52 protein-coding genes and 1 pseudogene (1 of these 53 running past the window's edge) are annotated in these 57671 nt (G+C 61.2%); 19 read left to right on the forward strand and 34 right to left on the reverse strand.

Annotated features, from left to right (window positions below; genetic code table 11):
- Positions 1 to 797 precede the first annotated feature (797 nt).
- Positions 798 to 935, forward strand: a complete 138-nt coding sequence (locus JL39_RS32165; protein WP_200883959.1) for a hypothetical protein — start codon at positions 798 to 800, stop codon at positions 933 to 935.
- Between the two features lie 221 nt (positions 936 to 1156).
- On the opposite strand, the gene JL39_RS14900 is transcribed toward JL39_RS32165, so the two are convergent.
- A complete protein-coding gene (locus tag JL39_RS14900; RefSeq protein WP_037151957.1) occupies positions 1157 to 1507 on the reverse strand; it encodes an ethanolamine utilization protein in 351 nt (116 codons plus the stop codon).
- Between the two features lie 132 nt (positions 1508 to 1639).
- Positions 1640 to 2476: an alpha/beta hydrolase gene (locus JL39_RS14905; protein ID WP_037152476.1), complete on the reverse strand. Its 837-nt coding sequence runs from the start codon at positions 2474 to 2476 to the stop codon at positions 1640 to 1642.
- An 888-nt stretch (positions 2477 to 3364) separates the two neighbouring features.
- Here JL39_RS14905 and JL39_RS14910 point away from each other — a divergent pair.
- Both JL39_RS14910 and JL39_RS14915 read left to right on the forward strand, forming a co-directional pair.
- A complete protein-coding gene (locus JL39_RS14910; protein WP_037151960.1) occupies positions 3365 to 5128 on the forward strand; it encodes a monovalent cation:proton antiporter-2 (CPA2) family protein in 1764 nt (587 codons plus the stop codon).
- Positions 5129 to 5304: 176 nt separating this feature from the next.
- Positions 5305 to 6261, forward strand: a complete 957-nt coding sequence (locus JL39_RS14915) for a zinc-binding alcohol dehydrogenase family protein (protein WP_037151962.1) — start codon at positions 5305 to 5307, stop codon at positions 6259 to 6261.
- Between the two features lie 58 nt (positions 6262 to 6319).
- Here JL39_RS14915 and JL39_RS14920 read toward each other — a convergent pair whose 3' ends face one another.
- Positions 6320 to 7204 carry a LysR family transcriptional regulator gene (locus JL39_RS14920; RefSeq protein ID WP_037151965.1) on the reverse strand — a complete coding sequence of 295 codons (885 nt, stop codon included), beginning with the start codon at positions 7202 to 7204 and terminating at the stop codon, positions 6320 to 6322.
- Positions 7205 to 7357: 153 nt separating this feature from the next.
- Between JL39_RS14920 and JL39_RS14925 the strand changes: the two genes are divergently transcribed.
- From JL39_RS14925 to JL39_RS14940, 4 genes are all read left to right on the forward strand, one after another.
- Positions 7358 to 8017, forward strand: coding sequence for a hydrolase (locus tag JL39_RS14925; RefSeq protein WP_037151967.1), 660 nt, complete (start codon positions 7358 to 7360; stop codon positions 8015 to 8017).
- A 180-nt stretch (positions 8018 to 8197) separates the two neighbouring features.
- Positions 8198 to 9229: an LLM class flavin-dependent oxidoreductase gene (locus tag JL39_RS14930; RefSeq protein WP_037151970.1), complete on the forward strand. Its 1032-nt coding sequence runs from the start codon at positions 8198 to 8200 to the stop codon at positions 9227 to 9229.
- A gap of 4 nt (positions 9230 to 9233) precedes the next feature.
- Positions 9234 to 10109 (forward strand): LysR family transcriptional regulator, encoded by an 876-nt coding sequence (locus JL39_RS14935; RefSeq protein WP_037151973.1) that lies wholly within the window; start codon positions 9234 to 9236, stop codon positions 10107 to 10109.
- 171 nt (positions 10110 to 10280) lie between these two features.
- A complete protein-coding gene (locus tag JL39_RS14940) occupies positions 10281 to 11216 on the forward strand; it encodes a pirin family protein (RefSeq protein ID WP_037151976.1) in 936 nt (311 codons plus the stop codon).
- Positions 11217 to 11293: 77 nt separating this feature from the next.
- Here JL39_RS14940 and JL39_RS14945 read toward each other — a convergent pair whose 3' ends face one another.
- The 9 genes from JL39_RS14945 to JL39_RS14985 form a co-directional block, all read right to left on the reverse strand.
- On the reverse strand, positions 11294 to 11974 hold the full coding sequence (locus JL39_RS14945; RefSeq protein WP_052182878.1) for a glutathione S-transferase N-terminal domain-containing protein: 681 nt from the start codon (positions 11972 to 11974) through the stop codon (positions 11294 to 11296).
- A gap of 78 nt (positions 11975 to 12052) precedes the next feature.
- Positions 12053 to 14158, reverse strand: a complete 2106-nt coding sequence (locus tag JL39_RS14950; protein WP_037151979.1) for a molybdopterin cofactor-binding domain-containing protein — start codon at positions 14156 to 14158, stop codon at positions 12053 to 12055.
- Complete coding sequence (locus tag JL39_RS14955) at positions 14158 to 14637, reverse strand: (2Fe-2S)-binding protein (protein ID WP_037152482.1); 480 nt, start codon at positions 14635 to 14637, stop codon at positions 14158 to 14160. Before JL39_RS14955 ends, JL39_RS14950 begins: the two co-directional genes overlap by 1 nt.
- A gap of 106 nt (positions 14638 to 14743) precedes the next feature.
- Entirely contained in the window at positions 14744 to 15718 is a 975-nt protein-coding gene (locus JL39_RS14960) for a tripartite tricarboxylate transporter substrate binding protein (RefSeq protein ID WP_052182879.1), read from the reverse strand.
- A 137-nt stretch (positions 15719 to 15855) separates the two neighbouring features.
- Positions 15856 to 16479, reverse strand: a complete 624-nt coding sequence (locus tag JL39_RS14965; protein ID WP_037151982.1) for a nuclear transport factor 2 family protein — start codon at positions 16477 to 16479, stop codon at positions 15856 to 15858.
- 87 nt (positions 16480 to 16566) lie between these two features.
- Positions 16567 to 18072: a tripartite tricarboxylate transporter permease gene (locus JL39_RS14970; RefSeq protein ID WP_037151986.1), complete on the reverse strand. Its 1506-nt coding sequence runs from the start codon at positions 18070 to 18072 to the stop codon at positions 16567 to 16569.
- Between the two features lie 18 nt (positions 18073 to 18090).
- The gene (locus tag JL39_RS14975; protein WP_081952852.1) at positions 18091 to 18573 is read right to left on the reverse strand and encodes a tripartite tricarboxylate transporter TctB family protein; all 483 of its coding nucleotides are present in this window, start codon (positions 18571 to 18573) and stop codon (positions 18091 to 18093) included.
- Between the two features lie 224 nt (positions 18574 to 18797).
- Complete coding sequence (locus tag JL39_RS14980) at positions 18798 to 19559, reverse strand: SDR family oxidoreductase (RefSeq protein ID WP_037151989.1); 762 nt, start codon at positions 19557 to 19559, stop codon at positions 18798 to 18800.
- 174 nt (positions 19560 to 19733) lie between these two features.
- Positions 19734 to 20507 carry an aldolase/citrate lyase family protein gene (locus JL39_RS14985; protein ID WP_037151992.1) on the reverse strand — a complete coding sequence of 258 codons (774 nt, stop codon included), beginning with the start codon at positions 20505 to 20507 and terminating at the stop codon, positions 19734 to 19736.
- 219 nt (positions 20508 to 20726) lie between these two features.
- Here JL39_RS14985 and JL39_RS14990 point away from each other — a divergent pair, with 219 nt between their 5' ends.
- Positions 20727 to 21620, forward strand: a complete 894-nt coding sequence (locus JL39_RS14990; protein ID WP_200883960.1) for a 3-keto-5-aminohexanoate cleavage protein — start codon at positions 20727 to 20729, stop codon at positions 21618 to 21620.
- Positions 21621 to 21706: 86 nt separating this feature from the next.
- Positions 21707 to 22618: a hypothetical protein gene (locus JL39_RS14995; RefSeq protein WP_037151998.1), complete on the forward strand. Its 912-nt coding sequence runs from the start codon at positions 21707 to 21709 to the stop codon at positions 22616 to 22618.
- 52 nt (positions 22619 to 22670) lie between these two features.
- Here the strand turns inward: JL39_RS14995 and JL39_RS15000 are convergent, their stop codons facing one another.
- Entirely contained in the window at positions 22671 to 23693 is a 1023-nt protein-coding gene (locus JL39_RS15000) for an NAD(P)H-quinone oxidoreductase (protein ID WP_037152000.1), read from the reverse strand.
- 25 nt (positions 23694 to 23718) lie between these two features.
- Positions 23719 to 24666, reverse strand: a complete 948-nt coding sequence (locus tag JL39_RS15005; protein ID WP_052182881.1) for a DUF6282 family protein — start codon at positions 24664 to 24666, stop codon at positions 23719 to 23721.
- Between the two features lie 122 nt (positions 24667 to 24788).
- Between JL39_RS15005 and JL39_RS15010 the strand changes: the two genes are divergently transcribed.
- The 8 genes from JL39_RS15010 (at position 24789) to JL39_RS15045 (ending at position 33195) form a co-directional block, all read left to right on the forward strand.
- Positions 24789 to 25571, forward strand: a complete 783-nt coding sequence (locus JL39_RS15010) for a helix-turn-helix domain-containing protein (protein WP_037152004.1) — start codon at positions 24789 to 24791, stop codon at positions 25569 to 25571.
- 18 nt (positions 25572 to 25589) lie between these two features.
- Entirely contained in the window at positions 25590 to 25871 is a 282-nt protein-coding gene (locus JL39_RS15015; RefSeq protein WP_280114088.1) for an enolase C-terminal domain-like protein, read from the forward strand.
- 99 nt (positions 25872 to 25970) lie between these two features.
- Positions 25971 to 26957: a BMP family protein gene (locus JL39_RS15020; RefSeq protein WP_037152008.1), complete on the forward strand. Its 987-nt coding sequence runs from the start codon at positions 25971 to 25973 to the stop codon at positions 26955 to 26957.
- Between the two features lie 11 nt (positions 26958 to 26968).
- Complete coding sequence (locus JL39_RS15025; protein ID WP_037152011.1) at positions 26969 to 28384, forward strand: amidase; 1416 nt, start codon at positions 26969 to 26971, stop codon at positions 28382 to 28384.
- Positions 28381 to 29904, forward strand: coding sequence for an ABC transporter ATP-binding protein (locus JL39_RS15030; protein ID WP_037152013.1), 1524 nt, complete (start codon positions 28381 to 28383; stop codon positions 29902 to 29904). Before JL39_RS15025 ends, JL39_RS15030 begins: the two co-directional genes overlap by 4 nt.
- Positions 29894 to 30943: an ABC transporter permease gene (locus JL39_RS15035; RefSeq protein WP_037152015.1), complete on the forward strand. Its 1050-nt coding sequence runs from the start codon at positions 29894 to 29896 to the stop codon at positions 30941 to 30943. The genes JL39_RS15030 and JL39_RS15035 overlap by 11 nt, the downstream gene beginning before the upstream one ends.
- Positions 30940 to 31884 (forward strand): ABC transporter permease, encoded by a 945-nt coding sequence (locus tag JL39_RS15040; RefSeq protein WP_037152017.1) that lies wholly within the window; start codon positions 30940 to 30942, stop codon positions 31882 to 31884. Before JL39_RS15035 ends, JL39_RS15040 begins: the two co-directional genes overlap by 4 nt.
- 21 nt (positions 31885 to 31905) lie before the next feature.
- Entirely contained in the window at positions 31906 to 33195 is a 1290-nt protein-coding gene (locus tag JL39_RS15045) for an amidohydrolase family protein (protein ID WP_037152019.1), read from the forward strand.
- Here JL39_RS15045 and JL39_RS15050 read toward each other — a convergent pair.
- The 9 genes from JL39_RS15050 to JL39_RS15090 form a co-directional block, all read right to left on the reverse strand.
- On the reverse strand, positions 33192 to 34103 hold the full coding sequence (locus JL39_RS15050) for an ABC transporter permease (RefSeq protein ID WP_037152021.1): 912 nt from the start codon (positions 34101 to 34103) through the stop codon (positions 33192 to 33194). The genes JL39_RS15045 and JL39_RS15050 overlap by 4 nt on opposite strands.
- Positions 34100 to 35200: an ABC transporter permease gene (locus tag JL39_RS15055; RefSeq protein WP_037152023.1), complete on the reverse strand. Its 1101-nt coding sequence runs from the start codon at positions 35198 to 35200 to the stop codon at positions 34100 to 34102. Before JL39_RS15055 ends, JL39_RS15050 begins: the two co-directional genes overlap by 4 nt.
- Positions 35197 to 36720 carry an ABC transporter ATP-binding protein gene (locus JL39_RS15060; RefSeq protein ID WP_037152025.1) on the reverse strand — a complete coding sequence of 508 codons (1524 nt, stop codon included), beginning with the start codon at positions 36718 to 36720 and terminating at the stop codon, positions 35197 to 35199. The genes JL39_RS15055 and JL39_RS15060 overlap by 4 nt, the downstream gene beginning before the upstream one ends.
- 3 nt (positions 36721 to 36723) lie before the next feature.
- Positions 36724 to 37824, reverse strand: a complete 1101-nt coding sequence (locus JL39_RS15065) for a BMP family ABC transporter substrate-binding protein (RefSeq protein ID WP_037152027.1) — start codon at positions 37822 to 37824, stop codon at positions 36724 to 36726.
- 20 nt (positions 37825 to 37844) lie between these two features.
- On the reverse strand, positions 37845 to 39224 hold the full coding sequence (locus tag JL39_RS15070) for an amidohydrolase (protein WP_037152028.1): 1380 nt from the start codon (positions 39222 to 39224) through the stop codon (positions 37845 to 37847).
- Between the two features lies 1 nt (position 39225).
- A complete protein-coding gene (locus tag JL39_RS15075; protein WP_037152030.1) occupies positions 39226 to 39885 on the reverse strand; it encodes a glutathione S-transferase family protein in 660 nt (219 codons plus the stop codon).
- Positions 39882 to 40727 (reverse strand): aromatic ring-hydroxylating dioxygenase subunit alpha, encoded by an 846-nt coding sequence (locus JL39_RS15080; RefSeq protein ID WP_037152032.1) that lies wholly within the window; start codon positions 40725 to 40727, stop codon positions 39882 to 39884. The genes JL39_RS15075 and JL39_RS15080 overlap by 4 nt, the downstream gene beginning before the upstream one ends.
- A complete protein-coding gene (locus JL39_RS15085; protein ID WP_037152034.1) occupies positions 40724 to 41377 on the reverse strand; it encodes a Rieske (2Fe-2S) protein in 654 nt (217 codons plus the stop codon). The genes JL39_RS15080 and JL39_RS15085 overlap by 4 nt, the downstream gene beginning before the upstream one ends.
- A 167-nt stretch (positions 41378 to 41544) precedes the next feature.
- Positions 41545 to 41805, reverse strand: a complete 261-nt coding sequence (locus JL39_RS15090; protein WP_037152036.1) for an acylphosphatase — start codon at positions 41803 to 41805, stop codon at positions 41545 to 41547.
- A gap of 440 nt (positions 41806 to 42245) precedes the next feature.
- Here JL39_RS15090 and JL39_RS15095 point away from each other — a divergent pair, with 440 nt between their 5' ends.
- Together JL39_RS15095 and fhuF are read left to right on the forward strand one after the other, a co-directional pair.
- Entirely contained in the window at positions 42246 to 44330 is a 2085-nt protein-coding gene (locus JL39_RS15095; protein WP_052182882.1) for a TonB-dependent siderophore receptor, read from the forward strand.
- A 4-nt stretch (positions 44331 to 44334) separates the two neighbouring features.
- Positions 44335 to 45141, forward strand: coding sequence for a siderophore-iron reductase FhuF (gene fhuF / locus JL39_RS15100; protein WP_052182883.1), 807 nt, complete (start codon positions 44335 to 44337; stop codon positions 45139 to 45141).
- A 25-nt stretch (positions 45142 to 45166) separates the two neighbouring features.
- Here fhuF and fhuB read toward each other — a convergent pair.
- The 11 genes and pseudogenes from fhuB to JL39_RS15155 all read right to left on the reverse strand — a co-directional run.
- Positions 45167 to 47151 (reverse strand): annotated as a pseudogene (gene fhuB, locus JL39_RS15105) (Fe(3+)-hydroxamate ABC transporter permease FhuB).
- Positions 47148 to 48068 (reverse strand): ABC transporter substrate-binding protein, encoded by a 921-nt coding sequence (locus JL39_RS15110; protein ID WP_037152038.1) that lies wholly within the window; start codon positions 48066 to 48068, stop codon positions 47148 to 47150. Before JL39_RS15110 ends, fhuB begins: the two are co-directional and overlap by 4 nt.
- Positions 48058 to 48807 (reverse strand): ATP-binding cassette domain-containing protein, encoded by a 750-nt coding sequence (locus JL39_RS15115; RefSeq protein ID WP_244446901.1) that lies wholly within the window; start codon positions 48805 to 48807, stop codon positions 48058 to 48060. The genes JL39_RS15110 and JL39_RS15115 overlap by 11 nt, the downstream gene beginning before the upstream one ends.
- Before the next feature lie 185 nt (positions 48808 to 48992).
- The gene (locus JL39_RS15120) at positions 48993 to 50624 is read right to left on the reverse strand and encodes an FGGY-family carbohydrate kinase (RefSeq protein ID WP_037152043.1); all 1632 of its coding nucleotides are present in this window, start codon (positions 50622 to 50624) and stop codon (positions 48993 to 48995) included.
- A gap of 2 nt (positions 50625 to 50626) precedes the next feature.
- Entirely contained in the window at positions 50627 to 51355 is a 729-nt protein-coding gene (locus tag JL39_RS15125; protein ID WP_037152045.1) for an SDR family oxidoreductase, read from the reverse strand.
- A 97-nt stretch (positions 51356 to 51452) separates the two neighbouring features.
- Entirely contained in the window at positions 51453 to 52514 is a 1062-nt protein-coding gene (gene ugpC / locus JL39_RS15130; RefSeq protein ID WP_037152047.1) for a sn-glycerol-3-phosphate ABC transporter ATP-binding protein UgpC, read from the reverse strand.
- Between the two features lie 40 nt (positions 52515 to 52554).
- A complete protein-coding gene (locus JL39_RS15135; protein WP_037152048.1) occupies positions 52555 to 53988 on the reverse strand; it encodes an FAD-dependent oxidoreductase in 1434 nt (477 codons plus the stop codon).
- A 107-nt stretch (positions 53989 to 54095) separates the two neighbouring features.
- Entirely contained in the window at positions 54096 to 55388 is a 1293-nt protein-coding gene (locus JL39_RS15140; RefSeq protein ID WP_037152051.1) for an extracellular solute-binding protein, read from the reverse strand.
- 25 nt (positions 55389 to 55413) lie between these two features.
- Positions 55414 to 56247 carry a carbohydrate ABC transporter permease gene (locus JL39_RS15145; RefSeq protein ID WP_037152053.1) on the reverse strand — a complete coding sequence of 278 codons (834 nt, stop codon included), beginning with the start codon at positions 56245 to 56247 and terminating at the stop codon, positions 55414 to 55416.
- Entirely contained in the window at positions 56237 to 57112 is an 876-nt protein-coding gene (locus JL39_RS15150; RefSeq protein ID WP_244446895.1) for a sugar ABC transporter permease, read from the reverse strand. Before JL39_RS15150 ends, JL39_RS15145 begins: the two co-directional genes overlap by 11 nt.
- A gap of 53 nt (positions 57113 to 57165) precedes the next feature.
- Positions 57166 to 57671 carry the 3' portion of a LacI family DNA-binding transcriptional regulator gene (locus JL39_RS15155; protein WP_081952854.1) on the reverse strand. 589 nt of this gene lie beyond the right edge of the window, so the window shows 506 of its 1095 coding nt (coding positions 590-1095); its start codon lies beyond the right edge, outside the window; it ends in the stop codon at positions 57166 to 57168.

The following is a 57671-nucleotide window of genomic DNA, read 5'->3' on the forward strand; positions in this document are numbered from 1 at the left end:
TCAGGCTCATAACCTGAAGGCCGCAGGTTCAAATCCTGCCCCCGCAACCAGTTCCTGCATAAATCTATAACCGCCTCTGTCTGACCAGGGGCGGTTTTGTCGTTTCCGGGATTGTTCTCACCAAGACAGCCACGACTGACGTTCCTAGCACAACTGCCAATGCCTGGATCGTCCCCGCTGGCCCGACTGCCCTACGCTATCGTTGAAGCGCGAAGCAGCGGCCCGCCAATCAAGTGATTGGCAGAGGCAATTGCATCGCTTGCCAAGTGCACCGAGATGTAAAACGTTCGCTTTACATCTCGTCATCATTGCTGAATGAGGCTCGTTATGCACGGATATGTGGCAACGGGAATGGACCGACCGACAGAGGCTTCGGACATGTCAAGCCGGGCACTCTACAAGCACGCCCGCAGCAAGGCGCAGCTCATGGTCGCCGCGCTGAACGAACGGCCCCTCGGTTCATGCGGCGCATCAATGTACAAAGCGTGGATTTTCTCTTCTCCGCGCCGGAAGACTGGATCCGCGTCGAAGGCGCTCGGGGATGCCTGTTTCTTCGCGCCCGGCCCGAGACCGGCGGCGAGACGCCGGGATCAACAAGGCCGTGAAGGCACATAAAACCGAGTTCAGCAGGCGGGTGCGCGAATCCTTGCGGCAGATATTGGTCGCGACAGTCCAGTCTTGGTTGAGCAGGTGATGATCCTTTTCGAAGGCGCAACCCACGCGGCGGTTTACATGAGTTCCCAAGCGGTTTCGGCCGCACGGACCGCGGCAGCACTTCTTGTTCAGGCGGCGCGGTCATGACTCCGACTGTCCGCATCGGCGCTACGGGCTTTGGCCTGATTGCCGTGTGTTATGGGTTCGCCCGTTTTGCGTTCGGCCTGTTTCTGCCGCAGATCGATGGCGAGTTCGACCTCGGCTCGACACTGAGCGGGTGATTTCCGGCGGCTCCTTCGCCGGCTATTGCGCCCGCAATCATCGCTTCGGCCGTAGTGACGGAAAAGGTCGGTGCGCGGGCTGTCGCTACCGGTGCAGCCATCGTGGCCGCCTTAGATTGTTCGGCATCAGAGAGTTTGGCAGGACGACATCCACAGTCCGATTGGTTTGAAAGCTGTCACCCGACGCGGTCTGCCCTCTTCCAAGCGTAACCGGTCGCCGATCACGCCTCTGGCTGCTGCCAATGAGGATAGGTCACATAGGCGGTGACGGCACCATCCTCGTGGGAGCGGATCATCACCCTGTCGCCTTTCTGCATGGCGATGATCTCTCCGGGACCTGCCGTCACCGATTTGTGGCCGTCGGAGACGGTGATCTTTCCTTCAAGGATCACCATTGTGTCGTGCACGGCCATAGTCTCTTCCAGGGTCTGGGCCGGCCCATAGCGCCCGAAACCGATGGTGACCGGCCCACCGTGACGCTGGTCGAGGAGGTTGCCGGTGAAGATGTCGCCATCCTGCCCTGGCGAGCGTTCGAGCGCTGCGTCGGCAATGGTGAACCTGTGAACGGTCATGGACTAGCTCCTTCGAAATTGGCTGCGGGAATTGAATGCGGCATGCCCCTCCGGACCCGGCGCCGCGGGGCCGGGGGGCGATGGCTCGACTGAACTGCGGGACAGAGCATGGCGCCCTGTCCCGCACGCGCGTTAGTTGGCGATGAACGACAAAATGTCCCAGTTCAGCACATCTGCATTGACCGTCAACATGCCGTGAGAATAACCGGGGTAGGTCTTCAGGGTTCCATTCGGCAGCAGTTTGACCGCCTTGGAGGCCGAGGCGGCGATCGGAACGATCTGGTCGTCCTCGCCGTGCAATACCAGCGTCGGTACGGAGATTGCCTTGAGGTCCTCGGTCTGGTCGGTTTCCGAGAAAGCCTTGATGCCATCGTAGTGGGCCTTGGCGCTACCCATCATGCCTTGCCGCCACCAGTTCTGGATGACGCCTTCATGGACCGTCGCACCGTCCCGGTTGAAACCGTAGAAGGGGCCCGCCGGAACGTCGCGGAAGAACTGGGCACGGTTGCTGGCCAGCGCCGACCGGAAGCTGTCGAAGACCTCCATCGGCGTGCCTTCGGGGTTGCTGTCGGTTTTCAGCATCAGCGGCGGAATCGCGGCGACGAGGATAGCCTTGGCCACCCGGCCGGCCGGTGCGCCATGCCGTGCCACATAGCGTGCGACCTCCCCACCACCGGTGGAATGGCCGATATGAACCGCGTTCCGCAGATCCAGCGCTTTTGCGACGGCAAAGGCGTCGGCTGCATAATGATTAATGTCGTGCCCCTCGGCAACCTGCTCCGATCGTCCGTGGCCGCGCCGGTCATGCGCGACGACGCGATAGCCCTTCGACAGGAAGAAAAGCATCTGCGCGTCCCAATCGTCGGAACTGAGCGGCCAACCATGGTGGAATACAATGGGCTGTGCATCCTTGGGACCCCAGTCCTTGTAGAAAATCTGAACGTTGTCGTCGGTCGTGACAAAGCCCATGGTGAGTTCTCCTTCTGACAGTTTGAGGATAACAGGTTCGTCGGCACGCGCGATGCCCGGCAGGAATGTGAAGCTTGCGACAAGTGCTGCGGCCGAGCTCAGGGCATCGCGGCGGCTGAGCGGCAGGTCTGGGGTAGAGATTGGAGGCATGGAGACGTTCCGTCGTTTAATCCAAAGGCGAAGGTTGCGATCACGCGCGGCGGCCTCGGCGACGGGCTCATATACGGATGTGCGGTTAGAAGGGTCGTGGGTGTGTCCATGGCTGACCTTGCAGTGTCTAGGTCTGCCGGCAGACATGCTCCCAAGTGTTGTCGGAAGACTTGATGGCATCTCGACAAGCGATGCGATAGTCCGCCATGACGGGAAGCTGTGTCGCCAAACGCGGAACACCGGACGGATTTGGCCTCACGCCTCCGAATCGGCAGATCATGCAGTCGGATCGCCGACATCGCTGTCTGGCCGTTCAGATCACCTGCCGCGACTGCGCACGTCCAGCGATCCTCTCGCGACTCCTGCCGCCCGGCAGATCACCGGGACGATCCTCACTGTGGACGGCGGAGCGCTTTCGTGAAAGCGCAATGCAATTGGTGGTCGCTCGATGATGGTCGGGCGAAGGTTGGCCGGTGCCCCAATCCTTGTGGAAAAGCCGGGTGCCGTAAATTAGGTCATCTCAACTCTTATCGTTGTACTCGCGACTTTGCGGAGTTGTATTGCTGAAGCCACGGGTTGTGTGTTCCGCTTTTTGCGACATAGTTTTGCGAATGTGGAGGCTATTCAGCCTCAAACTGCAACTATACCAAACGCGGTGAAGACACTGAATGGCGGGGCGTGGTCTATCTTTGGCCGGCGCCCGGCTGCTCAAGCATGTGAGATCGGAAGGGCGAATGCATGGCTGAAGCGAGCTTGGGGCAGACGATCGGGCCGGCGATCGTCCTGATGGGGGCGGCGGTTGTCGCGGTGCCCTTGTTTCGGCGGCTCGGCCTTGGGTCGGTTCTGGGCTATTTTGCTGCCGGCGTGCTTGTTGGTCCGTCGGTGATCGGATTGTTCACTGATGCCCTGTCCATTTTGCATTTCTCGGAACTCGGGGTGGTGATGTTCCTGTTCGTCATCGGACTGGAGTTGCGCCCATACAAGCTGTGGGCCATGCGTGGCCAGATCTTCGGACTGGGCCTCATGCAGGTGGCGGTGACAACCGCAGCCCTGACGCTGACGGGCATGCTGGTCTTTGGCCTTTCCGGCCCAGTGGCTTTCATTGCCGGGGCAGGTTTCGTCCTTTCCTCGACGGCCGTCATCATGTCGGTCCTCCAGGATCGCGGCGAGATTTCCGGCGCCGAGGGCCAGAAATCGGTCTCCATCCTCCTCTTCGAAGACCTGATGATCGTGCCGCTCCTGGCGGTGGTCGCCTTCTTGTCGCCTCTGTCCCAGGGACAGTCGGGATGGATGGACGTTTTGCTGGCGCTTGGCGCGTTGCTCGTTCTTTTGGGTGTATCAAGATGGGGCCTGAACCCGTTCTTCGCCCTGCTGGCGCGGGCGCGAACGCGCGAAGTGATGACGGCGGGGGCGCTGCTGGTCGTGCTTGGAGCAGCATTGCTGATGGCCGGCGCTGGGCTTTCCATGGCAATGGGCGCATTCCTTGCCGGGGTGATGCTGTCGAGCTCCAGCTACCGGCATCAGATCGAAAGCGACATCGAGCCGTTTCGCGGCCTGCTTATGGGCCTGTTCTTTATGGCCGTCGGCATGTCGCTCGACCTTTCCGTGGTTGCCGCGGAACGGTGGTTTCTGTTGTCCATGCTGTGCGCCTTCACCGTCGCAAAGGGCGTCGTGGTCTATGCGGTTGCACGTTCATTTGGCAGTTCCAGTCATCAGGCATTGCACCGCACCTCCATGTTCCTGCAGGGCGGCGAGTTCGCCTTCGTGCTCTACGCTGCCGCGACCACAGGCGTCGTGATTGATGCGCGCGAAAATGCACTGTTTACCACCGTCGTGATCTTCTCCATGGCCCTGACGCCGCTTCTCATGATTGCGGCAGACAGGCTGCTGCGAAGCGAGGCATCGATGGAGGGCGTTGAGGTGGCCCGGGATCTCAATGGACGTGTGCTCATTATCGGTTTCGGCCGCTTCGGACAGATCGCTTCGCAACTGCTGCTTTCCAAAGGTGTCAGTCTCTCGGTGATTGACATGAATCCCGACCGTATCCGCGAGGCGGGACGATTTGGGTTCAAGGTCTTTTTCGGTGACGGCACCCGGCTTGATACTCTGCGCCACTCCGGGGCTGGTTCCGCCGAGGCACTGATGATCTGCATCGACGACCCCAAAGCCGCAATACAGATCGCTGAACTGGCGCAGCATGAATTTCCGCAGGCAAAGATTCTGGTGCGCAGCTATGATCGCGGACATGCCGTGGATCTGATCCGCGCCGGCGTGGACTATCAGATCCGAGAGACGGTCGAATCCGCCTATCTGATGGGAGCGGAAGGCCTGCGAGCGTTGGGTTATGCCGAGCTTGATGTGGAGGAAGCTGCCGAAGATGTCCGTCAACGGGACAATGAGCGACTGTCCGAGCAGGTGCAAGGAGACGCCATGTCTGGACGGGATCGCCTGCACATTCGGCCCGTCCCCGAGCCGCTAAGCGGAGTCGCAGCGTCGAAATAGACAGCCTGATGCTGCGTCGCACCGGCCTGGCCTGGCAGGTGGCGACGCGGCCGCAGGCATTCCCTTTCCCTGCAACCCACGCGCGTAGACATACCTCGTGCTTGATGACGCGCGATGGATGGACGGTCCCGACGCATCAGGCGGGGCACGCTTCACTCTTCGCAAAGGAAATGCACATGAAAGCCGCGGTCTATAACAACCCTGGCCCTCCAGCGGTCCTGAGATATGTCGATGTGCCCGCTCCCGTCTGTGGGCCAGATGATGTCCTGATTGCTGTCGAGGCGATTTCGATCGAGGGTGGCGACCTTATCAACCGGCGATCGACACCACAGCAGTCCGACTGGGTCGTCGGCTATGCTGCGGCCGGAACCGTGGTGGCGATCGGTGAAAATGTTCGCGATCGGTCAGTCGGAGAAAGGGTGGCTGCCTTCGATATGCTGGGATCGCATGCGGAACTCTGGTCGGTGCCTGCCACGCGTACATGGCTGGTTCCGGATGGTCTGGAGATGGGCCAAGCCGCCGCGCTGCCCATTTCGTTCGGAACCGCATATCATTGTCTGATCACTCGAGGCGGCCTGCGTGAAGGTGAGACGATCCTGATCCAGGCTGCCGCCGGCGGTGTCGGTCTGGCCGCTATCCTACTGGCGCACGGGCTGGGTGCTACCGTGATCGCCGTAGCGAGCGGTGGCGAGCGACAGGCACGCCTGACTGCGCTGGGTGCGTCACATGTCCTCGACCGCCTGGAAAATGACGTGGTCAAAGAGGTTCTTCGGTTGACGGGCGGCGACGGGGTCGACCTCGTCATCGATCCAGTTGGCTCGACCTTGCAGGCCTCGCTATCCGCACTTGCTCCCGAGGGCCGCCTCGTGTTCGTCGGGAATGCCGGCGGCGGGGAGCTCAATGTCGAACTTTGGCAGCCGATGCAGAATAATCAGACGCTTCACGGCGTCTTCATGGGGGCGCTGTTCGAGAGGCCAGCCGTGCATGGCACGGTTGACGAACTTCTCAGGGCAACGGCGGAAAAGCGCCTGGAAGTCGTGATCGACCGGGTGTTTCCGCTGCGCGATGCATCGAAGGCACATGAGTATGCAGAGACAGCTAAACCGTTGGGTCGCGTCGTGATGATACCGTGACCTTTGGCATATCGGCACTCGGTCTCATGTCTTCCGAAGACGGAGTAGAGCTGTAGCGCTATCTTGTCGACTCCGGGCCGTGGTTGAAACACTCGATCAGCATCTCAGTCAGCACCCGGACTTTTCTTGCAGGACGCTGCCCCGGCGGTCTGACTACATATATGCCGGCCGGGGGCGGTGGATGGCGTTTCATGACCAGAACCAATTCGCCTGAGGCGAGATAATCTTTTATGAGATCGTCAGGGAGCGCGGCGATACCCAAACCGGCTACTGCAGCGACAGCGAGAGCAACCCCGTTGTCGGCCTTGAAGCGTCCCTGCGGGCGAACGGTTATAATCTTGTCCCCATCCATCACCTGCCAGGTTTCCGTGCCTTGCATAAGAGCCTGATGGGCGACAAGCTCGTCCGGTGTCTCCGGCGCACCATGGATTTTGATGTAATCAGGGCTTGCGACGAAACTCCCATAGAGGGGACCGACGCGTCTTGCGATCAGGCTGGAGTCCTGAAGATTGCCAACGCGGATCGCGCAATCGTAGCCTTCTGCGATCAGATCCACGAAACGATCACTGTAACAGGTCTGGATCTGGAGATGAGGATGGCGGCGTGCCATTTGCGCAATCACCGCTGCGAAATGCGTAGGGCCAAAGGATAGCGGTGCGGCAAGCCGCAAGCGGCCGCGGAGCTCACCGGCCGGCAGGATGGTTTCCCTTGCCACATCGATTTCGGCTGAAATCCTCGCTGCGTAGTCGCGGAAGGTTGCGCCCGCCTCTGTCAGAGAAGCCCCGCGTGTGGATCGGGCCAGAAGTTGGACACCAAGCTCTGCTTCAAGCCGTACAAGCCGTCGGCTGACCATCGACTTGGAGATGCCAAGGCGTAGCGCGGCCGATGTGACGCCTCCCGCATCGGCAACTTCGACGAATGTCCGGAGATCTTCGATATCCATTCAGCGTTCCTCATTCTGCGACACAGCTTAGCACAGACAAGGACTACCGCATCACAAACAGGAATGACAAGTTTCGTCCCGCGGCAGCGCCTCGGAGGGCGCATGTCTTTTGAGCAAACGCGCTTCAATAAACCGCCAACATAGGATGAAACCATGACCTTTCGTAACGGCCTTGACTCACTTCTCCGCCCCGAAGATTCCGTCCTCGTCCTGATCGATCATCAGCCTTACCAACTGGCGAACCTGAACAGCCATGATCCTCATATGGTGGTCAACAACACGACCGCGCTGGCGAAGCTGGCAAAAGCCTTCAATATTCCGACCATTCTGACCAGCGTGATCGCGGCGCGCGGTGGACTTCTCTTTAAGCAGATCACCGAAGTGTTCCCTGGCCAGGAAGTCATCGATCGCACCTGGGTGAACACCTGGCAGGACGAGAATGTGGTGAACGTCGTCAAGGCGACCGGCCGCAAGCAGTTGATCATCGCCGGCCTGTGGACCGAGGTCTGCGTCGCAATGCCTGTCATCCAGGCCGCCGGCGAAGGCTGGGACGTGACCGTGATCACCGACGCGTCGGGCGGGATTTCGAAGGAGTCTCACGAAGTTGCCATCCAGCGAATGATTGCGGCCGGCGCGAACGTGATGACCGTGATGGCGCTTGCTGGCGAATGGCAACGCGATTGGGCGCGCACAGAGCATGTCGAGGAGCTGACCGAGATTCTCATCCAGCACTTCGGCGGCAGCGGTATCGCATATCTTTGGGAGCAGCAGCTTCTCAACACGCCGGTGCCGACCACCCAAAGCGGGCACTAAAACCTAACGAGATGACGGGGTTCTCGATGAACGTGTCGCAAGAGTCCGGACGGTGCGTTGAACCTCGTTGTCTCTTTTTCATGACGGGTCGAAGTATCTGAAGCACCGGCTTGATTGTGCGCATGATGAATTTCCAGCGTCAGTCGCCGGCGTAGACTGATAAACAACCAGGGACCAAAAATGGAAATCGGAATCGACAGTTTTGCAGCCATCCTCCCGGATCCGGCCACAGGCAAGCTTCCTTCGGCGACCGAGCGTATGGCCGAACTCATCGAGGAGGTCGTCGTCGCGGACCGCGTCGGGCTCGATATCTTTGGCATAGGTGAGCATCATCGCGGCGAGTTTCTTGATTCTGCCCCAACTGTCATTCTGGCCGCGGCAGCCGCCCGGACCAGCCGGATCAGATTGACGAGCGCGGTGACCGTTCTGAGCGCCGCCGACCCGGTGCGGGTTTTTCAGGAGTTCGCAACTCTCGATCTGATTTCCAAAGGCCGTGCGGAAGTCGTTGTCGGCCGAGGTTCGTTCGTGGAAGCCTATCCGCTATTCGGTCTGGATACGCGGGATTATGACGACCTTTTTGCGGAGAAGCTTGACCTGTTTCTCAAACTTGGCGAGGCGACCAATATTACATGGGAAGGTCGCTTCCGTCCGGCCCTCAGAGGGCAAGGTGTTTTTCCGCGTCCCCATCAAGCACAGCTACCAGTATGGATCGGAGTCGGCGGCACGCCGCAATCCTTCGCGCGCGCCGGAGCGCTTGGCCTGCCGCTGATGATCGCAATCATCGGAGGGAGTTTCGAGCGCTTCCGTCCGCTCGTCGATCTCTATCGTGAGGCCGGCATGCGCGCGGGGCACAGTCCGGAGAAGCTCAAGGTCGGCGTCCACGCGATGGGATTCGTGGGCGAGACCAGCGCGGCAGCGAAGGATGCCTTCTTTCCGGGATGGGCGCAACTGACGACGAAGATCGGTCGCGAACGCGGCTGGTCGCCGCCGACGCGCCAGCAGTTCGAAGCTATGGCAGGTGCGGAGGGCGCATTCCTGGTCGGTGACCCGAAGACCGTCGCAGCCAAGATGCTGCAGGTCAGCGAAGCGCTTGGCGGCGTTTCGCGCATCACCTTCCAGATGAGCACGGCCTCTCTCGATACGGCAGCGATGAAGAGATCGATCGAACTTCTTGGCACTGAGGTCGCGCCGATCATCCGGGAAGCGCGGTAGCCGAATGGATATCGAAGATCTGCGGACCTTCGTCGAGGTCGCCGATGCCGGGGGCGTTTCTCCCGCAGCACGTCGACTGGGGATATCCAAGTCGATGGTCAGTCGGCGTCTCATCCGGCTCGAGGGGGCGCTCGGCATCCAGCTTCTTGCGCGAACGACCCGTGGCGCCGGTCTCACGGAAGCCGGGACGACGTTTCGGGAACATGCAGCAAGGGTCTGTGCGGAGATCGACATTGCGCGAGAAACGATACTGCCTGCCGGCGACCTTCGCGGGCGCCTGCGGGTGGCCCTTCCGCTCACATCAGGCCCGGTGCATTTTGCGCCCGTGCTTGCGGAGATGGCGCGCCACCACCCGCAGCTTCAGATCCACGCCGAATACAGTGATCGGTTCGTCGATCTGATCGCGGACGGCTTCGATTGCGCGATCCGGGTCGGCGCCCTCCGCGACTCGAACCTGATTGCAAGACGCGTTGGTCAGATCTACGGCAAGCTGGTGGTGAGCCCGGACTATATCAGAATACATGGTTCGCCTGAAACACCGGACGAAATCGTCGCCCACCAAGCGTTGGTTGGTGCCGAAACGTGGCGGTTCATGGATGGTGAGAAGATCATCACTGTACAACCGCAAGGCCGTTTCAGGTCCGACAACGGTGCGGCGCTCGCCAGTGCAGCCGCAGCAGGGCTTGGTATTGCGTGGCTCCCCGATTGTGTCACCCATGACTATCTTGTCTCCGGCGCGCTCGTTCCAATCATGACCCGCTATCCGCTGCCGGTGGGTGGGGTCTACGTCGTGCGGCCGCCCAGCCCGCACCCGTCGCGAAAGGTGCGTATCCTCTCCGAGTTCCTGGTCGAATCGTTCGAAAAAAATCTTCATTTGTGAGGCGCAGGGAGTCGATGCTTTCGACTGCACGTTCCGCTTTTTGCGACACAGCTCTCCGCGCCGTGCAGCTAGTCGTAATCGCGCTCACCTGTTAGTCACCTGGACCATGCAAAGGCTCCTGCGCTCTACGCGGGTGGGGGATCGCCAGGCGAAGAGGAGAGGTGAACGCGTATGAGTTGGAACCCTGCAATCGAACCAGGCTGTCCTGACGAGGTCGGCATCGATGCCATCGAAACGCTCATCGTTCCGCGCTCCCGCGACCTTGGCGGCTTTGAGGTTCGGCGCGCTTTGCCGGCGTCAAAACGGCAAATGGTTGGACCATTCATCTTCTTCGATCAGGCGGGACCGGCCGAGCTCCTGAGCGGGCAAGGCGTCGATGTCAGGCCGCACCCGCATATTGGTCTGGGGACCGTTACGTACCTTTTTCGCGGTGATTTTCATCACCGCGACAGCACCGGCGCGGACCAGATCATCCGCCCCGGCGAGTTGAACTGGATGATTGCCGGGCGCGGTGTGACCCATTCGGAGCGGACCACGGCGGCGGCGCGAAGCGGCCCGAACAGCTTGTTCGGGATTCAGACCTGGGTGGCCTTGCCCGAAAGCCACGAGGATATGGCGCCCGTATTCGAACATCATGGCAAGGAGGCGCTGCAGACAATCGAGGACAATGGGGTCTCGGTTCGGCTTATCCTTGGAAACGCGTATGGCAAGCGTGCGCCTGCCACGATGCTGTCCGAGACATTTTATGCCGACGTAACGCTTGAAGCGGGAAGCCGATTGCCAATGCCGGACGACCATGAAGACCGGGGCATCTACATCGTCGAAGGCACGATCTCGATAGCCGGTCAGGAGTACGAAGCGCCTCAGATGATGGTCTTCCGTCCAGGCGACAAGATTACGGTCGCGGCTGGCGAGAGAGGCGCGCGGCTGATGATCCTGGGCGGTGCGACACTCGCCGGACCCCGATATATCTGGTGGAACTTCGTTGCCTCGTCGCAGGAGCGTATCGAAGCCGCAAAGGCCGAGTGGCGCGCCGAAAACTGGGGCAAGGGCCGCTTCGATCTTCCGGTCGACGACCGGAATGAGCACATCCCGCTTCCAGAGTGATGAGGGCGGCCTTTCATCGGATGACAAATTGCAGAAGATTGCCCCCGTTATCGAGTGCATGAGACGAGAAGGCGCGTTTATTTAAAGTGAGGATTGTTCTCCCGCTCCAGCACAGATCTTACGGCTGGTCGCTCGAGCATCTGGTTCATGTGTCTCGTGAAATCCTTCAGCGTGTCCATCGGCAACCCGTTGGTCCTGCCCCAGCCGTAGAAGACAAGTGCGTAGGGATCCGCCACGGTGTACCGGTTCCCCATGATCCACGTGTTGCCGGCAATAAGGCTGTCGATTTCCTGCATGCTCTCCCAATAGGATGATACCGCCTTGGCGCGAATGTCCTCATACGCCTCTTCACGATCGGCGAAGCGGTAAGGCCGGAACTTCGCGCGCTGGAAGATATGAGGGGTGTTCGAGAACCAGGCCATCTGTGCGATGCACTGCATTTGCTCGACGATATTGGTCGGAAACATGCCGGTTTCCGGATTGGTCAAGCCTATATATGTCAAGATGGCAGTGTTTTCCGTGATCACCCGGCCGTCCTGCGCGACAAGCGCCGGCACTTTGCCGCGAGGGTTGACGGCAAGGTATTCCGGCGTGAGGTGCTGGTTCTTCGACAGAAGCGTTTCCACGGGTCTGAATGGCTTGCCCGTTTCCTCCAACGCGATGTGTGGGGCCAGCGAACAGGCGCCTGGACTATGGAACAGGATCAACTCGCCCGTCAGTTCCGAAGTCTTACCCGAAACCGCAAGTCCATCAGTCATCTTGAACTCCCCCTGTTATCCGCTCGAGGAAGCATTCTGGGATGCCCCAAGAGCCATCTACCGTGCCGCTCGCGCGCTTCATGCCATCAGGGCAGTCATGATCCGGTCTCGCGTCATCGGCATATCATGGATGCGGGTGCCAAGCGCATGGGCAACCGCATTGCCAATCGCGGCGGCAGTCGGTCCGCCGGCGCATTCGCCGACGCCGAGCGGCGGGTGCTCTCCGGCCTCGACAAGCTCAACGCTGATTTCAGGCATGTCCGAAAACCGGATGACCGGATAGCTTTCCCAGTCAAGGCTTGCGATACCCTGCGGGCCGAAGCGGACTTCTTCCATCAATGCCCAGCTGATGGCCTGGACAATGTTGCCCTCGATCTGGTTGACGAGTCCGTCGGGATTGATGACGAGGCCTGCATCCACGGCGCACCAGACGTTGGTGACGCGCACTGCTTCGTCAACCTGGACCGAGGCGACGACGGCAGCGTAGGCCGAAGAATTCTTGTAGCGGGCCAACCCAAGGCCCAGCCCGCTTCCGGCGCCGCCGGCGTCACGTGACGACCAGTCCGCCATAGCTGCGGCTTTTTCCAGAACACGGCGGGCGCGCGGGTCGGAAAGAATGGCCAGTCGATAGGAGAGGGGGTCCTCGCCTGTGCGTACTGCCAGATCATCAAGAAGGCCCTCGATGGCGAAAACGTTCAAAGTCGCCCCCAGGCCTCGCAGCGACGAGGTCCGCACCGGCACGTCATGGATCAGATGCAGGTCTATCCGTTTGGCATCCATGTCGTAGAGCGGAATGCTGTTGCGGGTGGCGCCGCCGCCACGTTCCAGGGGGATATCGAAAGGCCTGCGTTCCGGCGGCGGCTCCTTCAACGCATCGGCTGCGAGCAGATAGGCTCCCCCCACGCCGGGGCGCTGGCCATGGGTGGCACTCCAGATTTCTGTCGTCCAGTCGACGGGACGGCCCGCCGGGTCGAGCGCCGCATGTACGGTAACCGCCATGGCGGAGGAGAGCGGTTCGTAGCCAAACTCCTCTTCGCGCCGCCACATGAGGCGGATCGGCTGGCCGGGAAGCGCAAGGGCCACGAGAGCGGCATCCAGCGCTGCGTCATCCGCGCCGTTATGCCCATAGCAGCCGGCGCCCTGCATATGGTGGCACGCGACCTTGTCGAGAGACAGGCCGACGGTCTTTGCGATGTTTTCCCGCAACGGATGCATGCCCTGGGCATGCGACCAGACAGTCAGTATGTCATCGCGGTAAAGTGCAATTGCGCAGGAGGGGGCGATGGAGCCGTGAGACAGGAAGGGGCGAGTGAAGCGCGCGGAGACGCGGTCTGGCGCCGGCTCGGGGAGCGGATCTCCAATAAGCTGGTCAATTGAAGGCTGCGATGCGACCCAGTCGGGCATCGCCTGTTCGGGGTTTAAGGCTCGGGTATTTTCCCAGACGGCATACTCTGCCGCGGCCATGGCCGCAGTGCGGACGGCCGTTTCGTCGACACCGACAAAGGCCACGAAGTTGTCGATGCGCACAATCTGGACATCGGCTCCGGCCCTGCGCCGGATGGCATCCTCATCCAGGCCGATCAGGGTCGCTCCGCGGCCGGGCTGGCGCAAGGTGCGGGCGTGCAGCATTCCGGGTAGCGCCATATCCTGGATGAAGCCGGACCCGGTCAGCTTGGCCCGCAAGTCGATCCGCGGCACCGAGGTACCGACAAGGCGGTAAGTGCTCCTGGGTTTCGGCGGAACCGCGCCCGTGGCTTCGGCGGAGAGGTCGATCTCGCCGGCGATGCTCCAGTAATCGATGTCGCTCGGTGCGCCATTCCTCAGGAAAGCGCCTTCAACGATTGTCAGCTCGTCGGGGGCTGCATTGAGGCGCAGGGCGGCGCGTGCCAGAGCGAGCGCGCGAACTTCGGCCGCGACGACGCGAATTGCCGCACCGGAATGTTCGATCGACCAGCTCGACGCGGTATAGCCTTCGGCTGGGCCTTCTATACTGTTGCCCGACATCATCCGTATCTGGCCGATGTCGAGGTCCAGTTCCTCGGCTGCGATCTGGGCAAGCGCCGTCAGGACGCCCTGGCCCAGTTCGACCTTGCCGGTGCCTATCCGCACGGTACGGTCATCCTGGAAACGAAGCCAGCGGTCGAGCCGTGGGTTGTCCTTGAGACTGAAGGTGAGCCCGGTCATCAATCCACCCGAGGGTGCATCTTTGCCGCAGCCTTGAGCACGGCACGCAGGATGCGGGGATGCGATCCGCAGCGGCAGAGATTTGCATCCAGCGCGGCGGCGACCTCGGATCGGGTCGGCTGGGAGTTTTGGTCGAGAAAGGCCTTTGCCGCGATGAGCATGCCCGACAGGCAATAGCCGCATTGTCCCGCCTGTTCGTCGAGGAAGGCCTGCTGAAGCGGATGCAACGCCGCCGCCGAGCCCAGACCTTCGACCGTCGTGACGGCGCGGCCGGCGAGTGTGCCGACTTCGCGACTGCAGGAATAGGTGGCCATGCCATCGATCAGCACCATGCACGCGCCGCATTGCTCCAAGCCGCAGCCATAGCGGCTTCCTTTCAGCCCCAGATGGTTGCGCAGCACGTCGAGCAACGGCGTTGTCAGCGGCACGTCGATGTCATGATCTTGGCCATTGACGGTCAGGGTTAGAGCTTTGCTCATGTGATGCAGTCTTTCTATATCGTATGCAGAAAAAGGCGGCCGGACCCCGAGCCGGACATCCGGCTTCCCCGTTCCGGCCGCCTTCTGCCGCTCAATCAAGTCGCAATCAGCTCGGTTGAACAAGTCCCGCCTCGACCAGCGGTCTGATCGACTCGATTTCGCGCTCGATCGAACCACGCATCTCCTCGGGTGAATTGACAACGGGAGTGAGGCCGAGCGATGTCAGCTTTTCCTTTGCCGCGGGTGTATCGCTCCATTCCTTGATGGCCTGGTGAATGGCGGTCACGATCTCCGGGGACATGCCCTTCGGACCGACGGCGCCGAACCAGAGGGCCTGATTGTAGCCGTCAAGGCCCTGTTCCGCGACGGTCTGCACCTCAGGTATCTCGCCGATGCGTTTTGCCGACGTCACGGCAACCCCATGGATTTTCCCACCCTTGATGTGCGGAAGGTAATTCGACGGAGCATCGATCGCGAAGTCGATATGTCCTCCCAGCAGATCGGCCAGCAGCGGCGGCGACCCCTTATAGGGGATGTGGTTGATTTCCACACCGGTCTGGAGACTGATGATCGCAGCACAGATATGGCCCTTGGTCCCCGCGCCTGGATTTCCGATATTGACCTTTCCAGGGTTGGCTTTCGCATAGGAGATCAGTTCCTGAAGCGACTTCGCGGGCGCATTGGAGCTCGCGGTGAGCAGCGCAGGGCTTTCCGCGACGACGGTAATCGGGGTGAAGTCAACCTGCGGATCGTAGGCAAGGTTCGCCTGCACCACCTTGTTGGCGGCAATCGGCGCGCTGCCGCTGACGAGGATTGTGTAGCCGTCCGGCGCCGAGCGCGCGAGTTTGCCGCCTGCGAGGGCGCCAGCCGCGCCGGCCACGTTCGCGATGACGAACTGCTGACCGAACTTTGCCGTCAGGAGATCGGCCACAAGACGGGCGACGATGTCGCTTGTGCCACCCGGAGGGTAGGCCGAGATTACCATGACCGATTTGCTCGGCCATTTATCAGCCAGCGCGATTTTGCTGGAAGCCAGCACGGCGGCTGTTCCCCCGAGCACGATAAATTCACGTCTGTTCATCCTCACTCCTCCTCCCGCTCGTTTTTGATCGAGCTTCATTCTGACAAGACTTAGCCTGTCCGGTCTCTCCAAAGAACTGCTGACTATGGTCATTCCGCCTCTTGAAACGGTAGCACCTTCATATGCACGAACGGCTGTCAGTCCTCCCCTGCGAGCCATAGTTCTTCCCGCGCGTGAAATGCGGCGAGCTGATCCGGCCGATCGTCACCCAGCAAGTCGGGGTTAACCTTCACCCCTCGCGTGTGCTGGATATATGCCAGGAACTTGTAAGACGGCCGCATCGTCGACAGGAGCACCCAGTCAACAGGAAGCGCTTCGGATGGATTGACGGGCTTCATAACGTCTCTCTCGAACAGAACCTCGAAGCTGAATAGCTTCCAGGTTCCGGATTCCCGCACGGCGCGTGAGAAGAATCGGCAGAAGACGTGAAAATCAACCTCGACGCTGCTCATCGTCGCACGGTTGAAGATCATCGCCGGGCTTTCCACTGTTGCCCGATCACCGGCCACTTGGGCGAACGCGGGAAACACCCAGTGCTTGCTGTTGCCCGTCGTGCTCATCCATTGGCGGGTGGCGTCCACATACGCCTCACCTCCGCGTCCGTCATACCAGCTCGTGCGGACATAGGCGTCGCGATGGAAGCACGCGCTCATGACGTCAAAGCGGCGTTGATCGCGTGCAAAGCGCTCACGGCGCACGAGATCGAAGAGTTCTTCGCGATCAAGAAGGGCCTGAAGGCGACTGTTGCTGTCCTGCTGCATGGGTTGCTCCTGGGGCTGGGTTCGTGCGTCGGTCAATGGCTGGGCTCCGCCGATGAGAAAAGGTGCCGGAGAACTGAAGACCGTCCGTCAGTCGGCTTCCTGCAACCCTTCCTCACGCACTTTTCGGAAGCGTGGGGACACGATCGACAGGAGCAGGAGGGCAGCGACGGTCAGCGTCCCGAGACTCACGGGGCTTGTGAAGAAGACGCTTGCGTCCCCATGGGAGATCAAAAGTGCCCGACGCAGGTACTCTTCGGCCATCGGGCCTAGGATCATGGCCAGGATCAGAGGCGCGGGTTCCGCTCCTGTTTTTTTGAAGAAGTATCCCAGCACGCCGAACAAGGCCATCATGTATACGTCGAAGACGCTGTTGTTGATGCTGTAGACGCCGATTGCGATGAAGACGCAGATCGTCGGAAACAGGAAATGGTAGGGTACCGAGATCAGCTTTGCCCACAAGCCGACCAGTGGAAGGTTCAGGAACAGCAGCATCAGGTTGCCGAACCACATGGACACGACAAGGCCCCAGAACAGTGCCGGCTGTTGAGAGAGGATATCGGGACCCGGCTGGACGCCCTGAACGACCAGTGCTCCGATCATCAGGGCCATGGTCGCGGTTCCGGGAAGCCCGAGCGTCAGCATCGGAATGAAACAGGTCTGCGCCGCGGCGTTGTTCGCCGCCTCGGGTGCCGCGACACCTTCGATCGCGCCTCTACCGAATTCCTCCGGGCGATGCGAGATCTTCTTCTCCAGCGCATAGGCCGAGAAGGATGCAAGCAAGACGCCGGCGCCCGGCAACACGCCCAGCAGCACCCCGATGCCGGTGCCGCGCAAGATCGGCATGGACATCCGGCGCCAGTCCTCCCGGGTCGGGAACAAGCTGGTGACGTGCGTCACGCTGGCTATCCGTTTGTGTTCATTCTCCAGGTTTGCGAGAACGTCGCCGAGGCCGAATATGCCCGTGGCGACGATGACGAAATCCAGCCCGTCGAGCAGATAAGGCGTGCCAAATGTATAGCGCGCGGCACCTGAATTGACGTCGGTTCCTACCAGGCCGAGAATGACACCGAACAGCGCCATGCCGAAAGCCGTCAGCAACGATCCGCTGGCCAGCACCATAGAGGTGATGAGGCCGAGCACGATAAGCGAGAAATACTCCGCAGGACCGAAGGTAAGGGCAAGGCTTGCCAGCAGAGGTGCCGAAATCACGATAAAAAGTGTGCCCACGGTGCCGGCGAAGAAACTGCCGATCGCGGCGGCTGCCAATGCGCGCCCGGCCTTGCCCTGCTTGGCCATTTCATGGCCGTCAAGTGTCGTGACAACGGACGAGGCCTCCCCAGGGAGGTTCATCAGAATGGCCGTCGTGGAGCCTCCGTATTGCGAGCCATAGAAGATGCCCGCGAGCATGATCAGCGCCGTATCCACCGGCAGTCCGAACGTAAAGGGCAGGAGCATCGAAATAGTGGCGATCGGCCCCAGGCCGGGCAGAACGCCGACTGCGGTGCCGAGAAGTACGCCGAAAAAACAATAGGCGAAGTTCGATAGCGTGGTTGCAGTCGAAAGGCCCAGAAGAAGTCCGTTGAATATATCCATGTCAAACCCGTGAACCGACTAGAAACCAAGACCCTGCAGCCAGTTCCCGATGATTGGTATGGGGAGGCCGAGCAGTTCGACGAAGACAACGGAGCAGAGTCCCGCAAAGACGAGAGAACCTGCGAAGGCTTTCCAATCGAGCCGGAATTTGACGCTCGCCGCAGCGCTCAAGATCACCAGCAGGAGGACGGCAAGCGGCAGCCCGAGTTTCTCCATCATCAGGCCGAAAATCAGGATCGCGACCGGCACGAGAACGAGCGGCCTCCACCGGATCGTCGGTATCGACCCGGATCCGGCCAACCGCGCGCGAAAGAGAACGAGAAGGCCTGTAAACAAGAGCAAGCTCGAGACGATGATTGGAAAATAGCCGGGTCCCATCCGACTGGAGGTGCCGAAGGGATAGCTGCACGCGATCCATGCCGACACGGCACCGATGACTGAAAAAAAGAGTCCAAGCAAAACGTCTTGGCTTAGCTTCATCTGAGGTCCTCCCGACACCATAAGAAGAAGTGATCATTCTATCACAACTCGGCGTCAGAAGATTCGCTCGGCAAGCGGCCGAATGCTCGTAAGAAACGTCGCAAGTTGTCCATGTCACTATCAATTCAGGACTGCTGTATGCTGGCAACCTGATAAATGAGTATGTTTCGTCAGACGAAGAGCGAGGCGCGAAGCTGCGGCTGGAGCTTGATCCGAACGACGTGAGAGATTGCGTCCTTCAATTGCTAGAGGCGACGGCCCTCGTCCACCGGAACGACAATCCCGGTCGAGCTGGTGAGGTTGACGATACAGGCGATCACCGCCCGTGCGACGTCGTCGGGGGTCGTGACTTTTCCGAGAGGAAGTCTTTCTGCGGTTTTCTGAAGTTGGTCACGGGTACGATGCGGAACGAAATCCGTATCGACTCCGGCGGGTGAAACGGAGAAGACGCGGATTTTCGGTGCCAGCACCTTGGCAAGCGCGATGGTAAGCGCATCCAGCCCGCCTTTTGCCGCGACATAGGCAAGGCTGCTTCCGACACCTGTCCGCGCGGCAATGGAGGAAATGTTGACGATGACTGCACTGTCTCTGCGTTCAAGCAGCGGCCGGAAAGCGCGAACCATGGCAAAGGGGCCTCTTAAATTTATCGCGACGGCACGGTCGAAAATTTCATCGGTCAGAGCATCGAGATCATTGGCGGCGACGGGTGTTGTCGCACCGCCGCAATTGATCAAGGCGTCAAGACCGTCGAACCGTTCACGGACCACGGCGGCGGCGGCGGCGACGGAGGTTGCGTCATCGATGGCGATACGTATGGCGAAATGCCCGCTGCCTTGAAGCGCGCCCACGACCTCATCCGCCATCTCGCGGCGGCTGTTATAGCCGACCACGATGGTTGTACCCATGCTGGCGAGGCGCGCGGCAATCGCCCGTCCGATCCCGCTGTTTCCACCGGTGACGAGGGCCACTTTCGGGATCGTCAACTCCGGAATTTCGATGGCAGTCATGTTTCTCCCCGACAGACTTCCCGCATTTCCGCGGCAACCGAAGCCTTCAACAGTTTGATGTGATTATATGGTTCCACGCCAGCGGTTTCTTTTGCACACGATCATGTCAGCAAATCTCACGGATCGCCGCCGGCAAGTCCCGCCGGTTCAGTGCGTAAGCGACCGCTGACTTTCTCAATCGGAATAATCCGCGAGCGTTGCGCTTGCCGCCGAGCGGATGAAGCCGTGGTCGCTGGACAGAAGGATAGCCGAGGCGCCGAGTTCCCTTGCGAAGGCAAGATCGGCCTTGCTGGTAGGCAGCATCAGCAGCGGGACGTTGGCCTTTTGGGCCGCAGCGGCAACCTTCCTGCTGATTTCGGCGACCTTGGCCTGTGCCTGCGGGTCGTCGCCAAAGGATGCGGTCAGGTCGCCCCGGCCGATGAACAGGGCGTCGATACCATCCACCGCGGCAATCTCCTCGGCGCGATCGACCGCTTCGACATCCTCGATCATGGCGATGCAGGCAATCTGGCGGTCCTGCTGAGCCATATGGCGGATGCCGCCAACGCTGCCCCACATGCCAGCCCGAGTCAGTCCCGCAAAACCGCGATTGCCGCCCGCATAACGGCAACTGCGGGCTATTGCCTGTGCTTTTTCCACGGTGGTCACGTGGGGAACCATGATGCCCATCGCGCCGCAGTCGAGCGCGGACAGAATGTTCGCATCCGTGAATTCGCCGACACGGACCAGAGGTGCGATGTTGGAGGCCCTGGCGGCAAAAATCATAAGGTCCGTGATGTTGCGATCGAGCGGCGCATGCTCCTGATCGATGACGACAAAATCGTATCCGATCGTTCCGAGAATCTCGATGACCTGCGTCGTCGGGAGCTTGAGGAATGTGCCGAACATTCGCTGGCGCGTCAGTAATCGTTCGCGGAATGTCGTGAAGTCGGGACGCTGTTCTGTCATATGGCTGCCTTTCGTTAGCCGTTCCTAGCGGCTCCTTTGCAGAGCACGAAGCCAATTGCCGCGACGTTTCTCGCTGCGAAACACAGCCTTTCCACCTTGCGTTTCTTCTCGCGAAACGGCCGGTGATAACGATTGAGGTCAGCGACGTTGGATGCGAGCCAGAGCTTCATGACAGTGCGAGGTCAGCTCTGACCGCGCCCAATGAGGAAAGCGAGAGCTTTGGCCGATCCAACGATTATCAGTTGCGCCGTCACCGGCAATATAACCAGCCCCTCCCAGACACCCTATCTGCCGATAACACCGGAACAGATCGCCGATGCCTGTCTGGATGCGGTGCGCGCCGGTGCGGCGATCGTCCACATCCACGTCAGGCATCCGGATGGGCGTCCGAGCATGGAATTGGCGCATTACCGGGAGGTCGTCGAACGTCTGCGCGCCGCCGAAGAGGACGTCATCATCAATCTCACCACCGGCCCCGGCGGTCGCTTCATCCCCAGCGACGACGATCCGAGCGTCGCTGCACCGGGCACCACTCTTATGCCGCCGGTGCGACGTGTCGAGCATATCGCGGCGCTGAGGCCCGAAATCTGCAGCCTCGACTTCAACACGATGTATTCCGGCTCGTCGGTGGTCATCAATACGCCGCGCAATCTCGCCGTCATGGCCGATATTATTCGCGATTCAGGCGTCCTCCCCGAGCTCGAAGTCTTTGACACGGGCGATATCCAGCTCGCCAACCATTTCATTCAGGAAGGGCGGCTTGATGCGCCGGCGCTCTTCCAGATCGTGCTCGGCGTCCGCTACGGTGCGATCGCCACGCCAGAGACCCTTCTCTACATGAAATCACTGCTTCCGGTTGGTTCGCATTGGGCGGCTTTCGGTGTCGGACGCTGGGAATTTCCCATGCTCGCGCAGGCTTGGCTTCTGGGTGGCCACGTCAGGGTCGGGTTGGAGGACAATATCTACCTCGAAAAAGGCGTGCTCGCCGAAAGCAATACCGTGCTCGTCAGGAAGGCCGTGCGCATCCTGAAGGAACTCGGCGGCACCGTCGCAACTCCCGGCGAGGCGCGCGAAATCCTGGGACTGAAGAGACAGGTTCCCAAAGCCGGCTAGGGGGCCGGGCGCAGCGGCTGATCCGCGCGCCTGGCCTGCGGCTTTGGGCTCTACCGACATTTCGACAAAGACAAGCGGAGGAACGGATGTACGATCGGAACGACCCACGATCCAGCCTGCTGGGCAATGCGAAGCCGGCGGGCGCCAGGGTCCACAGCAGCTATTGTGGTTCGCAGCTGGGGCTGTTCTACAAGGAAAAGCCCCACATCAAGGACGCCAATGGAGATACCTGGATCAGTCGAGGCCAGAACTTCGTCGTCGCCTATACCAAAGGCAAGGAAGGCGGCGCCTTCTCCCGCGACGCGCAGCCCGACGAATATGCCGTCATCATTCCGGACAAGGAGACTTCGGTCGAAATCACCACCGCCGAGGGTACCACGACCGTGCCCGGCTATTCGGTCGCCTTCGTGCCACCGGGCAAGAGCTCCATCCGGATGCTGACCGCCGGCAGCATCGTCCGGCTCTTCACGCCGAAGTCGACGGATTTGGCGGAGGCCGCCTCGAATGCTGACGCGTATCGCGGGCCGCATCCCAATGTGCCGCCGTTCGAAGCCTGGCCCGAACCTCCCGGCGGCCTCAAGCTGAAATGGTACACTCTGGACGTCCCTGACGATCCTTCACGGTTCGGCCGGATCTACCGTTGCACGACGTTCATGATCAACTACCTCGTGCCGCGTATCGGCCCGCGCGAGCGGGACAAGGTCTCACCGCATCATCACGACGATTTCGAGCAGTGCTCCCTGGCGCTGAGCGGTACCTTCACGCACCATCTGCGCTGGCCGTGGACGACGAACATGAACATCTGGCGCGAGGACGAACATCTCTATTGCGAGTCGCCCTCGATCTGCGTCATTCCGCCGCCGGCCATCCATACGACCACCGCCGAAGGAACAGGCGTCAACCAACTGGTCGATATCTTCGCTCCACCCCGTTTCGATTTTTCGGAAAAGCCGGGTTGGGTGCTCAACGAGAACGATTATCCAATGCCCCATCGTTAAAGAGATTGCCGCCGGCTTTCGCCTCGAATGTCGGCGGCTACCACCTTGAACATCAAAATCGCTTGCCGGATGAGGGAACGGTTGCGGCAAGCGCCGGGTCCACAGCCAGGACCACTTTCCCGATCTGCTGGTTTTCGTCCAGGATATGATGGGCTTCCTGCACTTCGGTGAATGGAACGACTTTGTGGATACGGGTCGTGATGCGCCCATCCTCAAACAACGGCCAGACGTGGTCGACCAGTTCTCTGGCGAGCCGCCCCTTGTAGGCAGGAGGGCGTGGCCGGAGCGTCGATCCGGTTATCGTCAACCGGCGGCGCACGAGCGTGCGGATATTCACCTCGGCTGTACTGCCTTGATGGCTGGCGATGAAGACGAGCCGACCGTCGTATTTCAGCAGATCCAACTGGCGCTGCGTGTTGGCCCCGGCCTGGCCGTCGAGGATGACATCGACGCCCTCGCCACCCGTCAACGCCCGGATGCCCTCGTCCCAGGCGCCGCGGTAATCGACGGCTGCTTGGGCGCCGATGGCCTTGCAGACGGCCCGCTTCTCTTCGGTGCCTGCGGTGGCGAAAACCGTCGCACCGCGAAGATGTCTGGCGATCTGGATGCCCGCCATACCGACCCCGCTCGTCCCGCCATGGATCAGCAGCGTTTCTCCATGTTCCAGCCTGGCAAGCCAGATCAGATTATTCCAGGCCGTGAAGAAGACTTCCGGGAGCGACGCTCCCTCTATGAAGCTCAAGCCGTTCGGAATAGGCATGCATTGCACAGCCGGGACGGCGCAAAACTCTGCATATCCTCCGCCGTTGACGAGCGCGCAGACGGGGTTGCCAACATATTGCCCGTCAACGCCTTCGCCGACATCGTCGATGATGCCGGCAACGTCGAGACCGAGGATTTCGGAGGCGTTCGGCGGGGGTGGATAGAGACCTCGCCGTTGCTGGACATCGGGGCGATTGACCCCGGCAGCCGCGACGCGGATCAGAACCTCCCCGGCCTTTGGCCGGGGGCGCGGCTGTTCGACGATCCGAAGAACTTCAGGCCCGCCCGGCCTTTCGATCATGACGGCTTGCATGTCTCATCCGCCATGCCAAAAGGGTTCATGACGTCAATCCGACCAGGCGAGCCGGATTGTCTGCCACCATGGTCCGCACGTCCGCGTCCGTGAAGCCGAGCGCCAGGCAGAGCTTGATGGCTTGACGCATGCCTTCGACCGGTGTGGGATTGTCGACCTGCCCGAGGTCCGAGCCGATCGAGGAATGTTCGACGCCGGCTGCAAGAATATGTTCCCTGAGCTCTTCCGGCGTATAGGTGTTGAAGCGGGAATCGACATAGAGCCCGGCAGACTGTTCGATCAGGGCGCCGAGCTGCGCCAGTTCGCGGATATCGTCATAGGTGAAGTGCAGTCCATACATCGGATGATTGACAAGCAGCCGCTTGACGCCGCGCGCACGCGCTTCATCGAAGAGCTTCCAGATTTCCCAGACATGCAGATGACCCGAGGACAGGATGACATCGAATTCGGCAATGAGATCGAGGATCTGCTTCACCTCGTCCAGGATTTCCCCGTATGGATCAACGACCGTCAGGGCCGGCGAGTTTCTGAGCTGGACGTTCGAGGCAAGCCGCGTCTTGCGGTGAGCGCTACGGATATGGTTGGCTGCTTGGGCCGTCGGCATCCAGATCAACTTGGCGCCCATCTTCAGTTGCGCATCGACGACGAACGGGTTCAGCCCCCCGGTGGAATTGTTGAGGACCAGACCGCTGTACATCGCAAAGTCCGGGTTTGCGAAAATGCGTTCCATCATCGGTATGACCGGGGAAACCGAATAATGGTGATCCTTGAAAAGGATGGCGCGCATCCCTGCCGCCGCGGCTTCCTCGGCCGCCTCCATATGGTCGAGCTGCCGAGGCATGGTTGACGGCCCGGAGTGAACGTGAAGATCGATGGCGCCCTTCAGCAAGGCATTTGCCCTGGCATCATCTATGCCGGCCATAAGCCGTCTCACTTCTTCCCTGTTGCGTTTCGCATCGTCTGTCGAAGCCATGACATTCCCCTGCTTGCATTCGAGGACTCCCCTAAAACTTGACACCGGAAAGCGACAACCTATCATCCCACGCATTTCGCCAGTCGAAATATGTAGCAGCGATTCCAGGGGGAGGAAGATCAATGGGCATTCGAGCAATCGAGCGCGCGATGAATGTTTTGCAGGAGCTGAATCTGCAGCCAATCAACACGATTGCCCAACTGCATGCCCGAACGAAGCTTCCGAAGCCCACTCTCGTGCGTATCCTGCGCACGCTTGAGGATGCAGGATACGTTGAGAATGATGTGCGGCAGGGGGGATACTGCGTCAGTGCGCTGGTGACGTCCCTCAGCTCCGGCTTTCACAAGGGGCCGCTGGTCGTGGAGGCGGGGCGTGCATGGGCCATCGCGATCACCCGCAAGCACAAATGGCCGATCGCGATCGCCCTGCCGGATTATGACGGGATGGTGGTTCGCTTCAGCACGGTTCCCGATAGCTTGATCTCCCCCTTCCACAGCACCGTGAACAAGCGTCTGTGCCTGCTTACGCGCGGACTTGGGCTGGCATATCTGGCGTTTCTCGACAAGGACGAGTTCGACATGATCATCGATATTCTTAAGAGGTCGGATGATCCGGAGAACGCGCTGAGCCATCACCCCAATGAACTGAAAAGGCTTGTCGGAAAGGTACGCGAAGCCGGTTATGCAACACGCTCGTCGCTTGTAGAGCCCAAGAACTCCAATACCATCGGCGTTCCCATCGTCGGCCAAGGGGGGCGAGTGATAGCGAGCATAGGACTGACTTATTTCAAATCGGCTTTCAGTTCGGAGCAGGAGGCTTGCGATCGCTATGTTCCAATTCTGCAGTCGGCAGCGGCGGCAATCTCGGAAGATCTTGATCGCTTGTCGAACAGCTTTGCTATTTGAACGTGTGCCGCCTCCATTCTGATACCGGATCTCCAAAGGGTCGGCGGCGTGACCGAATTCGCGCGTGTCGGCGCGCTGGCGGCAAGCTTCGACCTGCCGGTCTCGCCGCATCTATTCCCGGAGATGAGCCTGCAACTTCTGTCCCACGTACCGACGGCCCATTCCCTCGAATACATGGACTGGTTTGCGCCGCTGTACGAAGAAAGGATAGAGCTTGTCGATGGGATAGCCCGCATTCCGGATGCGCCGGGCTGGGGGATGTCCCTGGATCGGGACGCCGTCAGCCGCTATGCTCTCTAGGTGCTTTGCTTACGGATTGTGCATCTCCATCGCTTGACACAGTTTTGGGCGGCCCATAGAAATTTTTGACCAACCGGCAAAAATGAGGGGGCTTCAGCCATGACAACCGAAATACGTCTATCTCGCCGTGCGTTGCTTGCTTCAGCCGCGGTTCTCAGTGCCGGAACTTTCCTATCGGCTGCGCGCGCGGCGGCTCCCATCAATGTCGCCGGCATACATGGCTCACCTGTTGAAAATGCCTGGAACTCGGTCCTTCACAAGGCTTTACAGGACGCCGCGGCGGAGGGCGTGATCGAATATGTCTTCTCCGAAGGAGTGTCGGGGACGGACTATGCGCGGGCGATGCGCGAATATGCCGAACAAGGACACCAACTGATCATCGGCGAAGCCTATGCTGTCGAAACCGAAGCCCGCGAAGTCGCCGCCGACTACCCGGAAACGGCTTTCGTGCTCGGTTCGAGCGGCAAGGAGGCCGGAGATAATTTCGGCGTCTTCGGTACCTGGAATCATGACGGTGCCTATCTTGCGGGTATGCTCGCCGGCAAGATGACAAAAAGCAATGTCGTGGGCTCCGTCGGCGCCATGCCGATCCCGGAGGTCAACATGTTGATCAATGCCTTCGGAGAAGGCGTGAAGGCCGTCAATCCGGATGCGAAGCTCCTCGTTTCCTTCATCGGAACCTTCTTCGATCCGCCGAAGGCCCGCGAAGCCGGACTTGCCCAGATCGATGCCGGTGCGGATATCCTGTTCGGTGAGCGGATCGGTACGGCGGACGCCGCCAAGGCGCGTGGCATCAAGTCCGTTGGCTCGCTGATCGATTACACGCCGCGTTACCCTGACACTGTCTTCGCCAACGCGCTCTGGGGTTTCCGTCCGATCCTTAATGCAGCACTCGCCGATGTTGCGGCCGGCAAGCCGGTCGGTAAGGACTACACACCATTCGGTCTTCTCAAGGAAGGTGGCAGCGATATCGCATTTGTGAAGGGCGTCGCTCCGGCTGACGCCGAAGCGACGATGGAAGCCAGGCGTGCAGAGATCAAGGCCGGCACGTTCGAGGTTCCACGCAACATGGAAGAGCCGAAGTAGCGGACGCTTCCATGCCCGACGATGCTACGGCACTGGCGGAGGCGATCCGTAAAGGTCGCCTTACTGCTTCCGGGGCCATGCAGGCCGCATTGGACCGTGCGGAGCAGATGGACGGCCTCGGTGCGATCGTTCATCTTGAAGTCGAAGCCGGGCTTGAAGCGGCGCGGGTGATCGATGCACGGCTGGTGCAAGCGGATGATCGTCTGAACTTCGCGCCTTTCATCGGGGTGCCCAGCCTCGTCAAGGACCTGGGCGGCCCTTTTGCTGGCCTTCCGGTCGCTGCAGGCTCGCGCATGTTGAGCCGCGGTAACGAGAACTGTCCGGACTCCGACCTAGCCGCCCGCATGCGAGCGGCAGGCCTCTGTTTCTTCGGGTTGACCACCGTGCCGGAGATGGGGCTTTCATTGTCCTGCGAGCCCGCGGCCGGGCCGACCTGCCGCAACCCGCTCGATCCGCTGCGAACGCCGGGCGGCTCGTCTGGAGGGGCCGCGGCAGCGGTTGCCGCCGGGATCGTCGCGATTGCCCATGCGACCGACGCAGGCGGGTCGATCCGCGTGCCCGCAGCTTGTTGCGGGCTTTTGGGCATGAAGGCGACGCGCGGCGCAATGCCGGCCGGGCCGGGATTCGGCAATCACCTCGGTGGAATTGCCGGTGAACTCGCCGTCTGCCGTTCCTCTCGCGATCTTGCAATGATCTTCGAAGCCGTGCTTGGCGGCGTACGCGGTCCTCTCGCCGACCCGGAACTGGCCCCTGTAAAGCGCGGACCGTTGCGCATCGGACTTCTCACCGAAACGGGTAACGATCATCCGACCGACCCCTCCCGCAGCGAAGCCGTCGAGGCGGCTGCCAGATCGCTGGAAAAGGATGGCCACGCTGTTGTCTCTCTCGGTTGGAGAGATTTCGCCGGCCCGGTAGCCGCGAGTGCGATCGCGCTTCGCGACATCATTGCCATCAATCTGGCGACCCACGTCGCGGGCGCCCGACTTGACGTGGAACTGGCAGAGCCGCTGACAAGGGCCTTTATCCGCCGTGGCGTGGCGATGACCGGTAGCGAGCTGTGGTCGGCAATGGATGGCGCGGTCCACGCCAGCCGCTCTTTCTGGGACATCTTCAAGGATTTCGATCTTCTTGTGGCGCCGATGTTGGCAACAGCGCCGCTTACGCTCGGCTCATTGCCTTTCGACCACGGCGATCCGGATCTGCAGATCCGTCGCATGACGGATTTCGCGCCGCTTGCCGCGCTAGCCAACATTACCGGCTTTCCAGCGCTGACCCTGCCGTTCGGCGCTGATGCCGATGGCCTGCCACTGCCAGTACAGTTGATTGCGTCGATGGGCCACGACCGCTTGCTTCTTCACCTTGCAAGCCGTCTGGAAAAGGAAGACCGTTGGCAACACCGTTATCGCTTGGCAGGATTGAATTCATGACCGGCCCGGTGCTCGAACTTGATAGCATCAGCAAACGGTTTGGCGACAATCTTGCCAATCACGATATTTCGCTGAACCTCGCGAGAGGAGAGATTGTCGCCTTGCTTGGCGAGAACGGCGCCGGCAAGACGACGCTGATGAGCATTCTTTTCGGCCACTACATGCCGGATACCGGCAAGGTCACGGTCATGGGTAAGGAGTTGCCGCCCGGCAAGCCGCGGGCGGCAATCCGGGCCGGTGTCGGCATGGTGCACCAGCATTTCTCGCTGGCGCCCAACCTCACGGTGCTGGAGAATGTCATGACCGGCACGGAAAGCCTCTGGTTGCCGGCCTCGAATGCCGCCGCCGGGCGCAAGAAGCTTCTGGAGATATCGGGGCGTTTCGGATTGAAGGTCGATCCGGATGCGCGCCTCGGCGATCTCTCGGTGGGCGAGCAGCAGCGGGTCGAGATCCTGAAGGCGCTCTATAACGATGCGCGTATACTCGTTCTCGATGAACCCACTGCGGTGCTCACCAGGATTGAGGCGGACAAGCTGTTCTCGACACTCAAGGACATGGCGAGGCAGGGGCTATCGCTGATCTTCATCTCGCATAAGCTCGACGAGGTGATGGCGACGGCCGACCGGATCGTCGTGCTGCGCGGCGGCAGGTTGGTGGCGGAGCGCAAGACTGGAGAGACCAGCAAGGCGGAGCTCGCCGAACTCATGGTCGGCCGGACCGTCAAACGGCCGGTGCGCGACGCCTCGACTCCGGGCGAGGTCGTGCTTGAAGCGATCGGCGTGACGGTGCGGGCGGGCGGTGTCGACCGGCTGAAATCGGTGGACTTCCGGCTGCACGCCGGCGAGGTATTGGGGATCATCGGCGTCTCCGGCAACGGTCAGGCGACGCTTGCGCAGTTGCTGAGCGGCACGGCGCAGCGCAGGGCGGGGTCCCTTCTCCTGTTCGGCGAGGAAACAGCCGACCTCACGGTCGCGGACGCGGTCGCCAGCGGGATCGGCCGTATTCCCGAGGATCGCAACCGGGAGGGCGTGATCGGTGAGATGACGATCTGGGAAAACGCAATCCTTGAACGTCTGTCACGCTTTTCACGATGGGGACTTGTGGACCGGAAGGCCGGTATCGCCTTTGCCGCCAGGATCATCGAGGCCTTCGATGTGCGCGGTGGGTCGCCGGTCAGCCGTGTCCGGCTGCTTTCCGGCGGCAACATGCAGAAGCTCATCCTTGGCCGAAACCTGATCGAGCACCCGCGCATTCTGCTCGCCGCCCAGCCGGCACGCGGCTTGGATGAAGGTGCGGTGGCTGCGGTGCACCAGAGAATTCTGGAGGCCCGTCGGGCGGGAACGGCCGTTCTGCTCATCTCCGAAGATCTCGATGAGGTCATGGCGCTGGCCGACAGAATCCAGGCCATCGTCGGGGGCAGGCTTTCACCACCCGTCAATGCGCAGGATGCCGATGCGCGCAGCCTCGGCCTGATGATGGCCGGCGAATGGGAGGGACGCGAGGTGGCCGATGCGGTTTGAGAGGCGTGAACATCGACCGGCAGCGCTTGTGATCGCGGCGCCTGTGATTGCGATTGCTGCAGCGCTTGCCGTTGCCGGTGTCCTGATCGCATTGGCAGGTGCTCCGGTGCTCGAAGCCTATTGGAAGATCCTGACGAGTGCTTTCGGTTCGCGCCTCTCGGTAACGGAAACGCTGACGCGCGCCAGCCCGCTCATCCTGACCGGCCTTGCAGCAGCGGTGGCGTTTCGGGCGCGGCTCTGGAATATCGGTGGCGAAGGGCAGTTCTATCTCGGCGCCATTGCCGTTGCCGCTGCAAGCTCCCAGCTCTTCGACGGTTGGTCCTCCGCCGCACAGATTCCGCTGCTCTTCATCATCGGCGCCGTAGCCGGGATGCTGTTGCTTTTGGTACCGCTCTGGCTGAGGCTGCGCTTTTCGGTGGATGAGGTCGTTACGACACTGCTGCTGAACTTCGTCTCGCTCCTGTTTGTCTCCATGCTGATCGATGGCGTGCTGAAAGACCCGCTGGCCTTCGGCTGGCCGCAGTCGGAGGCGGTGGATGCCGCTGCGCGTCTGCCGAAACTTCTGGCACGCTCGCGCCTGCATATCGGTCTGGTGATGGCCGTCGCGATCGCCTTTGCCATCCATTTCGTGCAGTCGCGTACTGTTTTCGGCGTCCGGTCACGTGCCGCAGGGCTTAATCCGACAGGCGCCGTCTTTGCTGGGGTGCCGCTCGGACGCACGCTGGTGATCGTCGCCATGATTTCCGGCGGCCTTGCCGGCCTCGCCGGCACGATCGAGGTGTTGGGCGTCAAGGGATACGTGACCAGTGATCTTTCGCCCGGTTATGGTTATTCAGGTATCGTCGTCGCCATGCTCGCCAACCTGAACCCGCTCGGCGTCGTACTGGCAGCCCTCTTCACGGCCGCCATGTTCGTTGGCGCGGACGGCATGAGCCGCAGCGTGGGCATCCCGACCTATATCGCGGACGTCACCGTCGCCCTTTCGCTGCTATCCATGCTGATCGCCGTCTTCTTCACGCAATACAGGATACGCCGATGAACGCCCTGATCGACATCCTTGCCTCTGCCGGTCTCTGGGCTGCCGTTCTGCGTATTGCCACTCCGCTGATCCTGGGCACGCTCGGAGCGCTGCTCTCCGAGCGATCGGGCGTGCTCAATCTGGGCATCGAGGGGATCATGACGTTTGGTGCCATGATCGGCTGGCTGGCGGTCTACAACGGGGCCGATCTCTGGACGGGGGTATTGATCGCCGCGCTCGGCGGTGCCGTATTCGGCTTCCTGCATTCTGTGCTGACGGTCACGCTCGGCCTGTCGCAGCACGTCTCCGGCCTCGGCGTCACGCTCTTTGCGTCGAGTTTCGCCTATTACGTCTTCCGGCTGATGGTGCCGGTCGCCGGCACGCCGCCGACCATCGAGCCTTTCAAGCCTATCGACATTCCGGATCTTTCCTCGCTCCCCTTCCTGGGACCTGCCTTCTTCACGCAGACCGCGCCGACCTATGTCGCGATCGTGCTTGCCATCGTCCTGGCCTATCTCATCTCGCGTACCCCGGTTGGGCTTGCCATCCGCATGACGGGTGAGAATCCGCATGCGGCGGAAGCCCAAGGCATCAATCCCATGGCGATCCGCTACGGCGCTGTCATTGCCGGCAGCGCGCTGATGGGCGTCGGCGGTGCCTTCCTGACGCTGTCAGCCTTCAACAGCTTCTTCCCGACCATGGTGCAGGGGCGCGGCTGGATCTGCATCGCGCTCGTCGTATTTGCTTCGTGGCGTCCGGAGCGAGCTCTATTCGGTGCGCTGCTTTTTGCCTTCTTCGATGCCTTTCAGCTGCGTCTTCAGACGGTGCTGAGCGGTGTGGTGCCCTATCAGATATTCCTGATGATCCCTTATCTGCTGTCGATCGCGGCGCTTGCCGCGATGGCGCGGCGTGCCCGTGTCCCGCAGGCACTGATGCAACCCTATCGGCGCGGCGAGCGCTGACCGAGGCCCTAGGAGTTCTCCATGTTCGACCTGATCATTAGCAATGCCAACCTCCCGGACGGGCGCAGGGGCATCGATATCGGTATCGCGGGCGAAAAGATCGCTGCCGTGGAGGTGGGATTGCCGGGGGAGGCGCGCGAGGTCATTGACGCGACGAACCGCCTGGTCAGCCCGTCCTTTGTCGATCCGCATTTCCACATGGACGCGACGCTTTCCCTCGGCCTGCCGCGCATGAACGTTTCCGGCACGCTTCTGGAAGGGATTGCGCTCTGGGGCGAGCTGCGTCCGTTGCTGACCCGGGAGGCGCTCGTCGAACGTGCGCTGGCTTATTGCGATCTCGCCGTCGGCCAGGGGCTTCTGCATATCCGCACCCATGTCGACACCTCCGATCCGCGTCTCGTCACCGTGGAGGCCATGCTGGAGGTAAAGGAGCGCGTGGCACCCTACATCGACCTGCAGCTCGTTGCCTTCCCGCAGGACGGCTATTACCGCGCCTCGGAAGGCGTGGAATCGCTGGAGCGCGCGCTCGACATGGGGGTCGATATCGTCGGTGGCATTCCGCATTTCGAGCGGACGATGCAGGAGGGGGCAATGTCGGTGGAGGCGCTGTGCCGGATCGCTGCCGATCGCGGCCTGCCGGTCGACATGCACTGCGACGAGACCGACGATCCCATGTCCCGGCATATCGAAACGCTGGCGGCTGAAACCGTCCGCTTCGGGCTCAAGGGACGCGTTGCAGGCTCGCACCTTACGTCGATGCATTCGATGGACAACTACTATGTCTCCAAGCTCATTCCGCTCATGGCGGAGGCGGAGATCAATGTCATTCCCAACCCGCTGATTAACATCATGCTGCAGGGTCGTCACGACACCTATCCGAAGCGGCGCGGGATGACGCGGGTCTGCGAACTGATGGCGGCAGGACTGAACGTCTCCTTTGGCCACGACTGCGTGATGGACCCCTGGTACTCGATGGGCTCGGGCGACATGCTGGAAGTCGGGCACATGGCGATCCATGTCGCGCAGATGTCGGGTTTGGAGGACAAGAAGAAAATCTTCGATGCCCTGACGGTCAATTCTGCACGGGCGCTCGGTCTCGAAAACTATGGCCTCGATGTCGGATGCCATGCCGACCTCGTGATATTGCAGGCCGAGGATGTGCTCGAGGCCCTGCGCATGAAGCCGACCAGGCTTGCCGTCCTGCGGCGGGGAAAGGTCATCGCCCGCACGGTGCCGAAGATCACCGAACTGCAGATCGAGGGACGACCGGAACGTATCGATGCGGGATACAATCCCACGGCTCGTCCTTAGCGCTCGAAGGGTTCGCCGAGCGAAGCGACGCCGTTGAGCTTTAAAAGGCGGCGATCGGCGGAGATGATCCCGAGCACGATGATCGTGACGATATATGGCAGGCTGGAAAGCAGTTGAGATGGTACGTCTAACCCTGTCGCCTGGGCGGCAGGCCCCATGAGGGAAACCGCGCCGAAGAGGCAGGCGCCGAAAAAGATGCGGCCGGTAAGCCAGGTGCCGAAAACCACGAGCGCGATCGCAATCCAGCCGCGGCCGGCAATCATGCCATCGGCCCACAGCGGGGTATAGACTACCGCGGCATACGCGCCGGCAAAGCCGGCCATCATTCCTCCGAAGGCGACGGCAGCGATGCGGACGAGGATTACCGGATAGCCGATAGCGTGCGCAGCTTTTGGATTTTCGCCAACGGCGCGGATAACAAGGCCGGTCTTGGTGAAGGTAAAGATTGCCCAGATGGCGAGCGTGGCGGCGAGCGAAAACCAGACGACGATATCCTGGGTGAAGAGACCACCGATGACCGGCAGCTCTGAAAACCAGGGCAGGGCGAGCTTCGGCAGGCCCTTGACCGTCAGGCTTTCATAGGTTTTGCCGAATAGCGCCGAAAGACCCTGGCCGAGGATGCCGATCGCAAGGCCCACCGCCACCTGATTGGCTCGGAAAACCAGTGCGATGATGGCGAAGACGAGCGAAAACAGTGCGCTGCAGATGCCTGCAGCGACGAAGCCGATGATATGCCCGCCGCCGTGATAGACAATGATGAAGGCGATGACCGCACCCAGTGCCATCAGGCCTTCGACCCCGAGATTGAGTACGCCGGCGCGTTCGACCACCAGCTCGCCGAGCGCGGCGAGCAGAAAAGGCGTCGCGGCCGCGAGCATGCCCGCAAGGATGAACTGGATGGCGTTCATGATGTGCTCCGATGGCCGGCATGACGCCACTCGAGGCGGTAGCGCACGAAGGCAATGGCGACGAGATGGGCGAACAGGAGGCTGCCCTGGAAGACGCGCACGGCGGCGATCGGCAGGTTGGCTGAGACCATGGCATTGTCTCCGCCAATATAAAGCGCAGCCATGAAAAAGGCGGAGACGACGATGCCGATCGGATGCAGGCCGCCGAGATAGGCGACAATGATGGCGGCATAGCCGTAACCGGTGGAGATCGACCGCTGCAGCTGGCCGAGCGGTCCCGCCACTTCGGCAGCACCCGCAAGGCCTGCGGCGAAACCACCGATCAGCAGCGAGAGCCAGATTGCCCGGCCCTGGTTGAAGCCGGCATAGCCCGCGGCGCGCGGCGCAAGTCCACCGACCTGCAGCTTGTAGCCCATGAAGCTCTTCTGCATGAAGATCCACGCTGCGGCGGAGAGGGCGAGAGCAATGAGAAGTGAGGCGTTCACGCGCGTTCCGGGGATCAGGGTCGGCACCATCGCGTCGTACTGGAACATGACCGACTGGGGGAAATTGAAGCCGTTCGGATCCTTCCAGGGTCCGAGCAGCAGGTAGTAGAGCAATTGCGCCGCCACCAGGCTCAGCATCAACGATACCAGGATCTCGTTGGCATTGAGCCTGACGCGCCAGAAGGCAGTGATCGACGCCCAAAGCGCGCCGCCGATCGCGCCGAGCAACAGCATGGCCGGCCAGATCCACGCCCCGGTCGCCTGCGGAAACCAGATCGGGATGGCGGAAGCGAAGATCGCTCCGAGGATGAATTGGCCCTCCGCACCGATGTTGAAGACCTTGGCACGGAAGCCGATCGCCAGTCCCTGGGCGATGAGGAGCAGCGGTCCGGTCTTCAGCAGCACTTCCGAAAATGATGCCCATGAGAGGAAGGGTTCGAGGAGCATCGCATGGACGACGGCGACGGGGTCGCGACCCAGGAGCACATAGAGGCCCAGATTGAGGATAAGGGCCGCCACCAGCGCCACGGGCGGAGCAAACAGGGTCGCCGTGAGAGAAGCGCGGTCCCGACGTACGAGAGTAGGCAGGAGGGCGGGGGTGGGGCGGTTCATGCGGAGGCCTTCTCGCCTGCAGGTTCCGCCCCTATCATGTATCGGCCGATCTCCTCCGGCTTCGTGTTCAGGGCCAGGAGCGGAGGGCTCAAGGTGCCGTGATGCAGGACCTGGATGAAATCGCTGAGCTCGAACAGTTCCTCCAGCTCCTCGGAGATGACGAGGATCGCCATGCCGGCATTGCGCAGCGCGATGAGCCGCTGGCGGATTGCCGAAGCCGCACCGACATCGACCCCCCAGGTAGGCTGGGCGACGAAGAGGAGCTTGGGCGCCAGCATGATCTCGCGCCCGACGATGAATTTCTGAAGATTTCCGCCGGAAAGCGAACCCGCTTCGGCATCCGGGCCGCGCGTTCGTACATCGTATTGGCGGATGCAGTCATTGGTGAAGGCGGCCGCGCGTGCTCTGTTGATGAGGCCGTGTTTCAGGAGCTTCAGCGGATGGGCGGTCAGCAGGCTGTTGAGCAGGAGCGACATTTCGGGTACCGCGCCGCGGCCGAGCCGGTCTTCGGGCACGAAGGCGAAGCCCAGCTCACGGCGGGCGGCGGGATCGAGCGTGCCCACATCCCTGCCCATCATGAAGATGCGGTCCGCCTGCTCGCGTTTCAGCACCGTTTCGCCCGAGATCAGTGCCGAAAGCTCGCTCTGGCCGTTGCCCGAAATGCCGGCGATGCCCAGGATCTCGCCGGCCCGCACCGTCAGGCTGATGCCGGAAAGCGGCACGGCGAACGGGTCGTCCGGCGTGTAGTCGAGCCCAATGATTTCGAGCCGTCTCTCGCCACCCGATAGCGGCAGCGCCGGAATAGGCTCCGGCATGTCGCGGCCGATCATCATGCGGGCAAGATCGTGGGTATCGTGTTCGCGAGGATCGACATTGCCGGTGACGCGCCCGCCACGCAGGATGGTTGCCCGGTCGCAGACCGCCCGGATCTCCTCCAGCTTGTGGGAAATGAAGAGGATGGAGACGCCGCCATCGCGCAGGCGCCGCAGCGTGTCGAAGAGCTTGTTGACCAGCTGCGGCGGCAACACGGACGTCGGCTCGTCGAGGATCAGAAGCTTCGGATTGGTCATCAGGCAGCGGATAATTTCGACCCTCTGCCGTTCGCCTACGGACAGCGCATGCACATGGGCAAGGGGGTCGACTTCGAGGCCGAAATCCCGCCCGAGCGTGCGGATGCGTTCGGTCAGCTCGGCCTTCCGGCCTGGCACGACGAGCTGGATGTTTTCAACGACCGTCAGGGTTTCGAACAGCGAGAAGTGCTGGAAGACCATGCCGATTCCCCTGTGCCTGGCTTCGGCAGGCGAGGCCAGGCTCAAAGGTTCTCCTTCCCAGGCAGCGGTCCCATCATCTGGCTGTTCGACGCCGTAGATGAGCTTCATCAGCGTGGACTTGCCAGCCCCGTTCTCTCCGAGGATCGCGTGGATCGACTGCGGAGCCACGTCCAGGTCGATCTCCTGATTGGCCCTGATTGCACCGTAACTCTTGGAGATGCCGCGGAGAGACAGGAGGGGTTGCAACATGGCTTACTTCGGCAGCGGCGTGGTCACGCCCTTGACGTGCCAGTTCATGGCGACGATCTCGGCATCGGCCATGGTCTTGCCGGAAGCGACGCTCTCGCTGCCGTCGGCCTTGGTGATCGGCCCGGTGAAGGGCGAGAAGCTGCCGTCAGCGATCTTGGCTCCGACCTCCTCGATCCTGGCCATCGTGTCTGCCGGAATGTCGGCATTCCAGTCGACCACTTCCACGACCTTGTCGGCGACGCCCAGAAAGGCGTTTGCGCCCTTGAATGTGCCGGCGAGATGGGCGTCCACAGAGGCTTTGAAGAAGGGGGACCAATCGGTTGCCACACAGCCCAGATAGGTTTTCAGCGCGTATTTCTTCATCGACGAGTTGAGGTTGAAAGCGTAGACGCCGGCTTCCTCGCAGGCTGCGATGACGGACGGGGTATCCTGTGCATTGGAGAAAATCACATCGCATTTCTGGGCGATGAGAGCTTTTGCGGCCTCCTGTTCCTTGGCGGGATCGAACCAGGAATTCACCCAGACGACCGAAACTTCGATATCGGGTTTGACGGCCTGAGCGCCAAGCGTGAAGGCATTGATGGAGGTGATCAGTTCGGGAATCGCGAAGGCGGAGACGGAGCCGAGCTTGCCGGTCTTGGAAAGGGCGGCGGCTGCCATGCCGAGCAGATAAGTGCCCTGGAAGTATTTTGCGGCAAAAGGCGAAAAATTGGGGGCGACCTGAAACCCGGAAGCATGCAGTACAGTGACGCCCGGATTCCGGCGGGCAATCTGCAGCGCCCCGTTCTGGTAGCCGAAGGAGCCGGCGATCAGGAACTTGTTCCCGTCGGCGACCGTCTTGTTCATGATGCGGTCGGCATCCGGGCCTTCGGGAATGTTTTCGATGACGGTGACCTTCACCTTGTCGCCATAGGCAGCTTTGATCGGATCGAGACCGGCGGCGAGCGCATGAGCCCAGCCGACATCGCCGACCGGCGAGGGGACGACGAGAGCGATACCGAGCGGTTCATCGGCCGCGACGGCAAGGCGGCTGCCGAGTGCGCCGGCAAGGCCCGTGGCGGCAAGGCCTTTCATCAACGTTCTGCGGGTCAGGTTGTCGAGCATAAAGGTTCCCTCTTTTGGTTTTAGAATTCCACGGCGGCGAGTGCCGCTTCGGCCTCGGCGAACAATTTCGCTTCGTCCAGTCCGATGAACTCGCCGTTCTGCCAGACGATCCGGCCATTGATCATGGTCATGTCTGTCGGCGTGCCGATGCCGACACGGGCGATCAGGCTCAAAGGGTCATGCCGGGTGCCGACATAGTCCATGCGGCGGGTGTCTATCGCAAACAGGTCGGCCGCCATGCCGGGCGCAAGCCGGCCGATGTCGCTTCGGCCAAGCAGACTCGCGCCGCCGGTCGTGGCATAATCGAGGAAATCGGCTGGAGGTGGTACCGGATGGACGCGGGTGGATGACGTTAGACACTGCAGCATATAGGAGGAGTGCAGGCAGTGCATGAGGTTCGAGTTGTCGTTGGAGGCAGCGCCATCGCAGCCAAGACCGAGGCGCAAGCCGAAGGCGGACATGGCGGGTATGTCGGTCACCTCGGCGCCGACCAGATAAACCGGTTCCGGGCAGTGCGAAACGCCGGTGCCGCTGACGGCCATATTCCTGAGTTCGTCGTGGGTCAGCTCCCAGCAATGGGCATAGAAAGCATCCGGGCCGGCAAAGCCGAGCTTCTCGAGATAATCGACGGTCCGCATACCGTGGCGTGCTTCGATGACCGGGCTTTCGCCCTCACCGACATGGGTATGCATCATGACGCGGCGATCTCGCGCCAGCGCGACGGACTCAACGAAGGTCTCCCTGTAGCAATTGACCGGCTGGCACGGCGCAACCACGACTTGGCGCATGCTGAATTCGCCGGCATCGTGATAGGTGTCGATCAGGCGTGCGCAATCGCCGATGAATTCGTCCGTCGTTTCCAGCATCTCGTCCGGAATGGTCGAGCCTTCCGATTTCGGCAGCGTATTGCCGCCGCGGCCGGCATGAAAGCGCATGCCGAGAAGATCGGCCGCCTCGAATTGACGGTCGATCAGCCGCTTTCCGGCGTGCCGGGGAAAATTGTACTGGTGGTCGAAGGCCGTGGTGCAGCCATGCTTGATCAGCTCGGCCATGGCCGTGAGCGAGGAGTGATAGAAGCAATCCTCGTTGAGCCGCGAGAAGATCGGATAGATGCGGTCCAGCCACTCGATGACCGAGAGTTTCGTCCAATCGAGGTCCGCGCGGTTGCGCACGAAGCATTGGAAAAAGTGATGGTGGGTGTTGATGAGGCCAGGATAGACGAACCAACCGGTGGCATCCTGTGTGATCGTGCCGTCGAGCAGGTCGCCTGCGCCAAGATTTTCGCCGATCGACTGGATCGCGGGGCCGCTCGTGAGAACGTCGACATTGCGATAGACGGTCGGACCCTTGCCCTCGTCGACGATGACCGCTGCGCAGTTCTTCAGGAGGTAACCTGCCATGTCACGCCTCGCTCCCTTCGACGTGGGGCTCGGGCTTCAACTCGTGGAGCCGGTGAATGCCCGGCATCTCAAGGAATTGATCGAGCGAGCGGATGGCACGGGACCAGAGCCGTATCGTGGGATATGGATCAAGCGAGACGCCTCCGTCGGGTGCGAGCGCCACATAGGGGAAACAGGCGATATCGGCGATCGTCGGCCGGTCGGCGGCGAGGAAGCGCATGCCGCGCAGGCTCTGTTCGAAGAGGCCGGCCTCCAGCTCACGCAGAGCGGCAACGCCTTGAGTTTGCAGCGCACGGATGTCGCCGGGGCGCAGCAGCATTTCATGAAGCCGCGCACCGCCGAGACTGGCGGTTAGTCGGCCCGAGAAGGACAGCCATTGCTGCACGCGCGCCGCTTCTTCTGGTTTGTTGCTGGCGAGCCATCCCGGGGCAGCCTTGGCGGCGAGATAGACGAGCATGGCAGAGGATTCAGTCAGGATCAGCTCGCCGTCCTCCAGGATCGGGATCGAGCCTGCCGGATTGAGCGCCAGGAGTTCGGGGCTGCGATGTTCGTTGCCGGGGTGGAAATCCACAGGGCGGATATCGAGCTTCACACCCATCAGCGATGCCATCAGGCGCACTTTGTAGCAGCTGGGTGAGAGGATGTAGTCATAGAGCTTCATTGCGCCACCAACTGTGCGCCATAGGTATAATTGTGGCGTTTCAGCCAGCGCCGGTATGCAACCGAGGTGAGATCGGCACGGGTCGGGATCTCCATGCCCGGATCGAGCGGCAAGAGCCGAGGGATCTGGTTTTCCAGGATCGATCGGTCCTGAAGGAAGATCGTTTGCTGGAAATGGATAAGGTCAGTCATGGAGCTTTCTTCGTCGAAGAGCGCCATCCACGGCCAGACGTCGCATAGATCCTCGGCAAGCGGCTGCACGAAGAGGGTGATGACATCCCATTCTCCCGGGCGGGGCGGGCAGGTCTTGTAGAGGATCGAACAGGTCGGCGCCGGCACGCGGTACATATATTCCGTCGTGATGCCGCCGCTTGCCGATTTGGCCGCCTGGGGTTGGTAGAATTTCACCTGTGTCGCCCAGACTTCGTCTTCTTCCTCGCGAATCTCGACCTTGTAGTTCTGGACTTCCGTGTGGGGTTCGGCGCCCAGAATATCCGTATGCACGAAGGGAAAATGAGCGATGTCAAGGAAGTTTTCGACGGCGCGGAGCGGGGAGCAGCGCACACGCACCACGCCGACATCGACGAAGCGTCGCCCCGCCTGATCGGCCTCTGGAATGTCGAAGAGTTCCTTCTTCGGCTCTCCGAGAGATGCCCAGACATGGCCATAGCGTACGCGTACGGGTAATGTCCGCCCGTTTCCGCCCGTCACCCTGGCGCTGCCGTCGGCATCAAGCGCCACGTCGATCGGCTCGTCCATCAGCGCGGTCTTTCGCCCCTTTAGGTCGAGCTGGCTGAGAAGGCCGACCGGGTACCATTCGTCGATCATCGCTTTCACGGTCATTGCGTGATCTCCTTTTTCTGAAGACCCTCCGCCTTGCGGCGCAGGCTCTCTGCGGTACGCGAGGCGGCGGTGCATTCCGCCGGGCCGGCCTCGCCTTTGATCAGGACATGGGTCAGCGTCTCCTCGTCGTCCCGGGGAGAAAGCAGGAGACAGATGTTCCCGGCGTCTTCGCCCACCTCAAGAAGACCCTCAAGGTTAGCCTTTGCGCCGGCAGCAGCTTCAATGGCAGCGACACCCGCCAGTACGGTCAAGGAACGTAGGGGAACAAAATCAGTTAGCCGCGGCGGCTGGGAGAGAGGGTTGCCCACGGCAATCCAGATCAGCCCGTCGGATTCTTCAACCCGATGCGTTGTGACGCGGATTGTCTCCGGAGGCGCAAGCCGCGGATGGGCCGGAATGCGGAGACAGTTTCCGGCCTGGCCATAACTCCAGCCGTGATAGATGCAGGAAAGGGCTTCGCCGCGCACGAAACCGTGCGAGAGGCGCATTCCGCGATGGGGACAGCGGTCCGCCGAGGCTGCCGGGCGCCCGGATGCGCTGCGCCAGAGGGCAACTGATCCGGCAGGAATGCGCGCCGGCATGACGGTTCCCGCAGGCAGGTCACCGGAAAGAGCGACTGGCATCCAGGAGCCTGTCGTATCGGAGTGCATGGGTAGACTTTCTGAGCGTCATCAATAACTTGCAGGACGCACGCGAGGCATGTTCGTCCCTCGGCCCGCTGCCCGGCGACAGCACGTTTGCATAAATATTCCTCATTGGCAATGATGACCAAATAAAGTGCACGGCCGGGTGCGCAGGTTGCTCAAGGTACCCTGTTTCAGTCGTCGATGGGCCTGCGTTCGATCGTGTCGACCCAGACATCAATCGGGCCCAGCGAACATCCCATCTCCATCATGTCGATCAACTCTTCAGGTCCGGCGACCTCGAGTTCAATACGGTCCGGCCCGGTATGAGCTATGTCTTGCGAAAGCCCGAGTTTGGCTGCGTGGCGCCGGATCCAGGGCACGAAGGAGGAAGCATCCAGATTGCCGAGGATTGTCATCCGTTCCCTGAGCCGGATCTGAGGTGGCTGCCGCATCGTTGAAATTCCCATTCCTTCGCATCAGTCGCCCGGTATGGCGCATGAGCGGCCGCCCGGAAGGATGACTGTAGCAGAAGTCTCGTGTCATGCGCATCTAGGTGCTGCAGCAGGGACGTGGATAGATGGCGATTGCTGATAAAGGTGCCGGAGCTTTTATCCCGCGCTCGACCTGATGCCTGCCAGGATTGCGCACACTTCCATGGTTCCGGTCCTTGGTGTTTTTTGTCGCATCTATTTCAGAATTTTAAGTTGACTATTTTTGTTATGTTTATATTTTCCGGCGGCGCAGCATCGCTTTCGGGGACGAATTGAAAGCAACGCATAGCGCGGAATTGAAATGACACGACAGGAGATGCTTTGCCATGGAGGCCATCCGGCAGGCGGGATCACGCACGTCCTTGAGGTGCGCAAGTCGGCGTATTGCCGTAAGGCGGCTGATGGCAAGCAGCGCCCTGGTATTGTTTTCTTCCTCGACGCTGACGACGACGATTTTTGCGCAAGAGATATCGACCGAACTGCCGACGATCGTTTTGACCGGCAAGACGAGCCGCGCGGTAGGCCCCGACAGGACGATCGTCGCGAAGGACACGGCCACCGGCACCAAAACCGATACGCCCATCATCGACATTCCGGCTTCCGTTTCGGTCGTCACCGAAAAGGAACTCGAAGAACGCCATGTGGACAACCTGCAGCAGGCCATCGCCTATACCGCCGGCGTTTTCTCCGATGAGTTCGGCAACGACGACCGCTACGACTATATTCGCATCCGCGGCTTCGATCAGACGGCGCTCGGCACCTATCGCGACGGGCTCGCCGCCCGCATTCCCGCCTGGTACACGGCAAGCCGGCTCGAACCCTATGGCCTGCAGCGTGTGGAGGTGCTGAAGGGCTCGACCTCGACCCTGTTCGGCCTCAACGCCCCCGGTGGCCTCGTCAACGCTATCACCAAGCGTCCATTGGACGAAAAGCACGGAGAAATCTACACCTCCTACGGTGATGGTACCAAGGAGATCGGCACGGATTTCGGCGGCCCGATCGATGCTGAAGGCGTATGGACCTATCGTTTGACCGCGCTTGGAAAGGACGGAAACAATGGTTGGGATTATTCCAACGACGACCGCTTCTATATCGCGCCGGCCTTGACCATCAAGCCGGAAGAAGGCACGTCGCTCACCATCCTTGCCGATTACTACAAGCGCGATGGCACGGGTGCCCGTGGCTTTCCCACCGGCGCCGATATCGACATCGATACCTTTCTCGGAGAGCCGGACTTCAATCGCTTCAACACGCGTCAGACCGATATCGGCTATCAGTTCGAGCATGAAATCACCGACGGCCTGACGTTCCGGTCCAACGCCCGCTACACGCATCTCAGCCTGGATTACGCGGAAGTCTACGGGGCTTCTCTCGACCCGACAGCCGACCGCGCTGCTTTTTCCGTTGATGGCCTTTCGAACCGCTGGGCCTTCGACAATCAGCTTCAATACGACACAAGCTGGGACAATTTTGAATCGAAGACCCTGGTCGGCGTCGACTACACCAGCGACAACACGCGCGAAGACATCAAGTATGGCACTGCGGAACCGATCGATATCTACGACCCCGTCTATTGCGGGCTCTCGTGCATTGATCTCGATCCATATGTAAACTGGCGTGTCAAGCAGCAGGCGGTCGGCATCTATGCCCAGGAGCAACTGACTTTTGATGACCGCTGGGTCATTACGCTTGGTGGGCGCTGGGATCATGTGCATACCACGGCTGACTATGTCGACACCGGTACCAGGGACGACAATACAGCCAGCGCTTTCACCACCCGCGTCGGGCTCACCTATAAGTTCACGCCCAACCTTGCGGCCTATGCCAATTATTCGGAAAGCTTCCAGCCTTTGGTGACGCCGAGCGCGAACGGCTACGCGCTGAGTGGCTCTCTGAAGCCGCAGGAGGGTGAGCAGTATGAAATCGGCCTGAAATACCGTCCCGAAGACTTCGACGGCCTGTTCACGCTCGCGCTCTTCGACCTGACCCAGACGAATGTTCCGACCTATGTCAGCCCCTTGGTTCAGGAGCAGGTCGGCAAGATCGGTGTTCGCGGCATCGAGCTTGAAGGCAAGGCGGCGATCAACGACCGGCTGAACATGACGCTCGCCTATTCCTATTGGGACGCCGAGATTCGTGAGAACGCAGGTGCCAACGAGGGCAACCGACCGCAGCGCGTGCCCAAGCATCTCGCATCTGCCTGGCTTGACTACACCATTCCGGGGGACGGCCAGCGCGGTGACCTGACGATCGGCGGAGGCGTGCGTTACATCGGGGAGACCTATGGCGACGACGCCAACACGGTCAAGGTGCCGAGCTATACGGTCTTCGACGCCGCTGTAAGCTACAAGGTAACGGAGAACGTCAAGCTCTCGGTGAACGCGACCAATCTGTTCGACCGGAAATATGTGGCGAGCAGCTATTACGGGACCGAATATTACGGCGATCGTCGCAAGATCGTCGGTACGCTGAAATTCACATGGTGATCGCTTGATCTCTACCGCGTCCAGTCACGCCTCCCCGGAAAAGGGAGCGGAGCCGCCCGCATCAGACAATGCGGGCGGCTGTCGCGATCTCGGCGAGCTGTTGATACGGCGCGGCGGCGAGAAATACGCTTTCTGCAGGGGAAAGTTCGTCCTCGATGTGCCGGCCGGGTGCGAGACGGTGCCGTGTTCCGCGCTCTGCGAGGCCGATTGTTTCAACCGCATTGTCGATCGATACGGAGCTGCTTTCCCGAATGCGGACCGTCGCGCCGTCGTGTCGCTCTGGACGCTCTATTATTTCAGTACCCTGACCATCAACACCGCTCTCGCATGGCTGGAATTGCGGCGCCTCCTGCCGATCTCGCTTGATGAAACCTCGGTATGTCTCGATCGGGAAACAGGCGTGCCCATGGCCTTCCTTGTCCACAGTCTCGGCCAGCGGCGGGAACTCGGCATCCATGAAGCGATGCACCCCCTCCTGCGGCAGCATATCGAGCCTTTGGCCAGCGCGATCTCCGCCCACACGCGTATCAGCACCAAGCTGCTATGGGGAAATGCCGCCGGATATCTCGACTGGATCGTCGAGGAGGCGGGGCGCCAGAGCCGTCCGGCGCTGGCTGCGGAAGGAGCCCCCCTGTTTCAGGATGCGGTATTTCCCGACGGTGCGAAAAACCCTCTCTGCGGCACGCTCCGGGCCATGACCGACGAGAATGGCGTCGCGTTCAAGCGTCGCAAGGTGTGCTGCCTGCGTTACTGCCTGCCGGCGATCGGTGGTTGCGGCCAGACCTGCCCCCTGCCGGAAGGACGGCAGTAGGCGCGCTCTTGAGCGCTTCCGGTCTTCACTTCCGCCGCATTAAGAGCATCAGGAACGGTGCGCCGACGAGGGCCGACACCAGCCCCGCCGGAATCTGGTAGGGGAAGATGATCGTGCGGCCGAGCCAATCGGCGACGACCATCAGCCCGCCACCAAGCAGCGCCGCGCCAAGAATTTGCGGCCGTGCCCTCACGAGCCCGCATTCCCGCGCCAGATGCGGCCCCATCAGTCCTATGAAGCTCAACGGTCCCACGCAGAGCGTTGCCACCGCCGAGGCAAGCCCCGCAAGCGCGAAGAGAAACAGCCGTGAACGGGGGAGCGAAAGGCCCAGGCCGGCGGCGGGTGCAGGGCCGAGCGGTAGAATATCAAGCCAACGATGCACTGATGCCGCTGCTGTCACGAGCATGACGGCGCCGCCGCAACCGCAAAGGCGGTGGACGTTTCCACGCCATAGGTGGAGCCGCTCATCCAGCGCAAGAGAAACATGGCCCGGGGATCGCCCGTCGAGGACAGGACGCCCACCACGGCATCGACCATCGCGCTGAGCGCTATGCCCGCAAGCAGCACCCGTTCAGGCAGAAGCCCGCCGCGCAAAGAAAATCCGACGACAAGCCCCAGCACCGCGAGCGCGCCAGCCGCCGCCGAAGTGATCTGCAGGCCAAATCCCGGCGCGGCAACGATGAAGATCGTCACCGTCACGCCGATCGTGGCACCGGCGCCTATACCAAGCACTTCAGGGCTCGCCATCTCGTTTCCGGTCAGGCGTTGAAGGATCGTACCCGCTATTGCCAGCATGGCGCCCGCCGAAAGTGCCCCCAGAACCCGCGGAAACCGAAGGGGCAGAATGTCGATGTAAAGATCGGGGTGAAGAAGAGCCCAATCGCCGTCGGCCGTACGTCCCACAAGAAGCGCTGCAGCGACCAGCAGGGCAAGCCCTGCGATCGCCGCAAGTGTGAGGCCAGGGGATGCCTGGAGCCGCCTGCTGAATATCCTGCCTTGTTCAGGCATGACGCGGTGGCGCACTTTGAGCCGGTGCAGAAGCAGGAGGAGCAATGGAGAACCGAAAACCGCAGTCACCGCGCCGGTCGGGAGGAAGTCGGAAAATGCGCCGGCAAGATATTGGACGACGCCGTCGGCGAGCCACAGCAGCGCTGCCCCGATAAGAGCGGACCATAGGAGCACGGAACCGGCCCGGCGTGCGCCGGAAAGTCGCGCGATGATAGGCGCGACGAGGCCGATGAAGCCGATGACGCCGACGGCGCTCGTCACGAAGGCGGCGAGCGCGACAGCGACGACGATGGCAAGCAGCCGCAGTCGCGATGTGTCGACGCCGAGTGCGGTCGCACCCGCCTCCCCGAGCTCGACCAGCGCGAGCGGCCTGACGATCAGCCAGGCGAGAAGCCCGGCGATTGCCACCTTGGGCAACAGCGAAAGCGGGATGACCCAGCTTTGCTGTGAAAGCGAACCCGCGCCCCAGATGAAGAGGCTTGCCAGCCAACGGTCATTCAGCATGACAAGGACGGCCGAGAGCGCACCGCACCACAGACTGATGACCAGGCCCGACAGCACGAGCGAAAAGGGTGAGAAACCGCGTCTGGCTCCGAGCAGAAACACAAGTCCGGCCGCGATTGCGCTGCCGGCAAGCGCCACCAGATCCCGCCCGAAGCCCAGAAGATCCGGCACGTAAAGCGTCGCGAGCGCCAGCGAGAGGTTGGCCCCGGCCGAGACGCCGAGCGTCGTCGGTGAAGCCAGAGGATTGCGCAGCACCTGTTGGAACAGCGCGCCCGAAAGGCCAAGCGCCGCCCCCGCCAGAAGCGCCGTAGCCATCCGCGGCAGGGTCGAATACAGGAGCACGACTTGCCGGATATCGTAGCCGGGGGCCTGCTGGCCGATGGCAGCAAGTTCCGGCTCCAGCCGGAGGACGGCGAATGCGGCTGCAGCAAGGGCGATGATGATCGCGACGAGGAGCGGGCCGGCAAGGCGGCCGGGCGCGGCGGCATTCGCAGTCATGCCGTATTCTCCAGGTGTTCGGTCAGGAGACGCGCGAAACGCATTGCGTCGTTGACCATGCCGAACATCAGGGCACCGGGGATCACCGAGAAACGGCCTGGCTGCGATATTGGCAGCGCCTTCCATAGCGGGCTTTCGGCAAGCTTCGGCAGGACGTCGCCCGGTACGGGCTCGAAGGCGATCAGACGAGCACGCGGGTCGGTGACGCGTGCCAGATCCTCGATGCCGATGGTTTCGAACCCCCAGTAGTTTCCCTGGCCCTTCCAGGCGTTCTTGACGCCGATACGGGAAAGCACATTGTCATAGAGGCCGGGGGTTGCGTAGACCCGCGCATGGCGGGCGTCCAGGAAACCCATGAGGACAACCGGCGGGGCGCCGATCAGCGCCAGCCTTTTCCGGCAATCGTCGAAGAAGACGTCCGCCCGCGCGAGAAAGGCATCGCCTTCCGCCACCCGGTCGACGGCTTGTGCCAGCGCACGCGTGGCCGCATAGGCCTTGGACAGAACGGCGCCGCCGCTGGCATCGTAAATTTCAAGGCGAAGTACCTTGCCCATGGTTTCTAGCCTTGGCTTCAATGCGTCGAGATAAGGAGTGGTCAGAATCAGATCGGGCTTGAGCATCGCCAGGACTTCGAAATTGATTTCCCAACCATTGCCGAGATCGGCAACGCCCGCAGGGATTTCCGGTTCGATGACCCATTTGTCCCAATCTGCGAGGGAGACAATCGCAGTCGGTGTGATTCCGAGGTTCATCAGCGTGGATGCGAGGCCGTAATCCAGGCTTGCGACCTTTGGCACGGGCGCCGGGGATGCGGCGCGGGCCGGGGCGGCAAGACCGAACGGCGCCACTGCGGCCGCAGACAGAAGAGAGCGGCGGCTCAGGCCCTTGACCCGCATGTTTTCGGATTTAGCAGACATAAGCGAGCGGAATTCCGAGATGCGGATGCGGCATCACCTCCATCCTGACGCCATATATGCGTTCCAGCACCTCGCATCGAAGGATGTCGGCGGCGCGGCCCTCCGCCACGACGGCGCCGGCTTTCAAGGCGTAGATGCGGTCGCAGAAGCGTGCCGCCATGTTGATGTCGTGCAGCACGATTACGACGCTCAACCCCTTTTCCCGGGAAAGACGCTGGATGAGGCTGAGCAATTCGATCTGATGGGCGATGTCGAGGGCAGACGTCGGTTCGTCGAGCAAAAGGTATTCGGCATCCTGCGCCATCAGCATGGCGATCCAGGCGCGCTGACGTTCCCCGCCCGAAAGGGTCTCCACGAGCCGATCGGCAAAACTTTCGACATGGGTGAGCGCCAGCGCCTCTTCGACCTTTGCGCTGTCGCCTGCCGTGAAGCGGCCAAGCGCACCGTGCCAGGGATAACGTCCGCAGGCCACTAGTTCCCGGACCGTCATGCCGGGGGCCGCGGAAACCTCCTGTGGGAGATAGGCGACGGAGCGGGCGAAGGTGCGTTGGTCAAATTCGCTAAGTTTATGGCCTCCGAATCGGATCTCGCCCGACGACGGGATCATCTGACGGGCCAGCAGCTTGAGCAGCGTCGACTTTCCCGAGCCGTTGTGACCGACCAGGGCCGAGATCTCACCGGCGCCGAAAGCAATGTTCACGTTCTTGAGCAGATCGCGGTGTTCGACGGAAAAGGAGATCCCCGAGAGGCTGAATGCCTTGGCTGCCCCGCTCGTCTGCTCGACCTCTGCTTTCAAAGAATACACGACAGCGCCCCATGCCTTGGGAGAAGGGATAGGTGGGCCAATAAATTAACATGACACTTTTAGTCAATAATATTTTGCAAGATAATCGAATGAGCGAGCGGGCGAGCTCTCAGTCAGCGCTAGCTCTTCGGGATAACTGGTCGGATCTGTCTGCCGGCCGCTTGAAGAAGTCCAAAGGCCAGGTATCGATGAGTGTGCAATTCGCGGGTTGCGCCTCCTTGGGGGTCATATTGCTTCGACAGGCGCGACATCACTCCCATGGCCTCAGTCAGTGATTGATATCTGCCGGCAGCGACAGCCCCAAGCATTGCAGCCCCCAGCAGAACCGGCTCTTCGCTGTCAGCAATGGCCACAGGCAGATTGGTGGTGTCCGCCAGTACCTGTCGCACGAGATTGCTTTGGGCCGCGCCGCCGCTCGCGACGATCGTGTCGGGCACGATGCCGTTCTGGGACAGTTTTTCCAGGAGTTGCCGGAGACCATAGCCGATACCGCAAAGTCCTGCGACGTAGAGGGAGATCAGACTGCGAATGTCGGCGTCCAATCCCAGACCGGCAATGATCGCCCGCGCGTCGGGGTCAGCATGTGGCGACCGGTTGCCCATGAACTCGGGCACGACGTGTATCGAGCCCGCAAGCTCCACGGAACGCGAAAGGTCCGGGCACAACCTCGTGACTTCTCGATCGAGCCAGGCAACCAGTGAAAGGCCGGCGGCCTCCGCCTTCACACGCGCCTCCCCGGAGGCTGGATGCATTGTGGCAAGATGATCGAGGGCCGCGCCCGCTGCCGATTGGCCGCCTTCGGTCAGCCACAGCCCGGGGACCATTGACGAATGATAGGGACCCCAGACGCCGTCGACGAATACCGGATCGTTGCTGGATACCATCGAGCATGCGGAGGTCCCGAAAATATAGGCCAGCCTGTTGCGGACATCTGTGCTGCCGCGCGCGTCCCTGCCGCCCAGCGTCCCGATGCCACCCGCATGTGCGTCGATGAGGCCTGCACCGACAGCTATTCCTGCAGGCAGGCCAAGATCGACCGCTGCCTTTTCCGTCAGACCGTTTGCCAGGGGCGTTCCGGGATCGACGATATCGGTGCCGATCCGCTTAAAGCCCTCATCTGCAAGCTCCTCGACGCCGATGGCTCGAAAATACTGCGCATCCCATCGCTTCTCGTGCGCCAGATAAGTCCATTTGCAGGTGACCGTGCAGGCCGAGCGTGCAAGCGATCCCGTCGCGCGCCAGCTCAGATAGTCGGCGAGATCGAAAAAATGCCCTGCACCGGCGAACGAGCCGGGCAGGTTACGCTTCAGCCAGAGAAGCTTCGGTGTTTCCATTTCCGGCGAGATACGCCCGCCGACATATCGCAAAACCTCGTGTGCCCCGCTGTTGATTTCAGAGGCTTCGCCAGCGGCGCGGTGATCCATCCAGACGATGACATTGCGTTGAGCATCACCCGACGGGCCGGCCGCGACCGGTGCACCGTCAGGGGCTACGACAACCAGCGAGCAGGTCGCGTCGAAGCCGATTCCAGCAACGGCCGAGGGCGGGATTCCGGCGGCACTGACGGCTTCCCGCGCGCTTTCACAGACCGCTTGCCATATCTGTTCGCTGGATTGTTCGACGATATTGCCGGCCTCATGCCAGATGGTAATCGCGCGCTTTGCCGAGGCCTTCAGATTGCCATTCTCATCGAACAGGCCGGCGCGGGCGCTGCCTGTTCCCACATCTATGCCGACGAAAAAACGGGACATGGTCAGAGATCCGTGCTGAGTGGGAGGATTACCAGATCGCGAATGGTGATGTTGCGGGGCCGGGTCAGCATGAACATGACTGCTTCGGCCACTTCGGTCGCTTCCATCAATCCGCCCGCGGCAATTGCCTCATCGAGCTTCGCCTGAGGCCAATCGCTGATCAACGCCGTGATGACCGGTCCAGGCGCCACGGCTCCAACGCGAATACCATGCCTGGCCACTTGGCGTCGTACCGTGTGAACGAACGCCTGCACCGCGTGCTTGGATGCCGTATAAATCGGTTCCCAGACGACAGGCACCAGACCGGCGATCGAGCTGGTCATGATGATATCGCCGGTCTTCTGCTCCACCATATGGGGCAACACCGCCTGTACGGACCGGAAAGCGGCGTTGATGTTGAGATTGAGCATACGATCCCAGGCATCGGGATCGCCATTGACGACCTCACCGCCGATATAGGCGCCGGCATTGGCATGAAAGATATCGAGCTTTCCGAACCGTTCCAGGATTTGAGGCATCATCGTGGATACGCTGGACGGGTCGGTCAGATCGATCGTCAGAGGAAAGGCGTTCGGCCCCAATTCGGAGCTCAACTTTTCCAGAGTCTCTCCGGCCCTGTCGACGAGAACGACGCTTACGCCTTCGCGCAACAGGGAACGGGCGCATTCGAGGCCGATGCCCGAGGCAGCGCCGGTAACCGCTGCAACCTTTCCAGAAAGTTCCTGTCTCATGCTATTCCTTGCTTCGATTTACGTCAGGCAATGCCGGTCACAGATTGGATCGATCTTCGGGGCTGACGATGGTTGGCTAGATCAGTCCATCCGACGATCACGCAAACAGATGCGCGGCAGAGGGATTGAAGAGAAACTCGGCGTTGTCGTCGAACGCCAGTTCCATATCGACAGGGATCGAGGCGACCACCCGCTCGTTCGCGCGGGTCTCGATCGCAACGATCGTCTCTGTACCCAGACGCTCGATCAGCACGATCTTTCCACAGATGCCTCCCTCACCGTCAGCCGCCCTGCCGGGTTTCAGATACTGCGGCCTGATCCCGAGCCAGGCGCTGTCGCCGCTGTCGAACCCTTTGCCACGCACCGGAATGGGCGAGATCTCCTCGGACGCTACGGTTGCGGTGCCTCCGTGGGCAGCCTGCACCTTTACCGCAAGGAAATTCATCTTCGGCGCGCCGATGAAGCCTGCGACGAATTTGTTTGCGGGATTCTTGTAAAGTTCCATCGGTGAACCGACCTGCTGGACCAGACCTCCGTCGAGAACCACGATCTTGTCCGCGAGCGTCATCGCCTCGACCTGATCATGGGTGACGTAGATCATCGTGGCACCGAGATCGCGATGCAGCTTGGCAAGCTCCATGCGCATGTCCACCCGAAGCGCTGCGTCGAGATTCGAAAGCGGTTCATCGAAGAGAAAGACTGCGGGCTTGCGTACGATTGCCCGGCCGATTGCCACGCGCTGCCTCTGGCCGCCGGACAACTGGCTGGGTTTGCGGTCGAGCAGGTGCTCCATTTTCAGAATTCGGGCAGCTTCCCGCACCCGGGCATCCAGCTCGGCTTTCGGTGTCTTGTTCAGGGAGAGGCCGAAACCCATGTTCTCGTGCACAGTCATATGCGGATAGAGTGCATATGACTGGAAGACCATGGCGATCCCGCGTTCACGCGGCGGAATGTCGTTGCAAAGCCGACCGCCTATATAAAGATCACCGCCCGATATGTCCTCGAGTCCCGCTATCATCCGCAGAAGAGTGGATTTGCCGCAACCGGACGGTCCGACAAAAACCACGAATTCACCGTCCTCGATCTCAAGATCGACACCCTTGATGATGTTGACGGAACCAAAATTTTTCCTGAGCCCGGCCAGGCGCAAACTTGCCATGCTTCCTCACTTCCTTCGCATTCTGCGTCGAGCCACGACGTTAAGCGTCTTCCAGCTCGCGCGCCCGTTCGGTGCTGTCCTTGGTGCGCAGATAGGCACCTTTGGTGATCAACTGACGCCGGAGCTCCTTCACATCGATATCCGCCGGTGCGCGATTGCCGCGGACGGAAATCTTTGCCGCGCGGCCGGCCGCCTCGCCCATTGCCATGCAGGTGGCCATGACGCGGATCGCACCCATTGCCTCGTGGGTGGTGGAGATTGCCCGGCCGGCAACGATCAGGTTGTTCACCTTCGTCGGGATCAAGGAACGATAGGGGATGTCGTAGCAGTCGCCGCACCAGATGAGCGTGCAGCCGTCATCGGCAGGGCGGTGAATGTCGATGGGGTAGCTCGCCACCGCAATCGCATCATCGAAGTGGCGGCAGGCGAGCACGTCTTCCTGTGTCATAACATATTCGCCGATGATACGGCGCGTCTCGCGAATACCGAGGAATGGTGCCGTCTTCGTGAAATAGGCGTTCTCGAAGCCTGGCACGTAATTGATGAGGTAGGTGACGATGTCGTCAATCTGCCCGCGGGCCTCGATCTCACCCATCGTCAGGCTCGCCGCCTCGGTTCCGTCGACGCCCTTGACACGGGTCATGTTGATCCAGACCTCGCCAGCTTTGAGGCCCGTGATGATGATCGTGCGTTCATTGGGGATCTTGAGTCCCATTTCCGTCTGCGCCCTGGCAATCAGCTCGCGCAGGCCGACGATGATGAACTGGTTGTTCTGGCCGAAATATTCTGCCGGGATGAAATCGGTCAGATAAGTGCGCGCCTGTGGCGGCTGGTTGGCGATGCTGAGGCGCAGCTTCTCGGTATCGACGCCGGCGAGGCAGAACATCAATGTAGGGGGTTGCATACCGCCATGGGCATTGCCCTTTTCACAAGGCACGCCTGCGCGGTAGGCGACATCGGCGTCCCCCGTGCAATCGATGACCACCTTGCCGAGGATCGCGCCACGGCCGCTCTTGCTCTCGGTGATGACACCGCGGATCGTATCGCCGTCCATGATCACGCCAGCGCAGAAGGTGTAAAACAGCACTTCGACGCCGGCTTCCGTCAGCATTTCGAGCGCGACGGTCTTGACTGCCTCCGGCTCGACGAGGGTGATGCCCATATGCAACGGGCAGGGCCGGTGCTCGCTTGCGGCGTTACGAAGCTTCAGCCGGTCGATGAATTTCTGCGGCAGGCCTTCGATGATCTGGTTACCCTTTTGACCGAGGAAGCCGAGTACCGGCAGACCGATCGTCATGTTGCCGCCGACGAAGCTGCGGCTTTCGATCAATCCGACCCTCAGTCCGTCTTCGGCAGCAGCAAGCGCAGACGTCAGGCCGGACGGCCCGCCGCCTATGACGAGCACGTCATATTCGGCCATGACGGGTGTTGCCCGGGCCGGCTCCTGGATTGATCGAATGGTAGTGTTCGGCATTTTCCTGGTCTCTTTCGTGGGAGTGGACCCGAAGGTCCGTGTCATTCGTGCGGTTCCGGCGATATCGCCCGTCCGGGCGTAGAACGCCCGGACGGTGTTTAGAAACTTCAGGCCTGCATGAGCGGTTTCACGCGCGTGGCGATGGAGGCGACCGCCTCCTTGATCTCCTTGCGGCCGAGGACGGCGAGTTGCACCTCTTCGAGAAAGATCGATTGGGCGCGCGCCGCTTCCGGGAAAGGCGGGAAGGCGCCGCGGGCATTCTTCAAAACCTCGGCCTCGACGGCGGCAACCGGATTATTCACGAAGGACTGGTCCGCATAGGTCGAGACGCGAACCGGGCCGTTGCCGTTCCTGGCCATGCCGAGCGTCACGCGCTTGCTGGAGACTTCCTTGATGAACTTCCAGGATAATTCTTTGTCCTTGGAATTCGCCGGGATGACCATGCCCCAGGCCTCGACGATAGAAGACATCGGCACCTTGCCCTTGAGATCGCTCGAAATCGGGAACTCGATCGCCTTGATCTTGCCTGGGAACTTGCTCTGTTCCTTGTTGTTCAATTGCGCATTTCGGGCGAAGGGCAGCACCGTAAAGGCGGCCCGCCCCTGCTGCAGCCAGGTTACCTGGTCGTCGTTCTTGGTAGTCGCATAGCTGCGTGGCAGGGCACCGCTCTCGAACATCTTTCGCAGAACCGTCAGGCCCTTTTCCATCGCTTCCGGGTTCGGCAGCAACTCGAATTTCGCGTTGATGAAATCACCGCCGAAAGCACGTGCGAACATGACCGGGAAGACGGCGAGATCGCTCGCGAGCACCATACCCGCAACCGGTGTGCCGGCCTTGGAGGTAAAGGTGAGCCTCTGGGCCTGTTCAACCAGTTCCTCCAGCGTGGTCGGCGGCGCGCTGATGCCCTGCTCTTCCAGAAGCGCCTCGTTGTAGAATAAGCCCTGGGTCGCGTGGCGGACCGGAATGCCGATCAGCTTGCCATCAACAGTCATGCCTTGGACGAGACCTGGAGCGATGTCGCCGAAGTCCTCGATCGCATCCTTCTCCAGGTAGCTGTCGAGAGGCTCGAACATGGCCGCGATCTGCTTGGTCGGCCGGTTGTCGACGATATAGCCGACATTGAAGTCGGTAGTATTGAGGCTCGCCTCGCGGAAGAGGCGATCCTGCAACGGGTTGGAGTCGAATGTCGTCCAGACGATGTCCGCATCATTGCCGGAACGCCAATCCTTAAGGAGATCGCCGTCGCCGGAGCCGAGCACGGTCTGGTGCACCTTGTGGCTCAGGACGTTGAGCGTCTTGCCGGCGGCAAAGGATGGCCCGGCGGCTAACATGGCCGCTCCGCCCAGCGCGGTTCCGAGAAACCCGCGACGTGTAATGTTCGTGAATACCTTGTCTGACATGATTTTCCTCCCTTTCAGACAGTGATCAGCCTTTGGTCGCGCCGGCAGTCAGGCCGGCCACCAGATAGCGGTTCATGAAGATGACGAAGAGCAGAACGGGGATGAGCTGAACGGTGGATGCGGCAAACAGCACGCCCCAGTCGACCCCGTCGATCGATCCGATCATTTCGGAGATTACCAGCGGTGCGGTCTTGGCTCGCGTCGCGGTGAAGATGAAGGCGAACAGGAATTCGTTCCAGGCGAACACGACGACGAAGACAGCCACCGCCAGGATGCCCGGTGCAGCAAGCGGCACAATGACCCGCCGAAGGATCGTGAGACGCCCCGCGCCATCGATCTGCGCCGCCTCGTCCAGTTCGCGCGGGATCTGGTCGATGAACGTGCGCATCAGCACCGTGCCGAGCGACACGAAGAAGGTCGCGTAGAGCACCATCAGGACGATATGCGTATCGTTCAAGCCGATTGCGTTGATGATCGGGAAGAGCGGCAATGTCACGACGATCGGTGGGATGAGGCGCACGATGATCAGGAACATCACGCTCGCATTCAGCATCCGGCTGCTGTAGCGCGAATAGACATACCCGGCCGCCGTGCTGGTGGTGATTGCGAGAACGGTAGCACCTGCCGTGATGATGGTGCTGTTTAGAAGTCCGCCGAAGAACACGCCCCAGCCGTTCCAGAGTTGGACATAGTGCTGGATGGTCGGAGAGAAGACAAATTTCGGCGGCACCGCGAAAATGTCCTGTCCCGGCTTGAAGGACGACATGAGGATGAAGGCGATCGGGAAGAGCGACCAAACGAGAATCACCGCGACTGCGACCGTTTTTCCGAGGCCGATGGCGAGCTTATCAGTGCGCATTGCCGGCCACCTGCTTGCGAAGAAGGAACACATAACCGGTCGCAAGAAGCAGCGATGCGAGCACCATGATCCAGGCGGTGGCGGCTGCCGTACCGAAAGCGTTGAAGCTGAAAGCCTCCTGGTAGAGGTAGACCGCGACCACTTCGGTCGAACGGGCCGGTCCGCCCTGGGTCATCAGCCAGACTTCCGAAAAAATGCGGAAGGCGAAGATGTAGCGGAAGAGCAGCGCCACCACGATTGCCGGACCGAGAAGCGGCATCGTCACTCTGCGGAAGGCATCGAAGGCCGTGGCGCCATCGATGCGCGCAGCCTCGTAAAGATCCTTCGGGATCGCTAGACGCGCCGCATAAAGGATGATGAAGGTAAAGGGCAGGTGCAGCCAGATCGTCAGGAGACCGATCATAATGAGCGCATGCGACGGCTCGAAGGACCAGTCGAGCATCGGCAGACCGAGCCAGGTCAGCATGGCCGTGACCGGACCGACGTCGGGGTCGAAGAGGAAGCGCCACATGGCAACCGCGATGACTTCGCTCACGGCATAAGGCGCCAGCACAGCGACAAGCAGGACGCGCCGGAAGGGCAGGCCGCTTGCAAAAAGCAGTGCCATTCCAAGCCCGAGCGCCAGTTCCAGATGCACGGCGAAGATGACGATCAAGACCGTATTGCCAAGCGCCAGCAGAAAGGCCGGATCGGTGAGCACCCTGATGTAGTTATCGAGCCCTACGAAGGTCGCCGACTGCCCGAAGCTGGACGCGTTCAGGCTCAGCCACACGACATAGAGCGACGGAATGACGATGACGCTGAGGATCAGTATCTGTACCGGCGCGAGGAATGGCAGCGCTTCGGTAATCTTGTTCAGACGCAAAAAAGTCCCTCCCATGCGGACATTTCAGTGCGGCGCGCACTCTCCTCACGCGCCTAATGGATGCTGTTCGGCCGCTCCTTCGCGGCATTTCCGGCCGGCGGCTCGCCGGTCCCCTGAGCCGTTTCACCATCTGCCGGCTGCATCAGTCGGCGGGTCGAATCCCGAACCTGCAGGCTGGTGTGCAGAATACTCGGCGTCGGTTCGGAGACGTCTCCCTCCATGCGCAGCAGCAGCCGCTCCCATGCAACGCGGGCAATGTCGTCCACCGGCTGGCGGATCGCGGTCAGTGCCGTCTTGCGGGCGCTCATCCAGGTGTAGTCGTCGAAGCCGATGATCGAGACCTGATCGGGAATATCGATCTTCTGCCGGGCAAGTGCGGTCAGAACAGCAAGCGTCGTGACGTTCGTGAGCGCAAAGACCGCTGACGGCAGCGGATGTCGCTCGAGCCAATGGGCGAAGAGTTCGGCGCCGCGCTCGGCATTCGAACCCAGCGCGACCGCCTCCGGCTCCCTGCCGATCAGCTTCTGCACGATGGAAACGGCGCCACGGACGCGTTCGC

Source organism: Rhizobium sp. YS-1r, assembly GCF_000757525.1.
In the GTDB taxonomy this organism is placed as follows: Bacteria; Pseudomonadota; Alphaproteobacteria; order Rhizobiales; family Rhizobiaceae; genus Neorhizobium; species Neorhizobium petrolearium.

What these genes read in the sequence shown, in the direction of transcription:
- JL39_RS32165 (WP_200883959.1), top strand. Translation starts at nt 798, where the DNA reads ATGACTCCGACTGTCCGCATCGGCGCTACGGGCTTTGGCCTGATTGCC.
- JL39_RS14900 (WP_037151957.1), bottom strand. Translation starts at nt 1,507, where the DNA reads ATGACCGTTCACAGGTTCACCATTGCCGACGCAGCGCTCGAACGCTCG.
- JL39_RS14905 (WP_037152476.1), bottom strand. Translation starts at nt 2,476, where the DNA reads ATGGGCTTTGTCACGACCGACGACAACGTTCAGATTTTCTACAAGGAC.
- JL39_RS14910 (WP_037151960.1), top strand. Translation starts at nt 3,365, where the DNA reads ATGGCTGAAGCGAGCTTGGGGCAGACGATCGGGCCGGCGATCGTCCTG.
- JL39_RS14915 (WP_037151962.1), top strand. Translation starts at nt 5,305, where the DNA reads ATGAAAGCCGCGGTCTATAACAACCCTGGCCCTCCAGCGGTCCTGAGA.
- JL39_RS14920 (WP_037151965.1), bottom strand. Translation starts at nt 7,204, where the DNA reads ATGGATATCGAAGATCTCCGGACATTCGTCGAAGTTGCCGATGCGGGA.
- JL39_RS14925 (WP_037151967.1), top strand. Translation starts at nt 7,358, where the DNA reads ATGACCTTTCGTAACGGCCTTGACTCACTTCTCCGCCCCGAAGATTCC.
- JL39_RS14930 (WP_037151970.1), top strand. Translation starts at nt 8,198, where the DNA reads ATGGAAATCGGAATCGACAGTTTTGCAGCCATCCTCCCGGATCCGGCC.
- JL39_RS14935 (WP_037151973.1), top strand. Translation starts at nt 9,234, where the DNA reads ATGGATATCGAAGATCTGCGGACCTTCGTCGAGGTCGCCGATGCCGGG.
- JL39_RS14940 (WP_037151976.1), top strand. Translation starts at nt 10,281, where the DNA reads ATGAGTTGGAACCCTGCAATCGAACCAGGCTGTCCTGACGAGGTCGGC.
- JL39_RS14945 (WP_052182878.1), bottom strand. Translation starts at nt 11,974, where the DNA reads ATGACTGATGGACTTGCGGTTTCGGGTAAGACTTCGGAACTGACGGGC.
- JL39_RS14950 (WP_037151979.1), bottom strand. Translation starts at nt 14,158, where the DNA reads ATGACCGGGCTCACCTTCAGTCTCAAGGACAACCCACGGCTCGACCGC.
- JL39_RS14955 (WP_037152482.1), bottom strand. Translation starts at nt 14,637, where the DNA reads ATGAGCAAAGCTCTAACCCTGACCGTCAATGGCCAAGATCATGACATC.
- JL39_RS14960 (WP_052182879.1), bottom strand. Translation starts at nt 15,718, where the DNA reads ATGAACAGACGTGAATTTATCGTGCTCGGGGGAACAGCCGCCGTGCTG.
- JL39_RS14965 (WP_037151982.1), bottom strand. Translation starts at nt 16,479, where the DNA reads ATGCAGCAGGACAGCAACAGTCGCCTTCAGGCCCTTCTTGATCGCGAA.
- JL39_RS14970 (WP_037151986.1), bottom strand. Translation starts at nt 18,072, where the DNA reads ATGGATATATTCAACGGACTTCTTCTGGGCCTTTCGACTGCAACCACG.
- JL39_RS14975 (WP_081952852.1), bottom strand. Translation starts at nt 18,573, where the DNA reads ATGGTGTCGGGAGGACCTCAGATGAAGCTAAGCCAAGACGTTTTGCTT.
- JL39_RS14980 (WP_037151989.1), bottom strand. Translation starts at nt 19,559, where the DNA reads ATGACTGCCATCGAAATTCCGGAGTTGACGATCCCGAAAGTGGCCCTC.
- JL39_RS14985 (WP_037151992.1), bottom strand. Translation starts at nt 20,507, where the DNA reads ATGACAGAACAGCGTCCCGACTTCACGACATTCCGCGAACGATTACTG.
- JL39_RS14995 (WP_037151998.1), top strand. Translation starts at nt 21,707, where the DNA reads ATGTACGATCGGAACGACCCACGATCCAGCCTGCTGGGCAATGCGAAG.
- JL39_RS15000 (WP_037152000.1), bottom strand. Translation starts at nt 23,693, where the DNA reads ATGCAAGCCGTCATGATCGAAAGGCCGGGCGGGCCTGAAGTTCTTCGG.
- JL39_RS15005 (WP_052182881.1), bottom strand. Translation starts at nt 24,666, where the DNA reads ATGGCTTCGACAGACGATGCGAAACGCAACAGGGAAGAAGTGAGACGG.
- JL39_RS15010 (WP_037152004.1), top strand. Translation starts at nt 24,789, where the DNA reads ATGGGCATTCGAGCAATCGAGCGCGCGATGAATGTTTTGCAGGAGCTG.
- JL39_RS15020 (WP_037152008.1), top strand. Translation starts at nt 25,971, where the DNA reads ATGACAACCGAAATACGTCTATCTCGCCGTGCGTTGCTTGCTTCAGCC.
- JL39_RS15025 (WP_037152011.1), top strand. Translation starts at nt 26,969, where the DNA reads ATGCCCGACGATGCTACGGCACTGGCGGAGGCGATCCGTAAAGGTCGC.
- JL39_RS15030 (WP_037152013.1), top strand. Translation starts at nt 28,381, where the DNA reads ATGACCGGCCCGGTGCTCGAACTTGATAGCATCAGCAAACGGTTTGGC.
- JL39_RS15035 (WP_037152015.1), top strand. Translation starts at nt 29,894, where the DNA reads ATGCGGTTTGAGAGGCGTGAACATCGACCGGCAGCGCTTGTGATCGCG.
- JL39_RS15040 (WP_037152017.1), top strand. Translation starts at nt 30,940, where the DNA reads ATGAACGCCCTGATCGACATCCTTGCCTCTGCCGGTCTCTGGGCTGCC.
- JL39_RS15045 (WP_037152019.1), top strand. Translation starts at nt 31,906, where the DNA reads ATGTTCGACCTGATCATTAGCAATGCCAACCTCCCGGACGGGCGCAGG.
- JL39_RS15050 (WP_037152021.1), bottom strand. Translation starts at nt 34,103, where the DNA reads ATGAACGCCATCCAGTTCATCCTTGCGGGCATGCTCGCGGCCGCGACG.
- JL39_RS15055 (WP_037152023.1), bottom strand. Translation starts at nt 35,200, where the DNA reads ATGAACCGCCCCACCCCCGCCCTCCTGCCTACTCTCGTACGTCGGGAC.
- JL39_RS15060 (WP_037152025.1), bottom strand. Translation starts at nt 36,720, where the DNA reads ATGTTGCAACCCCTCCTGTCTCTCCGCGGCATCTCCAAGAGTTACGGT.
- JL39_RS15065 (WP_037152027.1), bottom strand. Translation starts at nt 37,824, where the DNA reads ATGCTCGACAACCTGACCCGCAGAACGTTGATGAAAGGCCTTGCCGCC.
- JL39_RS15070 (WP_037152028.1), bottom strand. Translation starts at nt 39,224, where the DNA reads ATGGCAGGTTACCTCCTGAAGAACTGCGCAGCGGTCATCGTCGACGAG.
- JL39_RS15075 (WP_037152030.1), bottom strand. Translation starts at nt 39,885, where the DNA reads ATGAAGCTCTATGACTACATCCTCTCACCCAGCTGCTACAAAGTGCGC.
- JL39_RS15080 (WP_037152032.1), bottom strand. Translation starts at nt 40,727, where the DNA reads ATGACCGTGAAAGCGATGATCGACGAATGGTACCCGGTCGGCCTTCTC.
- JL39_RS15085 (WP_037152034.1), bottom strand. Translation starts at nt 41,377, where the DNA reads ATGCACTCCGATACGACAGGCTCCTGGATGCCAGTCGCTCTTTCCGGT.
- JL39_RS15090 (WP_037152036.1), bottom strand. Translation starts at nt 41,805, where the DNA reads ATGCGGCAGCCACCTCAGATCCGGCTCAGGGAACGGATGACAATCCTC.
- JL39_RS15095 (WP_052182882.1), top strand. Translation starts at nt 42,246, where the DNA reads ATGGCAAGCAGCGCCCTGGTATTGTTTTCTTCCTCGACGCTGACGACG.
- JL39_RS15110 (WP_037152038.1), bottom strand. Translation starts at nt 48,068, where the DNA reads ATGTCTGCTAAATCCGAAAACATGCGGGTCAAGGGCCTGAGCCGCCGC.
- JL39_RS15120 (WP_037152043.1), bottom strand. Translation starts at nt 50,624, where the DNA reads ATGTCCCGTTTTTTCGTCGGCATAGATGTGGGAACAGGCAGCGCCCGC.
- JL39_RS15125 (WP_037152045.1), bottom strand. Translation starts at nt 51,355, where the DNA reads ATGAGACAGGAACTTTCTGGAAAGGTTGCAGCGGTTACCGGCGCTGCC.
- ugpC (WP_037152047.1), bottom strand. Translation starts at nt 52,514, where the DNA reads ATGGCAAGTTTGCGCCTGGCCGGGCTCAGGAAAAATTTTGGTTCCGTC.
- JL39_RS15135 (WP_037152048.1), bottom strand. Translation starts at nt 53,988, where the DNA reads ATGCCGAACACTACCATTCGATCAATCCAGGAGCCGGCCCGGGCAACA.
- JL39_RS15140 (WP_037152051.1), bottom strand. Translation starts at nt 55,388, where the DNA reads ATGTCAGACAAGGTATTCACGAACATTACACGTCGCGGGTTTCTCGGA.
- JL39_RS15145 (WP_037152053.1), bottom strand. Translation starts at nt 56,247, where the DNA reads ATGCGCACTGATAAGCTCGCCATCGGCCTCGGAAAAACGGTCGCAGTC.